Source organism: Arthrobacter sp. MDT2-16, assembly GCF_054510925.1.
Genome location: NZ_JBTNDP010000013.1, coordinates 1 through 57,671, shown reverse-complemented (window position 1 = coordinate 57,671; position 57,671 = coordinate 1). Strand labels below are relative to the sequence as shown.

Annotated in this window: 53 protein-coding genes and 1 pseudogene (1 of these 54 running past the window's edge); 28 read left to right on the top strand and 26 right to left on the bottom strand. The window is 59.9% G+C overall.

Annotated elements, in window-relative coordinates; translation table 11 throughout:
* The 5 genes in view from ACX80N_RS16985 to ACX80N_RS16965 are tightly spaced (at most 32 nt apart) and all read left to right on the top strand, a layout consistent with a single transcriptional unit that may run on beyond the window.
* A protein-coding gene (locus ACX80N_RS16985; RefSeq protein WP_459340329.1) for a hypothetical protein crosses the window boundary here: on the top strand, positions 1-986 show its 3' end. It extends 1,282 nt beyond the left edge of the window; the window shows 986 of its 2,268 coding nt (coding positions 1,283-2,268); its start codon lies beyond the left edge, outside the window; its stop codon occupies positions 984-986.
* 32 nt (positions 987-1,018) lie between these two features.
* Positions 1,019-3,265 (top strand): hypothetical protein, encoded by a 2,247-nt coding sequence (locus tag ACX80N_RS16980; RefSeq protein ID WP_459340328.1) that lies wholly within the window; start codon positions 1,019-1,021, stop codon positions 3,263-3,265.
* Positions 3,266-3,280: 15 nt separating this feature from the next.
* Positions 3,281-4,201 (top strand): caspase family protein, encoded by a 921-nt coding sequence (locus ACX80N_RS16975; RefSeq protein ID WP_459340327.1) that lies wholly within the window; start codon positions 3,281-3,283, stop codon positions 4,199-4,201.
* A 3-nt stretch (positions 4,202-4,204) separates the two neighbouring features.
* Positions 4,205-5,149: a caspase family protein gene (locus tag ACX80N_RS16970; RefSeq protein WP_459340326.1), complete on the top strand. Its 945-nt coding sequence runs from the start codon at positions 4,205-4,207 to the stop codon at positions 5,147-5,149.
* Positions 5,146-6,150 (top strand): hypothetical protein, encoded by a 1,005-nt coding sequence (locus ACX80N_RS16965; RefSeq protein WP_459340325.1) that lies wholly within the window; start codon positions 5,146-5,148, stop codon positions 6,148-6,150. The genes ACX80N_RS16970 and ACX80N_RS16965 overlap by 4 nt, the downstream gene beginning before the upstream one ends.
* A gap of 564 nt (positions 6,151-6,714) precedes the next feature.
* On the opposite strand, the gene ACX80N_RS16960 is transcribed toward ACX80N_RS16965, so the two are convergent.
* From ACX80N_RS16960 to ACX80N_RS16950, 3 genes are read right to left on the bottom strand one after another with little or no spacing between them, the layout of a single operon-like run.
* Positions 6,715-7,158 carry a DUF4913 domain-containing protein gene (locus ACX80N_RS16960; protein WP_459340324.1) on the bottom strand — a complete coding sequence of 148 codons (444 nt, stop codon included), beginning with the start codon at positions 7,156-7,158 and terminating at the stop codon, positions 6,715-6,717.
* Positions 7,159-7,162: 4 nt separating this feature from the next.
* The gene (locus ACX80N_RS16955) at positions 7,163-8,968 is read right to left on the bottom strand and encodes a type IV secretory system conjugative DNA transfer family protein (RefSeq protein ID WP_459340323.1); all 1,806 of its coding nucleotides are present in this window, start codon (positions 8,966-8,968) and stop codon (positions 7,163-7,165) included.
* Positions 8,965-9,969: a hypothetical protein gene (locus ACX80N_RS16950; RefSeq protein WP_459340322.1), complete on the bottom strand. Its 1,005-nt coding sequence runs from the start codon at positions 9,967-9,969 to the stop codon at positions 8,965-8,967. The genes ACX80N_RS16955 and ACX80N_RS16950 overlap by 4 nt, the downstream gene beginning before the upstream one ends.
* Positions 9,970-10,135: 166 nt before the next feature.
* Here ACX80N_RS16950 and ACX80N_RS16945 point away from each other — a divergent pair, with 166 nt between their 5' ends.
* Positions 10,136-10,408 carry a ribbon-helix-helix domain-containing protein gene (locus tag ACX80N_RS16945; RefSeq protein ID WP_459340321.1) on the top strand — a complete coding sequence of 91 codons (273 nt, stop codon included), beginning with the start codon at positions 10,136-10,138 and terminating at the stop codon, positions 10,406-10,408.
* On the top strand, positions 10,405-10,653 hold the full coding sequence (locus ACX80N_RS16940; RefSeq protein ID WP_459340320.1) for a toxin: 249 nt from the start codon (positions 10,405-10,407) through the stop codon (positions 10,651-10,653). Before ACX80N_RS16945 ends, ACX80N_RS16940 begins: the two co-directional genes overlap by 4 nt.
* Positions 10,654-11,147: 494 nt before the next feature.
* Here the strand turns inward: ACX80N_RS16940 and ACX80N_RS16935 are convergent, their stop codons facing one another.
* From ACX80N_RS16935 to ACX80N_RS16925, 3 genes are all read right to left on the bottom strand, one after another.
* Positions 11,148-11,867 carry a hypothetical protein gene (locus tag ACX80N_RS16935; RefSeq protein ID WP_459340319.1) on the bottom strand — a complete coding sequence of 240 codons (720 nt, stop codon included), beginning with the start codon at positions 11,865-11,867 and terminating at the stop codon, positions 11,148-11,150.
* A 747-nt stretch (positions 11,868-12,614) separates the two neighbouring features.
* Positions 12,615-13,097 carry a hypothetical protein gene (locus ACX80N_RS16930; RefSeq protein ID WP_459340318.1) on the bottom strand — a complete coding sequence of 161 codons (483 nt, stop codon included), beginning with the start codon at positions 13,095-13,097 and terminating at the stop codon, positions 12,615-12,617.
* 405 nt (positions 13,098-13,502) lie between these two features.
* Entirely contained in the window at positions 13,503-13,766 is a 264-nt protein-coding gene (locus tag ACX80N_RS16925; protein WP_459340317.1) for a hypothetical protein, read from the bottom strand.
* 101 nt (positions 13,767-13,867) lie between these two features.
* Between ACX80N_RS16925 and ACX80N_RS16920 the strand changes: the two genes are divergently transcribed.
* From ACX80N_RS16920 to ACX80N_RS16895, 6 genes are all read left to right on the top strand, one after another.
* Positions 13,868-14,095 (top strand): hypothetical protein, encoded by a 228-nt coding sequence (locus tag ACX80N_RS16920; protein WP_459340316.1) that lies wholly within the window; start codon positions 13,868-13,870, stop codon positions 14,093-14,095.
* 339 nt (positions 14,096-14,434) lie between these two features.
* Positions 14,435-16,117: a hypothetical protein gene (locus ACX80N_RS16915; protein WP_459340315.1), complete on the top strand. Its 1,683-nt coding sequence runs from the start codon at positions 14,435-14,437 to the stop codon at positions 16,115-16,117.
* 940 nt (positions 16,118-17,057) lie between these two features.
* Positions 17,058-17,696, top strand: a complete 639-nt coding sequence (locus ACX80N_RS16910) for an AAA family ATPase (RefSeq protein ID WP_459340314.1) — start codon at positions 17,058-17,060, stop codon at positions 17,694-17,696.
* Positions 17,687-17,989, top strand: a complete 303-nt coding sequence (locus ACX80N_RS16905) for a hypothetical protein (RefSeq protein ID WP_459340313.1) — start codon at positions 17,687-17,689, stop codon at positions 17,987-17,989. Before ACX80N_RS16910 ends, ACX80N_RS16905 begins: the two co-directional genes overlap by 10 nt.
* Before the next feature lie 465 nt (positions 17,990-18,454).
* Positions 18,455-18,760: a hypothetical protein gene (locus tag ACX80N_RS16900; RefSeq protein WP_459340312.1), complete on the top strand. Its 306-nt coding sequence runs from the start codon at positions 18,455-18,457 to the stop codon at positions 18,758-18,760.
* Between the two features lie 341 nt (positions 18,761-19,101).
* Entirely contained in the window at positions 19,102-19,437 is a 336-nt protein-coding gene (locus ACX80N_RS16895) for a helix-turn-helix domain-containing protein (protein WP_459340338.1), read from the top strand.
* 197 nt (positions 19,438-19,634) lie between these two features.
* Here the strand turns inward: ACX80N_RS16895 and ACX80N_RS16890 are convergent, their stop codons facing one another.
* From ACX80N_RS16890 to ACX80N_RS16875, 4 genes are all read right to left on the bottom strand, one after another.
* The gene (locus ACX80N_RS16890) at positions 19,635-20,267 is read right to left on the bottom strand and encodes a hypothetical protein (RefSeq protein ID WP_459340311.1); all 633 of its coding nucleotides are present in this window, start codon (positions 20,265-20,267) and stop codon (positions 19,635-19,637) included.
* Positions 20,268-20,303: 36 nt separating this feature from the next.
* The gene (locus ACX80N_RS16885) at positions 20,304-20,657 is read right to left on the bottom strand and encodes a histone-like nucleoid-structuring protein Lsr2 (RefSeq protein WP_459340310.1); all 354 of its coding nucleotides are present in this window, start codon (positions 20,655-20,657) and stop codon (positions 20,304-20,306) included.
* 69 nt (positions 20,658-20,726) lie between these two features.
* Positions 20,727-21,077, bottom strand: coding sequence for a hypothetical protein (locus ACX80N_RS16880; RefSeq protein ID WP_459340309.1), 351 nt, complete (start codon positions 21,075-21,077; stop codon positions 20,727-20,729).
* Positions 21,078-21,170: 93 nt separating this feature from the next.
* Positions 21,171-21,743 (bottom strand): hypothetical protein, encoded by a 573-nt coding sequence (locus ACX80N_RS16875; RefSeq protein ID WP_459340308.1) that lies wholly within the window; start codon positions 21,741-21,743, stop codon positions 21,171-21,173.
* A gap of 397 nt (positions 21,744-22,140) precedes the next feature.
* Here ACX80N_RS16875 and ACX80N_RS16870 point away from each other — a divergent pair, with 397 nt between their 5' ends.
* The gene (locus ACX80N_RS16870) at positions 22,141-22,821 is read left to right on the top strand and encodes a helicase associated domain-containing protein (protein ID WP_459340307.1); all 681 of its coding nucleotides are present in this window, start codon (positions 22,141-22,143) and stop codon (positions 22,819-22,821) included.
* Between the two features lie 704 nt (positions 22,822-23,525).
* Here the strand turns inward: ACX80N_RS16870 and ACX80N_RS16865 are convergent.
* The 4 genes from ACX80N_RS16865 to ACX80N_RS16850 all read right to left on the bottom strand — a co-directional run bounded on the left by ACX80N_RS16865 (position 23,526) and on the right by ACX80N_RS16850 (position 27,589).
* Positions 23,526-23,981: a class F sortase gene (locus tag ACX80N_RS16865; protein ID WP_459340306.1), complete on the bottom strand. Its 456-nt coding sequence runs from the start codon at positions 23,979-23,981 to the stop codon at positions 23,526-23,528.
* A 292-nt stretch (positions 23,982-24,273) separates the two neighbouring features.
* A complete protein-coding gene (locus ACX80N_RS16860; RefSeq protein WP_459340305.1) occupies positions 24,274-24,753 on the bottom strand; it encodes an excalibur calcium-binding domain-containing protein in 480 nt (159 codons plus the stop codon).
* Positions 24,754-25,081: 328 nt separating this feature from the next.
* On the bottom strand, positions 25,082-26,212 hold the full coding sequence (locus tag ACX80N_RS16855; protein WP_459340304.1) for an excalibur calcium-binding domain-containing protein: 1,131 nt from the start codon (positions 26,210-26,212) through the stop codon (positions 25,082-25,084).
* A 669-nt stretch (positions 26,213-26,881) separates the two neighbouring features.
* Complete coding sequence (locus ACX80N_RS16850; RefSeq protein ID WP_459340303.1) at positions 26,882-27,589, bottom strand: 8-oxoguanine DNA glycosylase OGG fold protein; 708 nt, start codon at positions 27,587-27,589, stop codon at positions 26,882-26,884.
* Positions 27,590-27,719: 130 nt separating this feature from the next.
* On the opposite strand from ACX80N_RS16850, the gene ACX80N_RS16845 reads away from it, so the two are divergent.
* Entirely contained in the window at positions 27,720-28,055 is a 336-nt protein-coding gene (locus ACX80N_RS16845) for a hypothetical protein (RefSeq protein WP_459340302.1), read from the top strand.
* A gap of 63 nt (positions 28,056-28,118) precedes the next feature.
* Here ACX80N_RS16845 and ACX80N_RS16840 read toward each other — a convergent pair whose 3' ends face one another.
* Positions 28,119-28,400: a hypothetical protein gene (locus ACX80N_RS16840; protein ID WP_459340301.1), complete on the bottom strand. Its 282-nt coding sequence runs from the start codon at positions 28,398-28,400 to the stop codon at positions 28,119-28,121.
* A 69-nt stretch (positions 28,401-28,469) separates the two neighbouring features.
* Between ACX80N_RS16840 and ACX80N_RS16835 the strand changes: the two genes are divergently transcribed.
* On the top strand, positions 28,470-28,907 hold the full coding sequence (locus tag ACX80N_RS16835) for a DUF5956 family protein (protein ID WP_459340337.1): 438 nt from the start codon (positions 28,470-28,472) through the stop codon (positions 28,905-28,907).
* Between the two features lie 924 nt (positions 28,908-29,831).
* A complete protein-coding gene (locus ACX80N_RS16830) occupies positions 29,832-30,311 on the top strand; it encodes an SOS response-associated peptidase family protein (RefSeq protein WP_459340300.1) in 480 nt (159 codons plus the stop codon).
* Here the strand turns inward: ACX80N_RS16830 and ACX80N_RS16825 are convergent.
* From ACX80N_RS16825 to ACX80N_RS16800, 6 genes are all read right to left on the bottom strand, one after another.
* Positions 30,239-31,489: an RES family NAD+ phosphorylase gene (locus tag ACX80N_RS16825; protein WP_459340299.1), complete on the bottom strand. Its 1,251-nt coding sequence runs from the start codon at positions 31,487-31,489 to the stop codon at positions 30,239-30,241. The genes ACX80N_RS16830 and ACX80N_RS16825 overlap by 73 nt on opposite strands.
* 232 nt (positions 31,490-31,721) lie before the next feature.
* Positions 31,722-34,067, bottom strand: a complete 2,346-nt coding sequence (locus ACX80N_RS16820; protein ID WP_459340298.1) for an AAA family ATPase — start codon at positions 34,065-34,067, stop codon at positions 31,722-31,724.
* A gap of 348 nt (positions 34,068-34,415) precedes the next feature.
* Positions 34,416-35,036: a hypothetical protein gene (locus tag ACX80N_RS16815; protein WP_459340297.1), complete on the bottom strand. Its 621-nt coding sequence runs from the start codon at positions 35,034-35,036 to the stop codon at positions 34,416-34,418.
* Positions 35,037-35,243: 207 nt separating this feature from the next.
* Complete coding sequence (locus tag ACX80N_RS16810) at positions 35,244-35,666, bottom strand: hypothetical protein (RefSeq protein WP_459340296.1); 423 nt, start codon at positions 35,664-35,666, stop codon at positions 35,244-35,246.
* Between the two features lie 410 nt (positions 35,667-36,076).
* Positions 36,077-36,700 carry a hypothetical protein gene (locus tag ACX80N_RS16805; protein WP_459340295.1) on the bottom strand — a complete coding sequence of 208 codons (624 nt, stop codon included), beginning with the start codon at positions 36,698-36,700 and terminating at the stop codon, positions 36,077-36,079.
* 575 nt (positions 36,701-37,275) lie between these two features.
* A complete protein-coding gene (locus ACX80N_RS16800; RefSeq protein WP_459340294.1) occupies positions 37,276-37,716 on the bottom strand; it encodes a hypothetical protein in 441 nt (146 codons plus the stop codon).
* A gap of 311 nt (positions 37,717-38,027) precedes the next feature.
* Here ACX80N_RS16800 and ACX80N_RS16795 point away from each other — a divergent pair, with 311 nt between their 5' ends.
* Entirely contained in the window at positions 38,028-39,098 is a 1,071-nt protein-coding gene (locus tag ACX80N_RS16795; protein ID WP_459340293.1) for a hypothetical protein, read from the top strand.
* Positions 39,099-39,167: 69 nt separating this feature from the next.
* On the opposite strand, the gene ACX80N_RS16790 is transcribed toward ACX80N_RS16795, so the two are convergent.
* Positions 39,168-39,788 (bottom strand): recombinase family protein, encoded by a 621-nt coding sequence (locus ACX80N_RS16790; protein ID WP_459340292.1) that lies wholly within the window; start codon positions 39,786-39,788, stop codon positions 39,168-39,170.
* Positions 39,789-40,134: 346 nt separating this feature from the next.
* Between ACX80N_RS16790 and ACX80N_RS16785 the strand changes: the two genes are divergently transcribed.
* From ACX80N_RS16785 to ACX80N_RS16775, 3 genes are all read left to right on the top strand, one after another.
* A complete protein-coding gene (locus tag ACX80N_RS16785) occupies positions 40,135-40,698 on the top strand; it encodes a trypco2 family protein (protein ID WP_459340291.1) in 564 nt (187 codons plus the stop codon).
* Positions 40,699-40,700: 2 nt separating this feature from the next.
* Complete coding sequence (locus tag ACX80N_RS16780; protein ID WP_459340336.1) at positions 40,701-43,814, top strand: hypothetical protein; 3,114 nt, start codon at positions 40,701-40,703, stop codon at positions 43,812-43,814.
* Between the two features lie 419 nt (positions 43,815-44,233).
* Complete coding sequence (locus ACX80N_RS16775) at positions 44,234-44,491, top strand: integrase core domain-containing protein (RefSeq protein ID WP_459340290.1); 258 nt, start codon at positions 44,234-44,236, stop codon at positions 44,489-44,491.
* Here ACX80N_RS16775 and ACX80N_RS16770 read toward each other — a convergent pair.
* Positions 44,486-45,161: pseudogene (locus ACX80N_RS16770) on the bottom strand (ISL3 family transposase); the annotation flags it as partial. The gene ACX80N_RS16775 and the pseudogene ACX80N_RS16770 sit on opposite strands and share 6 nt — an antisense overlap.
* Positions 45,162-45,226: 65 nt before the next feature.
* Here ACX80N_RS16770 and ACX80N_RS16765 point away from each other — a divergent pair.
* The 4 genes from ACX80N_RS16765 (at position 45,227) to ACX80N_RS16750 (ending at position 50,001) form a co-directional block, all read left to right on the top strand.
* A complete protein-coding gene (locus ACX80N_RS16765; protein ID WP_459340289.1) occupies positions 45,227-45,625 on the top strand; it encodes a hypothetical protein in 399 nt (132 codons plus the stop codon).
* Positions 45,625-46,797 (top strand): hypothetical protein, encoded by a 1,173-nt coding sequence (locus ACX80N_RS16760; RefSeq protein WP_459340288.1) that lies wholly within the window; start codon positions 45,625-45,627, stop codon positions 46,795-46,797. Before ACX80N_RS16765 ends, ACX80N_RS16760 begins: the two co-directional genes overlap by 1 nt.
* Positions 46,798-47,198: 401 nt before the next feature.
* Positions 47,199-48,248, top strand: coding sequence for a PDDEXK nuclease domain-containing protein (locus ACX80N_RS16755; RefSeq protein WP_459340287.1), 1,050 nt, complete (start codon positions 47,199-47,201; stop codon positions 48,246-48,248).
* A gap of 391 nt (positions 48,249-48,639) precedes the next feature.
* The gene (locus tag ACX80N_RS16750; RefSeq protein WP_459340286.1) at positions 48,640-50,001 is read left to right on the top strand and encodes a GTPase; all 1,362 of its coding nucleotides are present in this window, start codon (positions 48,640-48,642) and stop codon (positions 49,999-50,001) included.
* A gap of 23 nt (positions 50,002-50,024) precedes the next feature.
* On the opposite strand, the gene ACX80N_RS16745 is transcribed toward ACX80N_RS16750, so the two are convergent.
* On the bottom strand, positions 50,025-50,555 hold the full coding sequence (locus tag ACX80N_RS16745) for an RNA polymerase sigma factor (protein WP_459340285.1): 531 nt from the start codon (positions 50,553-50,555) through the stop codon (positions 50,025-50,027).
* A 107-nt stretch (positions 50,556-50,662) separates the two neighbouring features.
* On the opposite strand from ACX80N_RS16745, the gene ACX80N_RS16740 reads away from it, so the two are divergent.
* The 3 genes from ACX80N_RS16740 (at position 50,663) to ACX80N_RS16730 (ending at position 55,031) form a co-directional block, all read left to right on the top strand.
* Complete coding sequence (locus ACX80N_RS16740; RefSeq protein WP_459340284.1) at positions 50,663-50,962, top strand: hypothetical protein; 300 nt, start codon at positions 50,663-50,665, stop codon at positions 50,960-50,962.
* Positions 50,955-52,787: a Rab family GTPase gene (locus ACX80N_RS16735; protein ID WP_459340283.1), complete on the top strand. Its 1,833-nt coding sequence runs from the start codon at positions 50,955-50,957 to the stop codon at positions 52,785-52,787. Before ACX80N_RS16740 ends, ACX80N_RS16735 begins: the two co-directional genes overlap by 8 nt.
* A 384-nt stretch (positions 52,788-53,171) precedes the next feature.
* A complete protein-coding gene (locus tag ACX80N_RS16730; RefSeq protein ID WP_459340282.1) occupies positions 53,172-55,031 on the top strand; it encodes an Hsp70 family protein in 1,860 nt (619 codons plus the stop codon).
* Positions 55,032-55,190: 159 nt separating this feature from the next.
* Here ACX80N_RS16730 and ACX80N_RS16725 read toward each other — a convergent pair whose 3' ends face one another.
* The gene (locus tag ACX80N_RS16725; RefSeq protein WP_459340281.1) at positions 55,191-56,429 is read right to left on the bottom strand and encodes a S1C family serine protease; all 1,239 of its coding nucleotides are present in this window, start codon (positions 56,427-56,429) and stop codon (positions 55,191-55,193) included.
* Between the two features lie 263 nt (positions 56,430-56,692).
* On the bottom strand, positions 56,693-57,133 hold the full coding sequence (locus ACX80N_RS16720) for a hypothetical protein (RefSeq protein WP_459340280.1): 441 nt from the start codon (positions 57,131-57,133) through the stop codon (positions 56,693-56,695).
* Positions 57,134-57,671: the final 538 nt, after the last annotated feature.

Sequence of the window (57,671 nt, the reverse complement as noted above, 5' to 3'; positions counted from 1 at the left end):
AACGCGACGTCGACGTCGACTACACGGTCAGCTTTAAACCAATGGCCGGCAGCGGCCGGCCCCCGCAGCTGAGCTCGCCGACCACGTCACGTGACACCAATAACGTCGAGATTGTGCCGCGCGAGCTGTACACAGTGACACCCATCCCTATCCGCGTCCTGCCCCCGGACCTGTTCGTCGAATTCCCCCATATCGAAGTCGTGCTCTCAGCCTCCCCAGCCTCGGCAGACATCAGCGACGTCATCCGGCTCGACGTCGAGCACCCCACTGCCAGCTGGAAGTTGTTTGCCGCGGCCTCAGCGGCCCGGACCTTCGAGTACAAGATCACTTACCACGCTGCGAACCTCTCGGACGTACAGCTTGGCTGGCAGAGCGGCGACCGGGAGGAAGTCGTCGTCCTACATCCCTTCCCCAACCAGGTGCCGATAACCATCATCCCTCCGGGCGATATGGCCGACATCCAGTACCTGTTCGTCGACGTCGACTACACCAACCCCGTCACCGCAGAGACGTCAACGCAGAGCGCCCAGTTCGACGCAAACCGCCGCGCCGCCCACGACCTCAGATTCGACGTCGCGCCAGGCCGCCCCTTCCTGCTGACCTACCGTGTCACCTACCTGACATCGGCTGGCCAGCTCGTCGAGCTGCCCCCGTCCATGACACGTCAGCGCCGCATCTTCGCCCTGCTGCAGCAGGCGGCCCACCGGGTTGTCGAGGTCGGGCTGGGCGAGGGCTCTTTCACCCAAGCCCGGCTTCGCGAGATCCGCGTCAGTCTGAGCTACCAGGGCGATGGCAGCTCGTTCAACAGACTGTTCATCTTCACGTCGGCCGACGCACCCTCGGAGTACTTCGAGTACGACGTAGCCCCCGGCGCCGACGCTGGCTACGAGGTCAAGGTCGAGTACCGGCTGATCAACGGCATGACACGCCGGCTCGGACCGACGGAACAGGACAAGGACACAGTCCTCGTCCCGATCCCCACCTAGAGCATCGCCGCCATAACCAAGGAGGAACTGCAATGCTGCTTCTCGGAAGCGCGAACACGCTGACGATAGCCGGAATTACCGTCTATCCCGATGACGCCGACCCCCACCAGTACTGGTACCTTCCCGGACCGGTCCAACTCGCCCGTGACTCAACGCAGAGACCCCACCTCACCCTCATCCAGTACGTCGGACAGGCCGACATCGACCTCGACGACGGCGGCTTCCTGCTCTTCGAGGTCAACCTTCGGATCGACCCCAACACTGAACGGCAGATACGCTCCCGGCTCCGAAGCATCGCCGATAAAGCCGTCAACCTCAGCCCCGTTCAGTTCGACGAAGGAACCGTGAAGTGTGTCGCCTTGGACCTCGAAGGCTCCGGCGGCACCGTGTCGCCAACCGCCGACGGCACATTTAAGGCTGTGGAGAAGATCAACGGTGCCACGACACCGTCACTCGCCGGGGACAACAACGCCATCTTTAGCCTCAAGCTCAGCAATGCTGGAGCGACCATCATGCGCGAGACCCTCGAACAGGGGGGACAGCCGGTCGGCGTGATCTACGACCTCCTCTACACCGGCCTCCGCCCGGCCCTCGAGGTCAAGATCACCGCAGACATGGACCGGGTGTACCAGCAGTTCAGCGCCAGTCTGGAGGCACAGATCTACTACGTCCGAGCCGGCATCGACGCCGGCTTCGAGAAGCTTGTCCAAGACCAGGTAATCAAGATCGATGTCAAGAATTTCTCCACCGCCCAGGACCGGGCCGAAAAGGAAAAATGGGCGTTGGACTTCTTCAAGGAGAACCTCCTCGCGCAGTGGTTCCAGCCCACCCTGACGCCCGGAAAGCTCGCCGGGACACCCGCGGCCGCCAGCCCTCTCAGCGATGTCGTCGCCCTCGGCCAGCGACTACGCCCACCGCAACCCACCGCGCCCAGCCGACCCGACACCACGCCACAAACACCCCCCAGGCCGCCGCAAACTACCCCCAGGGAAGGCGATCCCGACCACGCGACGGGTTCGCAGACCCAGGAGCGACTCCAACCGCAGCCTGCGACACCACTTGCACCCGACCAGTCCCCCTCGGCGGGGACCGGCATCGCCGGCGCGAACCCCACAGTGCCACCCGCCGACCAAGCCCCGCTCAGCTTCGACCCCTCCCCCATCGCCAACCTCGGCCGTGACGGCGTCAACATCAGTCCCGTGAGCTTCAAGCTCAAGTTCATCCGCCAAGAGGAACGACGAACACTTACCTTCGAGTACAACCGCGCCGAAGCCGTCCAAGTGCCGTACAACCCGCAAGGCTTCTTCAGCGTGCTCACCCGCGACCTCGACCGGGCCGGAATGATCGTTTCCGTCGACCTCGACTCCGCGTTCTTCCGCAACTTCGACGTCGAAGTGGCAAAACGTATCGACTTCACCCAGATCGGTCTGAACTCCTCCCAGATCATCCTCGACTACGGCGACACCGACACCGACACCCCCGAGCATCACAAGCATCAAGACTTCCTCTTCACCCGCGACGACCCCACCCCAACCACCCGGCGATGGGTAGTGCCGATGGCGAACATCCAAGCGAACAGCTACCAGCGGCACGTCGAGTACAACTTCGACCCACAAAGCAGCTGGGAGGGTGCCAGCTTCGAGGTCGACATGCCCGACGAGCTGACCGCGGACCGACGCTATGAGATCAACCCGTACGAGCACCTCTCGTTCCTTCACATCGAGGTTCGACCTGACCCCCTACTCGACTGGGGAGTGATCCAAGACATCGAAGCGACACTTACATTGGAGAACGATCCTAATCGGAAGAAGTCGTTCACATTCCGCGAGCACGACACCCCACGCACCTGGCTTGTTCGATCCGCAGCACGACACGACACCACTGGTGAGCGAGTGAGCCAGCGCTACTCCTACCAGCTGCTCTACCGCCTCACCGACGGCCAGACGCGCACCATCACCAGCCCGGCACCGATCTCCAGCGATGTCCTCAACGTCGCCAACCCCTTCCTGGGAACACTCGCGTTGGAGGTGCGGTCGCTGCTCAGCCCAAACGTGCGCTCAGCGATCTTGGACATCGACTACGTCGACGGTAGCTACCGACGCCGGCTCAGCCTCGACCTGGACCCCAGCACCACGAGCCAGGCAAAGCTCTTCCATCTCGCCATCCCCGACCCGACCAAGCGCTCGTTCAGCTATGCAATCACGATTATCGGAACCGACAGCACCGTCACCCAGCGGCCGGCCGTCGAAACCGACGACCCCCGAATATTCGTCAGCTGAGCCTGGAGGCGAGCCATGACCAAACGCGCATTAGTTGTCGGGATCAACGACTACAGTGCACAGCACCGACGAAGCGAGGAGCTCGGGCTGACCTGGCCGAACCTCCAAGGCTGCGTCAACGACGCCAACGCCATCTTCGCTCTGCTTGGCCGCGGGTTCGGCTTCGACCAGATCAACCTCCTCACCAACCGACAGGCCACCAGGAGCCGCATCCTCGGCACGCTGCGAGCCATGATGGTAGCCTCGCGGCCCGGTGACGTGGTGTGCTTCTACTACTCAGGCCACGGCGGGATCCTGCCCGCCAGCCGCGCACCCGACAACACCCGCTTCTACGAGGCCATCATCCCCGCCGAAGGCGACTGGATCTTCGACGTCCGGATTACCCAGATGGCGGAGCAGCTACGATCTAGCGAGGTGAATTTCACCCTCATCATGGACAGCTGCCACTCCGGTGGTATGCACGCCGCCGACGCCAGCCTCCAAAGCGTCCCGCGGTCCGTGCCGATGGAGCCTGCAACCGCCAACCTCATCGCCCACATCCAGACTCTGATCCCCTGCGGCGCCTGCCTACCACCTGGATCCACCGACATGGATAACAACGTCAGCAATCCCACCACCACTGACCACGGCTTCACCAGCCTGGACCAAGACCCTAACAAGGTCCTCGTCGCCAGCTCGAAGGCGACCCTTCTCTCCGCCTGCCAGTACTGGGAGACGGCGCTGGAGGTCAACGGCCGCGGTCTGCTCACTAATGCCATTTTGGACACTGTCAACCGCAGCAATTTCGACGACAGCTACGACGAGGTGCTCAACCAGGTTCGTAGCCACGTGCGCAACGCCGCGACAGCACAGAACCACGTACAAGTCCCCCAGCTCTACGGCCAACTGGGACGAACTGACGAACCTTTCCTGCAGCCCTGGACGAACTCGGAGTAGATGATGACCAAACGTGCCGTTGTAGTCGGTATCGCCGACTACTCCATCCAATTCCCGGCCAACAACCGCAACCTCTTCACTCCGGTGAACGACGCCCGCAGCATCTACCACCTACTGCAGGACTCCTTCGGATTCCAGGCCGCAGACATTTTCTTCTACGCGGACCACGACGCCACCCGGGACAACATCTTGAGCGCGGTCTCTTATATCACCAGCATCGCCCAGCCTGGGGATGTGGCGCTGTTCTACTTCTCCGGACACGGCGCCCGGATCCGCGCCGACGCCGGAAACCGCGACGCCGACAGCTACTACGAGGCACTCGTGCCAGCAGTTGGTGACTTCATCACCGACTGGGAGTTCGCCAAGATCGCCGAGAAACTACAGCCAGAGGTCTGCAACTTCACCCTCGTCATCGACTGCTGCCACTCCGGCGGCCTGCATGAGTCCGACGAACTCACCAAGGCAGGGTCGCTCCCCTACTCCCAGGAGCTGATCGACCTAATTTGTGCAAACATGCGCACTCTTATCCCGGTCGGCATCTGCCTCCCGCCGTCGGCACACGGGGAGCTCACAGGAAACGTCAGCAACGTCCACCCTGGCCCAAATGGCCTCATCGACTGCGACGAGGATCCCGACCGCACCCTCGTCCCGTCCTCGAAGTCGACGCTGCTCAGCGCGGCCCAGTTCAACGAGCTCGCCTGGCAGCCGCGCTCCGCGACCGCTCACGCCTTCCTCACTCAGGCGCTACTCGACATCTTCAATCAGTCAACTCCGACGCAGCCGAGCTACCGGCAGGTCCAGGACAGAGTCCGGCCCCGGGTGGAGGAAAAGGTCACCACACTGGTTCGACCAAAGCATCCCGGAGTCACCCAAGTGCCGCAGCTCCGCGGCCAACGGAACAGGATGGACGAAGAGTTCCTCAAAGGTTGGACGTTTACCCCGGCATGACGACCCTCACAGCGACCGACCTGTCTGCCGACGACTTCGAGCGAAGCCTCGAGCATGGGCTGCAAACGCTGAGCCCGGTGATGCCGGCAGCGGTCACCCGGGCTCGGCACGGCATGTCGGGGGTCCTTGCCGGACTACGGAGCAGCGAATTCCCCGAGATCACCTGCCGCTTCAGCCGACTGACCGCTGACCGGTTCCCTCTCGAGCTGAGCTTCTCCACCGCCCAGCCTGACAGTTTGCGCTACACCAGCGAAATAGCGGGGCCAGAAGTGGGCGACGCCGACAGGCTACCTATTGCGCTCCGGCTGCTCGAAGACCTCGGACAGCCGATCCTGCAGCCGGAGCAGCTGGCGCTTCGTGAGCTACAGCGCGAACCTCCTCGTCGGTTTGGGGCCTGGGTCGGCGGGCGGCATGACGCTCACGCTGACAGCTACAAGATTTATACCGAAGTGATAGCGAACCGAGACCCGGACGAGCGCACTTCGATCGTTGACCAATTGTTCGGCCACGATGTGCTGCACGAGCCGCTCACCTCCTCGCTGCGGATTGTCGGCTTTCAGCCACACCCCGGAAACGCCACAGAGGCGTACTGCCGAATCGGCCACGCGACCTTCGCCATCGATATAGCGCTTGAGCCCTACACGAGTCCGGATGAGCGCCGACAGCTTCATGAGGCGGTGGCTTCGGTCCGCGGGGAGCGCCTCATCACGCGCAAAGACATTACCTTCGGGGTCAGCGTCGCCGTGCACCGTAGCACTGCACAGCGCGTGGTCACGCTTTACGCCCCGGCGAGAGACCTCATCGGTCCGGACGACAACGTGGTGAATGCTGTCAACCGTTGGCTTGCGCACGAGGGGCACGAGCTCCCGGGATATCGTGCGCTAACACGGTCGGGGAACCCTTGGCCGTTGGGGCCACCCGCCCACGGTCTGATCGGTTTCAGCCTCGTGCGAAGCGCAGTCCACCTACATATCGGGCTCCGAACTCCCCGCACGGGTTAGCGCTGCCTGTTCACGGACCCAACCTCCTCGTCGAATTGGAGAAGCAACTAGTGAGTTAATTAGTTTGCACCCAAGTGCGAAAGCGCTCGGTCACGGGTTGCATGGATGCGTCGACGATCCCACTACCCTCGTTCTTTAGCCCCCTGGCGCATGGCCTCTTAGAGGGTCTTTTACCAGGACAAGTGCATCGAGGTAATGATGCATGGAGTGTGTCATTACCTCCACTCGACGACGGCGCGCGAACTCAACATGATGCTCACTTCGCGAATTGAGGAGTGGAACGAGAGGCCGCAAGCCTTAGGGCTTCCGAAAGTGTGAGGACGGATGACAACGCAGCCTGCGCGAGCGAATAACAAACCCCACCGGGATCACCCGGTTGGGTTTCGGCATATCAGCAAAGCTGCGATGCCGCCGCCTATCAGCAGCTGACCGCGTCCTGAGCGACTGACTAGCGTTCTGAGGAGAGCCATTAGTAGCGGCCCTCACTGGAACCATTTTTGCGCAGGATTGACGTGCAACGCACTCATAACTCAAGGTCCCATAGTCAGCTGATTGTCCGCAGAACTAGGAATACAACCCGCCCGGTGCAGGCACCACGGGCAGGGACGAGTTGGCTGGCTTGTGTTCTTCGGCCGTGCATCCTTGGAAAGGGCCTTTCGGTGCCAGGAGGATGCGCATGGTTGGATCCGCGTAGTTGTTCCACCAATCAGCCATTCCCAGTGTCTCGTCCAAGCGCAAGGCTTCCCATGCTCGCCAGAGAGCGTTGAGCCGGCTGGATGTTTCTACGTGGGCCCACCAGGTGCTGCACCAGGTGAATTCTTTGTCGTACGCGCTGGCCTGCACAGGACGCGCGAAGTGGTGGACGAGGTACTCCGAGACGAAAGCGTCCAGGGTGGGGAAGATCAGCTGTGGCTGGGCTTTCGTTTCCTGCCCAGCGGACCCCTCTGGAGCATCCGGGGCAAAGGGGTCGGTGTCATCGTCAGCTTCGTAGTGCGATTGCGAATCCATTCCCCTACTCCTTCACCATGGTCGTCCACCGGTCACCGCCGTCTGCAGGAGCCACTACAACAGAAACGTTCTTTACCGCGGGCTGTGGCAGAGACTGCGGACGGCTGTGGGCGGCTTCCGACGCCGCGACCTTGTCGGCGTAGGAACGGTCGCTGACAGGGACTGTGCGCAGCAGGACGGCGCGTGAGCCGGAGCCGAGCATGATGGCCCGGCCTTTGGGCATCGCGGCGAGGTCCGCGACGGAGAGAATGTCGTCGGTGGAGTCTTGGCGGCTCGTGGAGCGGCTGTCCTTCTGCCTCGAGGTGGAGACCGAGGTGTACCGGTACTGACCTACCAACTCGGAGAGCATTTTCAGGAAGCCCTCTTCCTTCACGTTGCCGCCGTAGGTGAAGACGTTGGTCCCGGAGAACAGCTCTCTCATCCCGGACTCGCCCCACACGTCAATGCCCTGTGACCAGGATTGTAGGAATGCGGAAACCACGATTCCTCGGGAACCGTAGTGGCTGTAGAGGTCGGGCAGGTTGCCCCACCGGCACACGTTCGCGGCCTCATCGAGGACGCAGACCATTGGAACAGCGAGGCGGCCGCCCGACTGGGTAGCTGCGTACTCTTCGGCGGCGGTGGCCGTGGCCACGGTCAGCGACGTCACCAGCGGACCTGCGGTGCCGGCGCCTTCCTTGGAGAGCGCGTAGAGGGTGTTCTTGCCCTTGATGAAGTCCTCGGGGATGAACTGCGGCCGCGGATCATTCGGGCCACTGGGGTTCACCCATGCGGCGATCTTCTCGTTCTTTAGGCAGGTGGCCATCTGCCGTGCGGTCCCGTAGACGCCTTCGCGCTGCTTGTCGGGCAGGGCCATGGTGCTGCCTATCGAATCGGCTTCCTTCCGCCATCCGGCGTCGAACAGAAGACCGGCGGCTTCCTGGTTCTCGGAGTGGGAGAGCCAGCTGTGGACCTGACTGATCGGGCGGCCACTGACTGCTGCAGCGAGCAGGTACCCGGCGAGTAGGTCCTTGCCGGCGTTGTCGAAGTACGCATCTCCCTTAGTCCCGACGGGCCGGGAGCCCAGGGCGAAGTTGTTCGCCATCTCTGCGGCTCTTTCGGCGTCGATCACGTAGCTGAGCGGGTTCCACCACCAGGTGGGTTTTTCGTTCGCGACGCCCTGCGGGTCGAAGATCCACACGTCGCCGTTCTCGGCGCGGATGTCGCGGGTCAGGTCGGACAGGTCTCGCTTGTTCGACGTGGCGATCACCGGGCCGGGTGCCTCGATGATCGAGGGTGCGGCCTGCGTCGTCGTTTTACCGGTGCGGGTGCCCCAGATATGCAGGAGAGTGTCCTCCCACGACGCGTACAGGGTGTTCCCGCCGCGCACCATGCGCCCGATCATCACGCCGGGTGACTGCTCCGCGGTCAGGCCGAAACGGGCAGCTTTGGCTTTGACCTGCTTCTCCGTGAAGGGCGCGACGTCTTTCAAGGACGCCATCTTTATCGCGGCCCGGTCGTGCTTGACGATCTTCTTGCCCTTGCGGATGCTCATCACGATGTACAGCACGAACAATGCCAGCAGCACGACGCCGGCGATGATTGCCAGCGTGATTTCCGTTGAACGCCACGGCATGATGCCGGTGAAGTTACCCAGCGACCGCGGCCAGAACCCGGCCGGGATTCCGTCGGGCCGGGGCGCGAGCTGGTGTCCGAGGGTGTTCAGCCCGTATAGGGCTCCCGGGACGCCCACGAGAATGATGATGAGCACAACCAGCAGGGCGGCCTCGCCTCCCAGGCCGGCTTTGTGCTTGCGGTCCAGTGAGCTCACAGCTCGCCTCTCTCCTCTGCAGCGGCTTTGGCTTTGGCGGTGTGCCATTTCTTCTCGGTGTCGTGGACACGCGATCGGCGCTCGGTGGGGGTGAATCCCATCGAGAACGGGATGCCGGCCCGGGAGCCGACCTTGATGAAGAACTTGCCCTGGCCTGGTGGGGGCTGGGTGGAGCGGTCGTCGTTGTACCAGGCGGCGTTGTCGTCGTCCTCGAGCCACGCAGGCAGCTCGTCGTCCGTGAAGGACTGATCGGTGCGCCGGAACACGTCGTCGTTGGTGTAGCGCATTGCGTCGTCGCCGGCCCGGTTCCAGGCGGGCGGGTCCTGCCATGCGGCGAGCTGTTCCTGCTCCCGGTTGCTCAACGGCACGGACTGGGTGAGCAGCGGCATTTCGGAGCGGGCGAGGCCGCCGAGGATCTTGATGCCGCAGCGGTCCATGATGCCCTGGGCCTTGTGGCGGTCCGCTTCGTCCTTGACAGCTTTGAGGTCAGAGGGAGTGTGGGAGGCCATGATCTGTCCGACGCCCCACTCACGGTTCAGGCGGGTGAGTGCGTTGACCTGATCCACGATGCCGGGACCGGCAGCGAGGGTGTTCCACAGCTCATCGAGGATCACCAGGAACCGTTGGCGCTCGATCACGCCGTCGTCGGCGAGCATGTTCGAGGTGGTGACGGTTCCGAACCCGGCAGACCAGCACGCCATGAGGGTTGCTGCCCGCAGGTCGTTCTCGGCTTGGGAGATCCGGGAGAGGTCGAACGCCATTGGTGTCGTCGCGTCGATCTTGTGGGTGGACTGCTTGGAGAACATGTCCCCGAACGCGCCGGCACCGCAGAGCGAGTTCAGCGAGGACTCCAGGCCCTCGGTGATGGTGTCGTACCGCTCGTCGCTGCCACGGTCCAAAGCGACTTCCCGCACCTGAGTCGGACGGCTCTTGAGAACGGCCCGCAGGTCCTCCATGAGGGGGACGGTGCCGGCGGGGTTGTGTTCGGCTTCGAGGACCATCAGGCACCGGTCGAGGATCGACTCCTCACGCTCATCGAGGGGCTTCTTGCGCAGGATGGCAATGAGCGCGGCGATAAGTCCGCGACGTCGTGCGTGCAGCTCGGTGAGAACTCACTTGTCTCTGCAGGATCTTCATGTTGCAGGGTGAGGCGGCTATTCTTTTTGTATGACGAAAAAGGTGGAGACCATTGATGGGGTGCCTGTCACGGAGGAGATGATCCGGGCGTGGGCGGACGAGGCGGAAGCCGGTTACGCGCCTGATCAGTTGCAGGCTCCCCGGCGAGGCCGTCCCCTGATGGGGACTGCTCCTGCAGCGCAGATCTCGGTGCGCCTGGAGAAGGACCTCATGGATCTGGTGTCCCGGAACGCGGCGGAGCGGCATGTGAGCAAGTCCGATGTAGTACGTGAAGCGGTCCGCCAGTACCTGCAAGCTTCGTGACCAGGAACGTTCACCCGTCGGCCCGCAAGCACGGTGTCGCTCCTGACGACGCGTTGCATGCTGCAGCTCACCAGGTGCATGAGAGTTACCTGGACGACGGTAATCCGGCACGCCGTTTCATCCTCGGCTTCGACCCCCAAGGAGCTTTGCTAGAGCTCGTCGTGTTGGTCTTCGACAGCGGTAACGAGCTGATCATCCATGCCATGCCCGCCCGTAAGCAGTACCTGAAGCTCCTCAGGAGATGATGCGCCCGGCAGATCACGCTCGGCGTCATCCGACCGTGCATCGCGGCACACTCTTCCTGCGCGGTCAGTGGATTGGCCTCGCTGTCGTTCTGATAGTTCTCGGTGTCGTCGTCCTTGTGCGAGGCCTGACGGCGCTGCCGATCCTTACTGCCGTGGCCTGTTTCCTCGGGGCCGGCTTGTCGCTCTGGGTAGGCCGGCGGATGGTCAGGGATCTCCGCCGCGAGTACCGGTACGAGGAGGAAAAAGCTCTCCCTCCACGGCTGTCCTGAAACTGCCCCCCGAGCATCAACCACGGGGCGCTTGCCCTAGGCCGGCGTTGGATCACGATCGATGAATGAGCAGCACTCAGGGCCTCCACTGAGGGGTTTGCTTTGAGCTTGCACACGCAGGTCAGCACCTAGGGTCCAAGCCTCCCGAGGTGAAGCCAAGCAGTTGCCTTAGGTCATCGAGCAACACCCCTGCACGAGGGTGGGAGCAGTCACATGAACTGTCTGTCAGGAGCCAGGACGGTGGAAGCTGCTCCCGGAACCCAGGAATTGTTGGCGGCGGGACTGGGCTTCGACGGCTTCGAGTCGGTGACGTATCCGGCGGGCGTGGGTCTCATGCTCACGGGCACGGGCGTACATCCGAGCAACTTCTTCGGCATACCGATCGAGCTTCGTCTGGTACTGCTGCTGTTTCCGCTCCAGCGCCTCCTCGCGGTTGGTGAGCATCCTCTCCCGGTGATCGAGGGCGCGTTCAGCGGCGGTGATCTTGTCTCCTGCTGCGGCGAGTTGGCCCCACTGTTCGGCAGTGAGAGCGCGGGCGGTAGCCGTGGCAGGGCGCGGGTTGAAAGCGAACCGGGCAGCGAACAGTTCCGTAATGAAGCGTGCCATGTAGGTACCCAGGCTCACGCGTGCCCGTTCACTCAACCGCTCGTTAGTCGCCAACTGAACCATCCGACGCAACACCGGAGCAGCAAGATTAGGATGTTCCTCCAGGGCCTCGGCAAGGGCGTTCGGGTCAGGCTTCGACCACGCCTGCCGAGTGCGCTGCACAGTCCGCGGCGTTGACTTTTCCACCACTACACGCACTGGCTCTCCGTGGCGTTTGGCTGCCCGTCGCTGCTCGTAGGCGTAGCGCCGGCACCGGTCCGAGCAGTACACCGAGGGCCGCCCCCGACCGGGTTTCCGCTCGAAGGAGCCCTCACACCAGGGACAGATTGTTGTGCTCATGGGTCGACTCTAAATTCGTCGTGACGAATTATTCAAACCTCGCTTATTAAAGATGCATGAGGTGTGACAGATCGTGGTGGTTGGAAGGGTGCGAAATCGCGTGGTGACGACGGAGGAGGAGTCCGGGAGTGAGCGCCGTGGAAACCAATGCGTTCGGTCCATCGATTCTCGATGCGGTTGTGCACATGAGAATGAGCGGTGGATAACTCGCTTCACCGTTATCCACGGGTCGTTCGATTGGGTGGAACCGCGAACGGACGTTATCCACCAGGTGGGCAGCGTAAGAGACGCAATGGTTATCTCGGAGCTGTCCACGTGTGGTCAACGTCCGTTCCATCCAGCCCGAGCGTCAGCGAGGCCCATGCTAGGCGTCTGAGTATCCAGCCAGTGACTGGCTGGTGACAGTGGATCGGAGCATTCAGAGCCGAGCAGGACGGTGAAGCCGCCGTGAACGAAGCCGCAGCCAAGGTGCACCAGATGCTCGACACCCCGAGAGCGAAGCGTCAATCGTCGCCCGCCTGGGGCTGAGCACGGCGGGGTTAAGGCGCCGCCTCGACGTTTCCTCGCACATCGCCGCCACCGTGGTCTCGGGACTGAGGTACTTACTGGTCCGGGGACGCAGGCAGAGAGTCCCGGTGATAACGCGAACCTCTCCAGTCCCAAGAGCGTGAAGCCAGCGGCGTAACCGTTGATGTCCGGTGAAGGTGTGACCGGAAAAGGAAACCGGGTGGTGGTTCGCCTGTCGGATTAGAAGAGGGTGGGGTGGGTGGGGTCGATGCCATGAATGAGTTCCCGGATCACGGCCGGATCCCACCCTTTGTGTTTGAGTTGATCCCGCAGCGTCCTGGACCGGGCCGCTTTCTGGGCCCGGGTGAGCCACCGCCATCGCAGCGTGGTGATCGTCGGATGGCGGCCCTTCATCGCCCGGTCGGCCATATTGTCTGACCGGGTACCCAATGTCAGGTGGGATCCGGACCCCGGCAGGGCTTTCACACACAACGGCACATCACAGTGATGCAGGGCTGTCTTCCCCTCGATCGCACTGAGGCCGCCGAAGACCAGGGACAGGGCGAAGCGGTGCGCACTGACCGTCCTATGTCCTTCAAATGTTTTAATCGAGAAACGTCCGTACCCGTCGTCGCTGACCGCGCCCAACCAGATCCAGCACGACCCAGGATTCGGGCCCTTCAGAATGTAGGAATCAAACCGTTCAGCATCAGAGAGGTGCACGCTGGCCCTCCGTCCGCAGGACTTCTGCCGAATCCATTCCAACGTTCAGGGGCACGCGGCGCCGGTAACCACCGCGGCTGCAGCCCTTCCTCCCTACGTCGGAAAGAAATCGTCCAACTAACCCCGCCGGAAACCAGTCCACAGCCGTTTCCCGATCATGCTGCTCAACCCAGGTACCGACATGATCCGACCCTACGATCTACCCCAGACGTTCCGTCCGATGCCTGACTCGACCAGGGGCTCGGAGCGGGATGCGACAGCCGCCACATGGCCCTTGACGCGCAACCCGCGCTGTAAGACCCCGAAACGAAACTCATCCTCTCCCCCGCCTATGCTCCCCCTTCGACCTCCTGACAGTCCCTCCTGACGGTGAGTAGCGACAAGGCATCCAAGGAGGACCCGCAATCAGGATGTCGGGCCCCGGGATTGCCCTTGGTCGTCGGCGAGGTGTTCGCCGTTCGGTCCTAGGCCCAGGATCCTGCGGCGGTACTCGAGGGTGTAGGCATCCGTACCCTTCTTCATCTGCTCGTCGTCCTCCCTCATCCAACGAGGCTGGAGGAAGCGCGGCACCCAAAAAACCGAGGAGTCCAAGGGCCAGGCACCACCGGACGGCAGATTATTACTCTCTACCTCGAGCAGCACGACGGCCAGTGGGACGTCGTAGGCCACCAGTTCCAGGACATGAGGTAGGCGGTATGCAGGAAGAAATATATGGCGACACGCCCAGAAGGACTGGGCTTAATCCATTTCAGAAATCTAGAGTTCGTCGTATGGCTATTCAGAGGAACAGGTCGGTTGGCCGCCCGTCCAAGGGCGACCGCCACGTCGTTACCGCACGGATTCCCACTGCTGAGGCAGAAAAGCTGTTCGCTATCGCCGAAGCACTGGGCACGTCGGCTAGTTCGTTCATCGCTGAAGTGATGTCCGAGAAGCTGGCGTCCATCGACCTCGACCAGCTAGCAAACCAGGAGGCACTGCCTCTCTCCAGGGCTTCATAAAAAAGAGGCCCGCCGAAGCGGGCCTCTTCATATTCAAGTTTCCAAGCTCCACACCGTCGTTCCGCCAAGATCACCGGTGAAGAGCTCAACCGAGTGCGTCCTTTTCAGGTCGTACCCTATGCCGAAAGTGTACACCGAGTGCTCCAAGCACCTCCAGCTCTTTATGCTGCGCCACGCCGTGACGATTCCCACGATGCTGCAGTATGGGTTCTTGCTCCGCTGATCGCGGGTCAGCCCTCCTATCGTCTCGGGCGGTGGAAGGATGGCCGGTTCCAGTACCCCCAGCCGCGCACTCCGCTACGCATCACCGGAACTCCTCCCAAAGCACCGGCTGCTGTGATGATTCACGGCGTCGACGGCACTGCCCGCACACTATGCCTGGACCTCGACACGTCTAGGGCCCGGAAGGCTGTCGTCGACGACGACGCCCAACACCTCGCCGATGTCCTTACCGCGGCCGGTCTTGCCTATGTCGAGGATCAGTCCCCCAGCGGCGGCAGGCACCTGTACGTGCCGCTGCAGGGACCCCTTACGGCGGCCGAGGCACGCCAGCTGGTCGAAGCCCTCGGACGCCGCGCGGCGAGCCTTGACCCGAGTCCGCACCAGAACGTCGTCCACGGCTGTATCCGCGTACCAGGATCCGCGCACAAGGCTGGTGGCCACCAACGGCTCATCACGCCGCTGACAAACGCCTATGGCATTCTCACCCGCCGCAACCCGCCCAGCGCGGTAGCGGCCCTGCGTAAGGCCCTTGCCCCGGAGTTGTACCGGCTCGAGCAGGACCGCCGAGCCAGAGAGCGTGCAGCAATTGCGACGGCTGCCGTACAGACAGTCGCCATGGGCGGCGCAGCGCCTCCGTCTGGCAGTGAGCGCCCGCTGCGTGCCGTGGCCCGCACAGGGCTGTACGACACCAACCGATATGCCAGTGACTCCGAGGCCCGTATGGCGGTCCTGAACCACTTCTCCGCCTGCCGCTGGACCCTCGATCAGGTCCGCGCCGGCTTGGCCGGCCAGTTCTCCGGCCTCGCCGCCCTGTACGGCGCCAAGACCGACCGGCTCCTGCCCGTGGAGTGGGCCAAAGCCCAAGCCTTCACCGCCACCACGGCGCCCGCAAGAAACCCCTCCCCGCGCACAGGGAAGAAGACTGCGCATAACTACAACACAAGCCCTACTAACCTCACGGGGGGCAGGCCTTCCCCCACCACTCCCCAGGGCTTTTCGTCCAGTTCACTGTCGATTCATCAGCTCGTGAATGATCTCGAGAATGTCCTGTATGCCGTCCTCGATCACAGACTGAAAGATGAAGGTCGAGTAGGGATTAGTCTCCGGTTCTTGCTTAGGGCTGTGCTGTCGTGCATGCGGACTATGGAAACGAACATCCTCGACGTCGGGTGCCGCACCTTCGCGCTGGCGCTGGGCAAGGACCACGTGACGATCGCACGGCTCCTCCCTCATCTCGAGCGTGTATCAGGGGGAATTCTCACTCGCATCGACCGCGGACGCGGCCGCAACGCCGACACCTACGCCATACAGCTCCCCCAGCACTTCGAGCAGCTCGCCCGAGACCTCACTTGGCGCAAAGGCAAGATCCACGCCATCCGGCCCGTGTTCCGGGTCCTCGGAGACGTCTCAGCCCTCGCCTATGAGGCCATCGAACGCGGCCGCCACTCCCCCACCACCGCGGACCTCGTCCGTACTACGGGGATCTCACGTAGGGCCCTCACTGACCACCTGACGCGTATGAAAGCCCTGCAGATGATCCGCCGGCACCACGGCCGCTGGGAAATCGTGGCCACCACCAACCTCACCCAGCTCGCGGACCGGCTCGGCGCCACCGAGGACCGCGAAGTCCAGCTCACCCGCTACCGCAAGGAACGCGCCGCCTGGCACGCCTGGCTCGACCGCCACCTGATCCCTCAACTCGACGAACACGAGCTGTACGACGTCGAAGTGGACGAGTACTGGCTACCGCCGCTCGAGGACGAACACGACCATCAACGCTCCCTCTGGAACGCGGCGTAAACAATTACGGGATCCTGACCCTCGCCATGCGTCGATCGTTATGGTGAACTTGGGGTGTGCTGTGCCGACCTGTAGGGAATGCCTCCTCGCGGGCCGGTGCAGTGCCGTCATCGACGTGAGGGTTTAGCCGTATGCAGTGCGGTCGTTGTGGGGATCACGCTCGCTTCATGTGCTGGGGTGATTTTGGTGCCTCTTACCAAGACCCGTGAGTACAACAAGAGCAACAGCCACTGATCTGTTGCGGTTTCTTGCCGGGCCTCCTGCCCACAGGAGCACGGCACAAGCTCCCCCACGCTCCGCTGCTTGTCCCGCACCCAGGATGGACAGCAGGAACCACTCCCCCACCTGCACACAACCACCGCACCTACACGGGAAAGCTCACCTTCCGGCAAGTGGTGGTCGTGCACAGCCTTCTAGTGCTCAGGTACCGAAACGACTCTTCACCAGGATCTCCCGCCGCCGGCACTGATCCGGCCGCACCCATGCCTCACGAGCCCGGGAGAACTCAACCCACTGTGCGTACACGGCATCCGGGATCCACGCCATTGCGAAGCCCTTCACTGTCTGCTTCCGACCGTCCGGGTATTCCAGCTCAACCCACAGTGCAGGAGCCTTCTCCGGCTCAGTCGCGGGCCTACCGGATGGGTCGAGCTGCAGCGGAGGCACATAGCGGTCCTCGCTCAGCTGTGTGCCATGCCAACCAGGGCGAGGAGCTGAAGTCATCGGCAGAACGTAGCCGCCTCCCCCAACATCAGACTTATAAGTACGGAGTCAGTTACTGAGAAGACGCCCACATGGGCGATAACCCTCGCAACAACCATGAGGCCAGCCTTCTGGTGTGGGTGAGTCAGGCATCATCGGACGGGCCAGTACCGTACTAGTACCACACCAGTACCGGTAAAGTACCAAGGTAGTACTTGTGTGGTACTAGACTAGCCCCATGATTCTTTTAGTCGCCCATACCAAGGGCGGTGTTGGAAAGTCCACGTTGACCATTAACCTCGCCGTCGAACTGCAACGCCAAGGCTCTGACGTGATCCTCGTGGAAGCCGATCCCACCGTGCACACCGTGAGCAACTGGGCACGTGATCGCGAGGAAAACGGGCACCTGCCCATTCAGGCCGTGCAGAAGACCGGCAACCTCCGCTCCTCTCTTCTCGACCTCGCAACCCGGTACGACTACGTCATCGTCGATGTGCCCGGTAAGGACAGCAAGGAAATGCGCACAGCCATGACCGCAGCTGACGTTCTCCTGATGCCAGTGGTGCCCTACCAGGCAGAACTTGATACGACAGAGAGTGTCGTCGCCACCCTTACAGAAGCCAAAGACTTTAACCCAGAGGTCAAGGCACTTGCCGTCCTGAACATGGCACCAACGAATACTGGCGCCAACGACGTCCGAGACGCGCGCGAGTACTTGTCTGACTACCCCGAGGTGACGGTAGCCCGCACCGTCATCCACCAACGCAAAGCCTTCCGAAACGCTCTTTCACAGGGATTGGGTGTCGTTGAAATGCGCGATTCGAAGGCCAAGGCGGAGATTCAATTACTCATCCAGGAGGTCACAACGTGGCACTGAACCGACGACCAAGGCAATCACCGATAGCCGACGAACGAGAAATCGAAGCGTTCGCCGAGCGGGCGGAACTCCCCAAGCCGGACCGCCAGACACCCACGCCAGCTGCTGCCGCGATCGACTGGCGGAGCCGCAACAAGGAACCAAAGACGACAGGGCTCAACTTCCGGCTTAGTAAGAGCCAATCAGCACTGTTGCAGCAAGCTGCAGCCGACCAGGACATCAGTCAGCAGAAAGTTCTCGAGCGCATCGTCTGGCCCCTTCTTGAGGAAAAGTACGGCTCGGGAGGCCAATAGCTGAGTTCCGCCGCAGACCTGTACTGCTTTAGTACCAGTACTGTACTGGTACTAAAACAGTCCCACTATAGTACTAACTGGTACCACACTGGTGTAGTACCGGATTGGGATCTGGATTGGAAACAAGCGGAGGATCTCCGGGAACCGGCGCACTGCCACTGCTTGCTTGAGGCGAGTTGACCAATATCGGTGAGGTGGTGTGTACACAGCTACCAGGTAGTTCCTGCTGTTCGGGCGTGGGTGAGACAAGCAGCGGAGCCTGTCGAGCTTGTGTTGGTCGGCCGATAGCTGGATTTCGCGGCATAGCTGCATTTTTTTAGTACCAGTACTGTACTGGTGTAGTACAGATGTGGTACTACGCCGGTACAGTACTCACTTCGTACTACACCGGTGTAGTACCAGTTTTGAGAATGGGCGCACTTTGCGGCCACGACCCTGGCGAGCTACGACAAAAGCGCTGCCCGTGTGATCGCGCAGAAGCACGAACTCGCCGCCAGCCTCGCAGGCGTCACAGACTCCGCTTACCGGGCGTACCGGGCACTGGTCGAGAAGCCGACGACCAACCCTGACAAGGCAGTCCTGGCGATGATGCTCGCCGCTCACGAGGCAGACCTGAGCCGGGAATCGTGGCGTCGCCCCGGACCCCAGGCCGCCTACTACCTCTTCCAGCTCGAGGAATGGAGCTACACCCTCAGCGAGGTCGAGTCCCTCATCACCGCCCACGCCATGAAGGACACCAAGGGCAGCAAGGACGCGGAGCGGTCCGAGTAGGGGAGTGAGGGGCGGCAGGTAGGGCCTGCCGCCCCTCACTCCCGCTGGTGTGTGATCATGTGGGCATAGTCGATCTTCAACTGCAGAAACTGGAGGCTGAAGCCAGGCGTGTGCCCGACCCAGGCGGCCCCCTGAGCAACTATTCGGACGCTCTAGTAGCGTGGGCCGCTACGCACCCCGAGCTGCCCTACAGGAGGCTGTCGCCCATCATTGACCGCTTGCTGTGGGAGCACCGGTAGATCCGTTCAGGCATCGAAGCTGCGGGTAGTTTGAGAAAAGGCCCAGCCCTATTGGGGCCTCAATAGGTTTCCTTGTCACAAGGGAAAACCGGAGACGGAGCCATGTGGTGTGGTTCCGTCTCCACCCTTTTAAGGCGCGTTCGGGCGTCGATCAGCGGTGCGGCGTTTGGTGGCTGGGATGCTGGGTACATGACAGACCAACCCCACGACGATGAGCAGCACGATGGGCAGGCCAGGCCGTTGCGGTTTTTCACCCTGCAGCAGGTGGCGGATGAGTTGAACACTAAGCACGGCACCGTCCGGGCTCTGATTGCCTCTGGGGAGTTGCCGGCGATTCAGATTGGCGGCCGAGGCCAGTGGCGTATAGAACCGTGCCAAGATCGAGGACTATGTCACCGCGGCTTATGCCAGGGCCCGCTCCGATATTGCCCGAGGTGACGTGGACACCTTGTCTGAGGTGGCAGAGTGACGCGAGGACGCTGGTGGGCGATTGCCGGTCTGGTGATTGCTTTGCTGGCCGGTGTGCTGGTCATGGTCCTTCAGATGAACGGGACGATCGAGGACCCGGCCCGGTTCGGGTGTGATCTCGCTGTGCGTCGCGCTGACTGTGAGTGACGGCGGGTCCTGCTGCCGCCTTACTTTGCGCGGGCGTGCGGTGTTGTGGCGGCGAGGAATCGTCCTGCCCGCCGGAACTCGCGAGTGAAGAGGATCGTAGCGAGCGTAAAGAGGCTAGCGATGATGGCCCAGAAGATGAACAGGTTCCCTGGAACGCCGCCCAGGCAGTAGGAGTACATGGGTACGACCAACAGATTGGTCGCGTTGGTCTTGCGGGTTTGAACGGCGACCGAGCGTGCCACGGCAAGACGGACCGGATCCTCTGGTGGGGGTGTCTTTCCGTTGATGACCTTCTTCACGTACTTTTGCTCATCACCATTGAGCGCGATGGTGATTGAGAGGTTCCGGCCGAGTTCGGCCCGCGGTTTGATGCGCTTGGAGTTGTAGATGAGACCTGCGATCGCTGCGAGCAGGGCGAAAAGGAATGAGCCTGCCTGTAGGACAAGACGCCAATCTGTGGGGCCGTCGCCGGACAGGAGCGAGCCGATCAGGGCGAGGGCACCGACGTAGAGGATGACGCCGGCGGGGAAGTAGCGGGTGTAATAAACCCGCAGTGCTTCGCCCATGCCGCTGTCGGCGAAACCTTGGGCGTACCGTGCGGCTTTAGCCCACCGCTGGTTGGCTTCCGCCGTCAGGTCATCGAGTCCTGCCACTGTTCCCCTCGCACCTGGTCGACCGCGAGTGGGGTTCTAGTGGGCTTCGTTGTAGGCGTCGATGATGGTCTGGGTGAGGCGTCCGCGGGGGCTGGGGTTGTGCCCGTTGTCCTTCGCCCACTGGCGGATCTTTTGGGTCTCTTCACGCTTGGACTTACTCGTCGACGCCGAGGACGTGTTCTGACCGCCCTGGCCGCCTTGACCGCGTCGGCCCGTCTTTGCCTTCCGGGCCTTGTCCACGTACTCGGACAGGGTCGAGCGGAGCTTCTCGGCGTTCTCTGTCGTGAGGTCGATTTCGTACTCGGTGCCATCGACACCGAACCGCACCGTTTCATCGGCTACTTCACCATTGAGATCGTCGACCAGTTCCACCTGAACGCGTTGCGCCATTGTTCTACTCCTAGAAAATTGTTGGTCTGATGACTGATTCCCCTCTTATCGACTCTATCCCACATGAAACTAAGCACGCTTCGCATCGTCACTGTCGCCGTTATCGTGAGGAGGTATGGGGGTGACGGCGCTGAGCCATACCCAGCCCTCACGCTGGATCTTGATGAGTGGTTCGAGGAATCTGATCTTCACCGCTGTGCGCGTGTACGCGATCGCGTGGGCCTGGACGCGGATGGCTTTGGAGGGGTAGCGGACCCACGCGTACACCCGGCGAGGCTCCGGGAAGTCAGCGGGCGGAGTGTTCTCGAGATCGAGTTCGGCCGCGGTGAGCGTGATCAGTTCCTCGCGCATGATGAATTCCTCGATCCGGTCGTCCATCAGCCTCGCGTAGTGCTTGGCGTAGCGTTTGTTCTGACCCACCGTCCTGCAACCCGCCCCACCCTTTGTTGCCCGTACCAGCCGCTCATACCGGTCGAGGACGTGTGATTGGCCCTCAGTGGTTCTGAGCGGTCCTCAGTAGTCGTTGCCGGTGGCGACGCGGCGCAGCCGCCAGTCCGGCCACCGCTGATCCGCGCTCATGTCGAACTCCAGCACCGGGGACGCCGGCCCGGTCTGGGCTTGGAACCGCCAGAACCGGGTCGTGACGACACTGCCCTGCCCACACAGACGGACATCCCCGCCAGCACTGCACACAACACCGACCACAGCACCGACCACAGTGTCGAGGGCAGTGTCGAGGGAATCGTCGAGGTGGTCGTCGAGAGAATCAGTGAGGGGTGTGGGGGGTGTGGTGTGGTGAGGGGTGGCTGGTTCCCACCAGCTGCTCGAGCTCGACCACTTCACAGGAGTGCCGATGACCTGCCAAATACCACCGCGCCAGCGCAGCGCCAACGGTGTCCCGAAGGGCAGAAAGCGAATAACTGCCGGCTCGTCCAGCACATGCCAGGAGGAACGCTGCGCAGCCTTTTCTGCAACTCCCCGGGTATCTTCCTGGGCAGTGTGCTGGGCAGTGTGATTTGGTGCGTGGTGTGGTGTGTTCTGGGCTGGTTCTGTCGGTGGTGTGGTGTCCGCTGGTTGCGCTGTCATCGGCTGCTTCTCCCTCGCCCTGGCGTCTGTTGTGCAGGGTTTAAAATAGAACACAAGTTCGATTATTTGGGAAGTTGGGTGCCCCGAGGTGAGTAGGTGTTGCGGGTCATCCACCTGTGGGCGGGTGGAGCCCGGAGGAATGAGCTCAAAGCCGTCCACCTGTGGATGAGCCGCCCGCGAGGCCATTGCGGGCCTTCGATACTCTTCACACCATGAATCGCATGCGCCCTTCACGACTGGCGGAGGAGAACGCCAGGGTTCGTCGTGATCCCTCGAGGCAGGCAGGCAGTCAGACAGGCGGGCAGGTGCAGTGCAGCAGGCGGGGTGCGGTGTGTCGGGGCGCAGGCTCAGCACGGCGGGGAGTGGCGGTGGGCGATAAGGACTGGCGTGGGACGTCATGCGTTTCGATGATCTGATCCTGGCCGAGGACGACTATCCGCAGGCTCCTGCCGAGAACAGACAGGAGTGGCTGCTGATGTACTCCCGCGGGGTTCCGCCGGCAGTGATCGCTGCATGGTGCAGGGTCGATGTCCGGCGCGTTCACCGGGCCGTCGATCGGCAGATTGTCAGGCATCCCGAATGGTTCAACCGGTGCTGGCTGATCCACGACCAGCCGGCACCCAGCAGCGCCAAGCGCCGTTTCCGGCGGAATCGGGAACAGGTGTGGTGGGAGCACTACGCCGACATGGCGTCGTATGTGTACCGGGTGGGTGGGTTGCCGGCGCAGAACGACAGCATGAAGGCGAAGGTGCTGTACCGGTGGGTGGAGAACCAACGCCGGACCCACGACGCCGGCAGGCTCACCCAAGACAAGATCGAAGCCCTCGACAGGCTGGGGGAGTGGAGAGGTACCCGTCGCGGTAACGCGAGCGAGTGGTGGACGAAGCGCCTGGGACAGGTGCACAGGTTCCGGGCCGACACGGGCAGGTTTCCGACCTATGACCCGGAACGCCGACCCGATGAGAAAGTCCTCGCCATCTGGTTGAGCCGGCAAAGAACCTGGGAGAGGAAAGGCCTGCTCCGCTTTGACCGCAGGCAACGACTCAATGCACTTCTACCGGGCTGGCTGACACAGTAATACGCCCTGCAAGGGTTCACAATTCAGGCCTGTCAGCACCTCACCCGTATACATAACGGTGAATGACGGCGTTAAAGACCGTCCGGTTGGCCGAGTACCTGCGGACAGTGTCGGCCTGTTTGCAAGCCCCCCAAGGGTCGGCCCCAAGGGGTGGATTCGTCCTGGTGGTAGGGGTCGTGCCTTAGTCCTTGAGGTCGAAGTCCAGGTCGTGCCACCGACGAGCGGGGTCTGGTGGAGGAGCGCATCCGGGTTCGTCGTGATCTCCCTTGAGGCGGACACGGTGCGGCACGGCCGGACATAGGTTCAGCGCGACGGAGGAGTTGCGGTTGCTGATAGGTGCGGGCCTGGGATCCGTTTCGGTGTCCTGATTCTGGCAGAGGACGAATACCCGCAGAATCCTGCCGAGAATAAGCAGGAATGGCTGCTTATATGGTCCCGCGGGTCATCGCCATGTGATGCAGTGTCGATGCTTGGCGCGTCTACCGGACGATCAAGCGGCAAGCGGCAAGGGGTTCGGAATGGTTCGACCGATGCTCGCTGATCCGCGTATATCCCACCCTGGGATCCATCTTGCCTAGGTTATTCGACCGCTACAGCCAGCACTATTACCGGATAGGTCAGTGGGTGGGCACACATCCACCAATGAGTGGGACCTCAGTGCAGAGCACTTCGAGCGAGGCTGGGGGCACGGCTTGTGGTGCTGTCTACGAACGGAGTTTTGCGTAGACGACGTAGTTGTCGTCGAACTCGCCGGTGTCTGGGTCGTACCCGTCGCAGGTGATGAGACGCAGTTCGGATCCTTCGGTGTTCCCGTACACGGTTTGAGTGGGGAAGGCGTCTTTGGAGTACTGCTCGCCGCGCGCGAAAATGAAAACGGCCGTGGTGCCGTCCTCGCGGGTGACCTCGACAGTGTCTCCCGCTTTAAGTTCGCGCAGGTCTGCGAAGACCCCTGGTCCGCCATCGGTTGCGTTGACGTGTCCGAGAAGGACCGCTGGCCCGCGTTCCCCGGGAGTGGGGGATTGGTTGTACCAACCCGCGGGTGCACCTGGGTTTCCTGGGGGTACCTCAAGGGTTCCGTTGTCCTGCAAGCCGAGACTGAGCAATTTTGACTGTGTCTCCGTGGACGGAATACGCACTGATACCGGCTGGGACTCCGCCATGACAGGGGGTGGAGCGGAGGCGGATCCGCCGGCCGCATCAGGTGGTGTTGACGGGACCGGTGCTGCAGCAGAAGAAGTAACACCCGGTGCAAGGGTGGGTGTACTCGAGGGCGCAACCGAGATCGCCGACGGCGGTTTGTCCGCCGGCTCTGCATGGTTAAGAGTGCTGCTCGCGCATCCGGCGAGAATTAAGACAGCGGCCGCCGCGGATGCTAGGTAGCTTCCGCGGCGGCCGCTCAATGACCTGATCACAAGTACAAATATGCCTGATCAGCTCCCGCTAAAGGTGGGACTATGCCTGTCCGGCAACGCGGCGACGAACCACGAAGGTTCCGCCAGCTGCTGCGGCCAGAACAAGGCCACCACCGAGGGCCAGGGCAGCGGTGTTGTTGCTGGTCTCCTGGGTTACACCGGTGTTGGCTGCACCATTAGGCATCGTCGTGACCTGAGGAGGCGTCGTTACGACCTGAGGAGGAGTGGTCGGAGCTACGGTCGGGGCCGGGGTGGACCGGTTGTTCTCGGCAACGATGGCGTCAACGATGCTTGCATTGTAGGGCGGGGTACCAGGCTCGTCGCAGCCGGTAGCATCACCGTCACGGTTGAGGTGAGGTCCGTAGCCGGGTGAGCCGACAGGGATGTTGTACACGCCCACTGCTGCTGCTGCACCGCAGTTCTCGAATGGGAGGGGGGTTGCTGCCATGGCCGGCAATGCTGACAGTGCGGTGAACCCTACGGCTGCAGCGAGCCCAATGGTCGCGGAGGTCTTCTTCATGCGTTGTCCCCTAAAACACTAAAAATGTTGATCCACGTGGGAGAGATGAGTCACGTGTGACCGCTGATACATAGAGTCTAGTCACAGAAGAATATTTTTCTCATTTTTTCGTATGTGGCGACGACCGGTTCGCGGTGCTGCTCCAGTAGCAGTCACGGGTTGGCTGAGGCGGGCACCCCTTCCGTCTTCGCCCGGTGTGGGTGCACGCTTGAGCGAGCTGTTCGGCTCCATCATTTCTTGGTTGCGCGTAAGGAGCTGACTTACGAGCTTGTAGCACATACTCGGCATGCTCAGCACGACCTGGTAATGGGATGAGCTTGGTGGAGGGTTAGCCCCTATCGCAGCCAATGCCGTCGCCGTCACGGTCAAGGTGTGTCCCGTAGCCAGGAGTACCAATGTGGATTGGAGCCATTCCGGCAGCTCTTACTGCCGCGCAGTTCGCGAAAGATGTTGGTGCTGCAGGTGCAGGTGCAGGTGCAGGTGCAGGTGCGGGCGCAGGAGCAGCCGGGGCGGGATCAGCTGGAGCTGGAGCTGCGGGCACCGGGGGTTGCGGCGCATCCGGAAGAAGCGCTCCGTAGTTTCCGTTCTCACAGGCAATTCCGTCACGATCAATGTCGAGAGCGGGGGAGTAGGCAGGCGACCCAATCGGGATGTTATAGAGCCCAGCTGCCGCGGCTTCGACGCAACCAGCTATTGCGCTATCTACTGATTCGTCAGGTGTAGGGGTCGGTTCCGGCGTTGGTTCTGGTGTTGGTTCTGGTTCCTGCTCGTCGGTGGGTGCGAGGATGTCGGCGCATGTTTCGAGGATTCCGGCCATGGCATCGTGTTCGGCTTGGGTTACCCATAGCTCGTAGGTGGCTTTGACCGAGATTTGACGTGCGACATATTCGCAGCGGTATGGCTTGTTTGGGGGGAGCCATGTCGCGGCGTCCCCGTCACCTTTTTGCTGGTTGGTTGGCCCGTCGGTGGCCTGCAGGTTCAGTGGGTCGTTGGCGAAGGCCATGCGCTGTTCGAGGGTCAGCTGCTGGGCGCCTTTTTGCCAGGCATCGGACAAGGCAACTACGTGGTCGATCTGTACTTTCGAGCTTGTTGTCTCCCCGCGCACGAATCTGATGGTGATCGCCGTGTAGGGGTCATCGAGGATGCCCGTGGCAACCTTGCACAGGGCAGGGGTGGCGTACCGGATTTCGCGCAGCTGGGCTTTGAGGATGTCATTTCGGGTGTCACAGTCATTGCCGTCCACATCAGCCCAGGCCGGACCGAACTCGTCCCGGTCGTAGCCAGTCTTGGGAGCACGTCCCTTGACGGGAAGGGTGTCCAACAGTGCGCGGGCTGTCGAACCGTAGGCTGGCTGACCGTTTGGGGCGCGAACACTGGCAGCGTCAACACCGGCTTCATCGACGGTGAGGACCTGTTCCGGGTCAAGTGGTGTGACATCCGCCGCCGATGTGGGTTCCAATGAGGGCTTCGCGGAGACAGTTGATGGGCGAGCTGAGGCAGTGGGAGTGTTTTTCGCGGTGGGCGAGGCATCCGGAGATGCTGTAGTGGTTTCCCTCGTGGACACTTGCCCCAAGTTCGTGGAGTCAGTGACGGGCGGAGGAACGAGCGTGCCAATCACTAGAGCGGCAAGGGCCGCAGTGACGGCGAGGCCACCACCTTTACGACCCGGCAAGCGCATCCAGGATGGGCGACCGGACAACAGGCTATACAGGCCTGTGAACAGAGTGATAAGTGCAACCATCGCCAGGCCCCCACCCATTCCGTTCGCTCGTAAACCAAGAATGATGGCCAGAACGGCGAGGGCGCCGAGGATCCAAGTGGACAGGCCGATACGGTGCTTCCCGGGGCGGGCGGATGCTGGTCCCTTCGGGACAGGACTGGGCCCGGACGATGTGCTCATGAAAGATCCCCGTAAAAAGAAGTGAGACGAAGGAGCGCTTTCTCAGCCAAAGCGGAAGCACCCCGATCGATCCTATGCTCAATCCCAGCTAATGTTTTCGCGTTAACCCTGCCAGGAATGCCCACATGTTCGCAGCTGAGCAAGGTTTGAATGCTGCACAAGCGACTAGGAGCTGCCGATGTAGCAACTGCCTACGCATGCGGGAGTACCAATGGATTGCCTGTCGGTTCAGGTAGTGGGGCTGCGTCGGAAGAGGGCTAGTTCGATCTCGTCCGCCCGGACCGTTCGCTGCATATTGGGGTTCTCGGAGGCTTGTGTAGCCCAGTGGGTGAGGAGGGTGCAGTAGCGCTGGTACGTTTTGGGCCACCACCCAGCTGTGGGGGCATCAGGCCATGCGTCCCGGCGAAGGTTCCGGGAGACCACCTGGTCAAGGATGAGGTGCCTGGGGGCGACCGTGCTTCCCTGGGCGAAGTAGAGGAACTTGGTGGAAAACGCCGGTCCAAACCACGGAATCCGCCCCACACCCCGATTGGTGGTCAGAAGACTGTAGGCCTCCGCGGTTGGGTCACCGTTCCTGACCGAGGTCCACGCGGAGACGAGGAGCTCACCGGCTGTGTCCTGATGTTTGGCGAGTCCGTCCAGTCGCTGATGCAACCGGGATGCTCGTGTTCCGAGCCCCCAGGCGAGGGAGTAGTAGAGCAACTGGAAGGCGTTCTCCCCGGTCGGGTCCTGGTCTCCTAGATCGAACACCTCCTGACGGGTCACCGTGGTCCGGCCCCCGTCAGCGAGCTTCCCGGCGATCACGGGAAGCCCCCGATCGACAAGTGCGCGGCGCCACCGCTCACCATCAACGGCAACAGCATGACCGAGCACCACCTCCATGCCGGGCAGTGTGGCCAGGACGTCATCAGGCAGCAGTGCTTCCTCATAGATCATGAGACGACTCTAAGGTGCGGGGCCGACGAACAAGCTCCATCAGCAGGTGCAACTTAGCTACTTGTTGACATGTTTCTTAGTTTTGCCGATACTTGTTACACATTTAACACGTCATCAAGTAGGAGTAGTCATGCTGCAGATCAAGATCGCCGCCCACCAGTCCGTCGACCCAGCGCAGGATCAGATGGGTCGCACCTGGGTTGGGTACACGCCTGGCATGTCTGAGGAGGATGCCTGGGAGGCTGGGCGTGGTTGTTGGGTGATGAAGGCCAGCCGCGCTATCGATGAGGACGAGGTGCAGATCGTCAACAGTGAAGGAACGATCCTGGCGGTGGCCACGATGAGGGGACTCATCAAGCACGGGAACCGCCTCGAGATCATGGGAGATCTTCTCAAGGGGGATCCTCGGGTCGGTACCGTCGCCAGTCACGTTTCAAAGTCGCAGAACCCCATCTCCTACGTCTAGGACCCCGTGGTCGGTCCCGCCTGAGCCCGATACCGGTAGGCGGGACCGGTCATCACGGTCATCTCAGGGCGCCGTGTCGACCGGGTCCTTTTGATCGCGCCATTCCTGCCAAGCCTTCAGCTCATGTAACCCGAGGTAGCCGTAGTCGTCCTTGTCCTGCAATGCCAGGAGCCTTTCGCGGGTGGTGGGGGTGGCTGCTTGCCAGAGGGCGTCTCGTTCGCGCAGGAGATGCTGCAATTCAATCCAGCGGATCTTGACGAAGCGGGTCCGGGGGCGCTGCCGAGCGGCCTGTCGCATCCTAAGCAGCCAGTACGGTTCGGCCTTGTCATACCCGGAAAACACCATGCACCCACCGTAGGGGTTGGCGAGCCGCTCCTCGGGGACCGGCAGTGCCTGGTTCAGACTGGATGAGTGATGGAACAGGCGTGGAACCAGGTGCGTGATGGTGCACGGCTCGAGGGGTGGACCGAGGCGACCGCGAACGGGTGGGGAGCGCTGATCGCCTGGGTGGCAGGGCCAGCCAACACCTGTCGTGTGCCGGCGGCCGCGCGTGACCGGCACACCGAGGTGCTCGTCCTGACTGACGGCACCGTCGTGCGACAGCCCAGCATGCTTAGCGACGAGGATCTGGCATCCATCGACGACGACATCGACATGTACCTGGCGGCCGCCGGTGTTCCGCCGCTACCACGCGGTTACGCCTGGTTTATCCGTCGACCGGCGCAGTGTGACACGGATGCGGCGTTCTGGTCGGCCATCAACCATGGCGTGCAGGAGGCGGCACCGGATGCCGTCGAGCCCCTCGAGCTACGACTCGTCGTCGACGGCGTACTCCGAGCCCTCTATTCCTGAGGCGTACTGGTTTGGACCGGCCGCATGGAAGTCATAGGCGGCTCAATTCCTCGCACTTGGCGGCGTGACTCTTGTTCTGGCCCACCCTGCGGACAGTACGAGCCAGCACCGACAATCAGACACCGGTCGTTTCTCCTGCTCTAGTCGCAGCCCGCACCCGTGGAGGCTGTGCACGGCCACCGCTCGCTCGAGGCGAGCTACGCGTGTCGGTGACGTGGTGGGTGTGTGCAGGTGGGCCCATTGGTTCCTGCTGTGCGTCATGTGTGCGGGAAAAGCAGCGGAGCGTAGGGAGCTTTTGCCGTGCCCATGTGCGCAGGAGGCTCGTTCACTCTGATAACCCGTACAGCTGTCCGTGGAATTGCCTGATTGGGATCCGACCCGGTTCGCTATGCTCCGCATGACCGCGCTGATAGTGCGCCCGGTACGGGGGCGCATACAAGTACGAGGACTACGAGGTCCTCGGGGTGAGGAGCCCTCGAGCAAGTCGATGTTCAAGACGGCTGCTGGCGCAGCGATACGGCCAACATGGGTCGACGCACCCGAGGGGCGGCCTGGCCGGGAAGGTCATTGGACCATCGCCCGAGAACATCTCACGGACATCGCTGAGGCCGTCGCCATACGCGATGGAAGCGTCGACATCGAGATGCACTACAGCGAGACAGACAAGTGTGATCTACGGTGCAGGAAGGCTGAGGGAGACGACTGCCCATGCTCGTGCGAAGGGAAGCACCACGGCAAAGCTCAGCACGCATCGTGGATTGAGGTAGGAGAGAGCACTCTTGTCCGAGGCGCTGGTACGAAAGTAGTCACGCGTCAGCTCACGGGAGACCAAGCTCGAAAGGACCGAGACCAACGCCTCGTTGTGATGATGCGTGCGCGAGGGTGGTCACCTAGCTGAGACAGTCCCCATCGTGGGGAAGCCCCATGGAAGGGATGGCCAGCATGTGCGGACGCTTCGTAATCGCCGGGAACAAGGCCGCTATCTGGGACGCGTTCAGCGTCGACGGGTCCTTTCAGGACGAGGTGAAGCCTTCGTGGAACGTGGCCCCGATGCAAGGGATCCCATTCGTGTGCGAGCAGCTGCGCGAGGGTGAGCTGGTCCGCCGCCTCGAGATAGCCCGCTGGGGACTCGTCCCCGTCTGGTCCAAGGACCCCAACGCAGGGGCGAGGATTCTCTGCACTAGTGCCTGCAAATCATTGAGCACCACATCGAAGGGATTGTTAAGAAGTCGGTGTCCCTACCGATGCCGCCCGGATGTATACATCAAGGTGGATGTCTCTACCTTCTACATGTCAAAAGTAGGAGTGAAGCAGCTTGGCCGCCAGCAGCATCATGGTTCAACTTGTGGCCTTTTCCGCTTGTCGGGTAGTTGCTGCGCTGTTATAGACCGTTTAATTTCGTAGGTGTGCACGTCGGACGGTTGGAGTGTAAAAGCTGGCTCGAAACCAAAGCGCCATCCGTCGTTGGATAGGTCATCAGTGTCCACCCCGTCAGTGAAATCACTGGCAGAGAAAAAAAGGACATAGGTAGCTTTGGAGTCTTGAGCGCTTTTTAGCTTGATTCCATCGATCTTGTTTTCTGGAACCCATCGGAAGAACTCGGTTACAACCTGGGTGGGTACGTACTCAAGCTCCTCAACGGATCCGGGTTCTAGCGGTGCTGTAATCGCCTCAGCGAACCTTGTAAAAAAGGCCATGATGCCATGATGATTTCGTTTTTCTGCATCAAAGGGACTTGGAAGTTTTGGGAGGCGAGTAAGGTCGAGAACTTTTAATTGTCGCTGGCTGACAAATTTCCCGATTCGAGCGTAGCGCTCTGAGCCATGAGCAGCTAGCTCCCTGCAGGCAGTTATGGGTGACCCTGAGGCGTAGAACATGGGGATACCCGTGGGGCTCATTCGGTTGGATGTTGCCACTGAAGCGGGCGCAGGACCGAGATCTTTAGCCAGATGCATTGGATCATTCGGCCGGCTGACCAAGCGCCCCCTGTAGAAAGCAAAGGCAGCGAGCAACACAGTGAGCAGCCGCAGGGACTCGTTTTCGATATAGGGAAGTAGTGAGTTGAGAAACCCAGCTGAACGTTGCCCCGGACTTCCGTACGAAGTTGACAGCCGATTGTCTGCGAGGAAGACGAACCGCGATGCTGACTTCACATCGTCTACGAATTGGTCCCAACCCAGTACGGTCTCTTCGAGTGATCCTGGATTGTCGGCCCAGCTCTCCTCGTGGATGCAGTCCGCAAATAGCTGCATTAGGTCGTCAGAAGTTGAGTCGAATACTCCATCGCACACGAATTCAACCACGCCCCATTGGTCTGTCGTGTGCTGATCGAACTCATACGGGTCGTTATAGGTAGGGGTGAATAAGCCATTAACCGCCTCCATCACGACCAAGAGAACTGAGTCAAGTGATGTTCTTCGAGTGATTGTTTCGCCACAAAGGCGACAAGCATCAAGATCATCCTCCTCTTCAAGTTCGATGCTCAGCCGTCGATCCTTGATGTGGTCCAGACAGAGAGACCCGTCGAGGTAATCAAATCCACGATCTTCAATGAACTGTGCATATGCTTTCACTCCACCCATCGAAGTATCCTAACTCTTGGAGGTGGCTCGCTAGCCAGGAGACAGGCTGCGCATACACGCGATGTAATCGGCTTCTGGGCGAATGATAGTCCTCGTCTGGCCGCGGCACGTACCAGGGTGGCCAGCCCCTGTCACTCGTATTCCCTTCCTATGCCCGGAATCCAGTGATCTCAATGGAATCTGGCGCCATCCGGCTCTCCGAGTTGAACGCCACTCAAGACAGAGATTTTGACTAGTTCGGAATTGCGAACAGGGCGCCCTCATCGATTTCCAACGCTTGGCACATCGCCGAGAGGTGTTCTGAATCGTTGGCTCGAATGAGGAGAAAGAGTGACCGAAGCACCATGGACGCTTCACTTGGATCGAGCATGGCAGAGACGTTCCCTTCTTCGTTATGTGAGTAAGTGTGGAGATATCGTTCGACGTGTGTCCGTACCGCAGGGTCGTCGAGTGCCTCCATCGCAGCCTTCATCCCGGCGTGAAAATTACCGATGTGCTGCGGATATCTAAAGCTTAGAAACGCCTCAACCATTTTACGAGCGGCGTTTGGAACGAGCGCAAGAAGATCCATGCGTTCAGCAAGGCCGAGCTCCGGTGACGCGTCAGTAACCGACTTAGCTACTCGCGCAAACAGAAAGTGGTAGAGCGAACGTAATCGGCGACTCTGCTTCTTGTCGTCGGTCCAAGGATCGAGTTGCGGAAGCCGGCGTGGCGTACCCGACCGGTGAGGGCGATATCTCATACGAATTTCGTGGATTGTGAAACCGCCTGAAACATGGCGGCCAGCATTCTCTAGCTGCATTACCCACTGTCGGAAAAGTTCGAAGTTGTGAGTTAACAAGATCACCTGACTTGCATACTCGTTTTCAACCAGAGACGACCAAAGGAAGGAAGAAACACCGAACAGAATCCCGTCATCCATGCTTGACACCGGGTCATCGACCACGACTATGGGTTCGTCGCCGGATACTACGCCTCGTCGGACACTTGCAAGAAAATGTAATAGCGCGATTGCAGTCCTTTCGCCCTCACTCAGGTGAGTTGCTGGTGCTCCCGCCCGCTCGATGCGGTAGTGCTTGCCATCGGCGCTTGGTTCAAACTTGAGATCTGCGCGGCCAAGGAGTCTCGCAACATCACTCGTGAGTTCGGACGCCTGAGGTACAGGATCCGCCTCGTGGTTACTTAGGGTGATGATGAGTTCGCTGAGCTGGCGTAACTCAGTAGCGAGCTCCTCCGCCTTCGCATTTTGGTCAAGGACCGCAGCTTTGCGCTGGTCGTAGTCGTCGGCGAGTGACTGAACGCGTGCCAGTTCGACGCGGCGAGCTGCCGCAACTGCTTCATCCGTGTGCGTAGAACGCTTGTGCTCATGCTTGCCCACCACCTCTGTCACGCTTTGGGGCGAGGGAACTAGAAGAGGCGGTAGGTCGATCGATGCGACGGAGAACGGATTTTCCCTTTTGAGTAGGAGCGAATCAGAAATCTTGCGGATGTCATCTTGGAATTGGTCGTTTTGATCACGGAATTCGGATCGAGCCATACGCAATTCCCCTGCAAGATCAGGGTATAAATCTGCGTCTCTGGGGACGCTGTCCACCATCAGGTTGGCGGTTGCTGAGACTTGCTTGACTAACTCAATGTGCGCATCTATACGCGACTGGAGATCGGTGAGGGACTCGTCGAAATGCGCGGCCAAATCACGCCGTCTCTCAGCTGAGATAGCGTTGTCGCAGAAGAGACATGTGTGAATCTCGGCATGAAGTTCGACCCCCTTTTGCACCCATGCGGCACGATCGGAACTGCCCGCAAGCGCCGCAAGCGGGCGTGAGGTCACGTCCGTTTTAAGTAGCTCGATGGCGGTGTCACGAAGATCCGCCGCGTGGGGCAATTGTGATCGATTAAGCCTCGTGTAAGCGTCCTTCGCCTCTGACGTGGCCATCGCTCGATCAGCGGCAATATCGCGCGATGCTCCATCGAACAGCGCACGATCGCCGGCGAGTAGGGCGCGCACGTTCGCCCGTGTGTAGGAGTTGGTTGCTCGGTACGTCGCCACAGGTGATGCTCGCAGGTCATCCACGATTTGCCCCGCCACTTCGGTAAGCCGCTGTTGAAGAGCCCTATCCAGCGCATCTCCCGTTGACCGAGCTTCTCGCGATAGAGGTTCCAGCTCAGCCTTGCGAGCTTCGGCTGTTCGAAGCTGCTCCTCAGCATCGACATTCGATTTTCCAAGGGTAAGGAGGCTGTCGGAGCGCGGGCCGGCGTCGTCATCAAAGCGTAAGTTCTCGCGGACATAGTCTGCATTGAAAACCCGAACGCGTTCCCAGAATGCAGAACTTGCTTGCGTAACCACTCCTGGGCTGCCATCGACGTTCACGTCGAACTCTAGGCCGGCCCGTTGCACCTCCGGTGCGGAACTGGAGCATGCGCGAAAGAGGTTTGCCAGCGTGCTTTTGCCGCTGCCGTTGGTGCCATAGATCAAATTGACTCGACCTAGCTCTGTGGCACGCCCCTCATCAGTCCAGCCCTGGAAGGCGCGGTAGTTACCAACCTTCCGCAGCCGTTTCACTTGTGCGCGCGACATCTAGCCCCCTTGTAGTCGTAACCTCTGCTGAACTGCGAGGTTGTCCTTACGTTCTTGATGAGACCGTACCGGTAGGGGCAGCTAATCATCTCAACCCTCGTAATCGGGGAGACGGCGCAGTAGTGAGGCCCGAGGGCGTTGTGCTCGCTGACTGGACATCTAGGCAAGGGCCGCCTGAGAGGGATGGCAAAAAGGACCGTTTGAGCATCAACGCTTTGCGCTGCGTCCCAGTGTGTGACTTTTCGCCAAGATGGCGGGGTTCTGTACGGGTCGTTGGCGGGGTCAAAAGTCATTTGCCCCGACAAGGCTGAGTCTCGCTGACGGATCCTTCACCGGGACTGGGTGAGGTCAGCTTCGTCGGCGCGCCAACCAGGTGATGCCGAGACCGCTGATGGCGGAGATTCCGGCGACGGACCCCTCAGGTGAGAGCCAATATTGCGGCACGGTGATGAGGAGTATGAGAAGTCCGGATCCTAGTGCGCAGTCCGTCGCTGCGCGCCAGGGTCTGCCGGCGTAGTGGTCAAGGAGTAACAGACCCCAAGGAATGAAGGCAAGCAGATAGGCGACCGGGTTCGGCCAAAATAGGGCCAGCCCAATCAATGGTGCCGCCAGGATGATGCCGAGGACCAGCCTTAGTAGTCGGGGGACGAGACGGTGCGGCCGTGAGCTCGTGGTCAGTTCACTGGATAAGAAGGCCCAGGCAGTGAGCCCAAGGGCCCAGGCGCCGGCCCAGTACCCTCCTCCGAGTGCGGCGATGAGGGCGAGGAGGCTGCCGGGAAGAAGGAACATCCCGACGGCTGGGAGGTACGGCCGGAAGCCTAGGACGGCAACGCCGACCGCGAGATGAAGAGCGCCGTAGACCAGGCCGAGCCAAACGTCGGTGGCGGGGCCGCCGACTTCACCGATATGCATCAGCAACAGTAGGCCAATGCTCTGGACAATTGTTGCGCCGACGACGCGAACCTTCACATCCTCTGCAGCCGTACTGGTACGCAACCGCCCTTGCGGTGTTCCATTCGATGCGTGCAGTGAAGCTGGCCCCATAGGCCCATCATTCCACCGTGTCGAGGACCTAGCTCAAGGATCGCGCCCCAAAGGCAAGTGGCTAAACTAGATGACCCGCGCGTTCTCGTGCCGACTGGCCGCCGCAATGCGTTCGAACAGTAGTCGTGGCAATCAGCACCAAGTGTGTTGGTATGTTGTATCGATTGTGCGAATTTGACTGTCCGGTGTAAAACGTAGCACGCCGTGATCATTTTCTTTTTCAAAAGTGAATTCTTGATTTCGTAGCGGACTGTAGGCATTGTCAGCTTTCCAGGAGCTTGTTCTTGCGAATACACCTGGTAGCAGTTGCGAGTACGCTCTGCCTTCTGCGCGGGCGAGAAGCGAAATCTCTTGAATGACGACTGAACAACTTTCGTCGTTAGACGCGGTAATTTGGCTATACCTTGAGGAAGAAATCAGGTCGCCTGCAAGGGTGTAAGTCACTCCTGCAACAATAACCACAAGCGAAATCATGGACGCGACAAATTTTCTGCTTGAGGAATGTTTTGCATTTATCGAGGCGACATTTTCTCTTTCAAGAAATTTAGTGGCCATGTATAAGAGCATGCTCGTAGCAGAGACGTGCCAAGCAGGAAATATCCAGTCTGCAATAGAAAAGGCGACGCCAAACCACGTGAGTATCAGAAATGTGCCTGCCAATACGTGAAAAATAAGGAGGAGAGGGGTGGTCACTTTCTGTGAAAGCAAGCCCCTAAGCCGGATTGACATAATATTCTCGTCCAATAAATCTAAGGTTCAAATTTAGTCCTAAAGCCTGTCTTGTGTTTTCTGCAGTCCATGGACGGACAGTTGGCAGACTCGTGCCATGGGGTTTAAATTGAAGCCGCTAGCTGTGCCCGATAACCAATGCTTTACCGGGCGGTGATCCTCACGATGCTTTCGGCGCAGGTCAGTACGAGGCGCTCACAGATGCTGATCCCGCGATGGGCCTCCCTTACAGGTGACTACGACGCAGGTGAGTCCAGTAGTTGCGCGGCCAAGTCGACCAGACGCTCCTGCAAAACTTGGTCCGGTTTGACATTGCCTACCGATTGGACGGACGTAAGCAGATTTTCGTCACGGGCGTTGATCGAGAGCGTGTATTGGACATTGTCGGACCCAAGCTGCTGTGTCACCAAGACCGCATAGGACTCATCTCCGATCGGACTCTGAGGAAGTTCGTCGATCGTGGTGGTGGCGGCTGCTGTAATGAAGGATGCGCACTGCTGGAGTAGTTCACGGGTGCTGGTGAAGTCTTCACCAGCAGTGGCGGGGGAGGAAGTTTCGAGCAGTCCAGCTGAGAGAACTGTGCCCAGGTCGTCGGCCATTCCCGTGCCCGCGGAGCCTTCGCCTGCAAGCTGATTCACCGAGCCCATGTTCCTCGCAGCAATGTCCTTGCACTGCGCGGGGTCGACGTTAGTCCCTATTGCCGCTTGCGCGGATTGGTAGCCCGCGAGAGTGTCACCGGGCCGGGTGAGATAGAGGTTGTTTCCCTTGACGTCTGTGAGAGCGGAGATGCGACGTTCTATGTCTGATTCACCATCGTTGCCCGAAGAATCGACGCGGTCTGAGCCCTCGTCCACGGACACGCTGGAAGTGTCACTGTTGGGTTCGGCGGATTCCACAGGGCTGTTAGTGCACCCCGTGAGTAACGTGGCGGCCAGAACGACGTAGGACAGCGCAAGTGATGTTTTGATACTAGATCCCCCTTCAGCCGCAAAGTTCTTCACGGGTGAAACAAGGTTACTGGTTCACTCGACAACCTTGGCCCATCAATTCAACACCACCTCTCGCAATGGGGTGGGCTGCGTCCTTCCCGCATGAGCGGTTCGAAGGTGCCAAATGATGTTCGTAAGCCGGTCGCTTACCGCGACGCCAATGACCGGGTCGGTGCTGGGCGGCTTAACCTACTGGCGCTTGATCGGTGCAATTCCCGTATGCCCCGCCCGAGAAAATGCCCGGTGATGGTGCCCTAACTGCAACACGATCTTGCAGCGGTCCGGCCGGATCACTACCTGCGGACAAGTGGTGGCACAGACGACCGTTCAGGAGCCAGCTTTTCTGCACCACTCGGATGTGACTTTTCCCTATCGTGGCGGTTTTTTGAAGACTGACTGGCGGGGTAGGTACGTCAATGCCGCCTCATGGACGGTTCGAGGGATCCCTACTCGGAATCGGCGGCAATAGTTGGCTCCTGCGCGCGTCGGTACCTGCGCACCTGCACGACGAGCCAGATAGTGCCGATCACCGGCAGCAGCGGGAAAAGGTACTCTCCAGTGCCCACGGTGGCCCAGATCGTCAGCATCCAGAAGAGCGCTGTGAACACAGCCCAGCTGATCACGGCCCACCGGCTCGGCGGTGGGGCTGGAGGTGCGTCGCCCCGCTTTCGGGCTTCACTGAGTTCGTTGGCAGCGGCGAGGGACAGCGGGATGAAGATCGCGAGAAAGAGTGATGTGCTGATCGTGCTTCGCCAGATGGGTGTCAGCTCGAGCGCGTCCATCGCGAAGCTGAGACCCGTGCGGATGAGGACCACCCAGACCACCGCCGCGACGATGAGACGTGTACGCGCTGGGTAGGCGGGTTTAGTGTTCACGGGCTCGGTCACTCGCCTAGCCAATCACAGCTTGCAGTTCCTGATCACCGAAGGTCGTCCCAACAAAGGATCCGTTAACGTGACGGGCCGACGGCTGCGATCTCGGGTGGGGGGCCCCACGCTTGCGGCGGTTCTTGCTCACGCTTTGTGTCTTATCAATGTGTCGCACCTCGATAATTCTCAACAACGAAGGAGCGGGCCTTTGCTGAACGTGAGGAGAGCATGGGGTGCTCATCGTGCTGTGGCGCGATAGGGGTAGAGCGTCTTGCTTGTGGACTCTCTGTATTTCTCTGATCGGGCGTTTCCGGTGAGGACACCGTTGTATGGACGAGATGTTGGTTCTGCTGCGTGTGATACTCAGGCGCATGGGTACATGGGGAACCGGCATTTTCGCCAGCGACGACGCGGCTGATGTCCGGCAAGAGTTCAGGGATTTGATCGGTGGGGGAGCGACCGCGGAGGAAGCCTCGACGCGGATCATCAACCAGTACTGCATCGGCGGTGGGGCGGGAGCCGAGGTGGAGGACAACGTCGACAACGTCGATGTCTTCCTGGCCCTGGCGGCAGTGCAGCACCAGACCGGTCATGTGGTGCCGCGAATCATCGACCTGGCGCTGCAGAAGATTGAGGCCCCAGAGCAGGACCTCGAACGGTTCGAGGAGCCATCTGACCGGAAAGCCCGTGTGAAGGTTTTGCAGCGATTTGGTGAGAAGCTGCGTGAGCCTGCGCCGGCGCCGAAGGTGATCCGCCCAAAACGGTTGTCCACCACTGATTTGCTGCTGGGTCAGCATTTAGTCGTGACCGACCCCGAGACTGGGGCGCGACTCTTGCTACGGGTTTCAGAGTTTCACGAGGATGCGGGCGGAAGGACCCCGGTGGTCCTGATCCTTGATTGGAACGGGGACGATAGCGTGTTGCCGTATGCGGATTTAATGCGGCCGATCAAGACCCGTTGGGGGCAGCAGGTATTGGGCTCGATCGTGTTCGGGCGGAAGCCTAAGGAGCAACACCTGCAACTGCTCGATGTTCGGATCCATCCCATGCCGTACCCGCGGATAATCGTCATCCCTGAATTTCACTGGCAAGAGACCAGTGCTAGGTGGCAGCGCAGCACCCACTTTTGCCACCACTGGAACCGATTGTTTGAGCATGTCGACTGGGCCCTGGATGAGGTGCCTGCTTCGATGGCCGCATATCGGGCATCAAGGACCGCTTTGAACGGCTCCGCCGCTGACTCCCTAGCGGTGGGTGCCGCATTAGCTGACCCCGTCAGAGCTGAGCCTGACACCCAGGCGGAGGTCTCCGACCAGGTGAAGACCGCAGCTTCTGAGAGCACCGGAATCGCCAGCCGCTTCAATCGCATCAGTGCACTGTTTCGACGGGAAAGGTCTTAGGCCTCCCACACCTGCTGCCGAATTTCTGCCGGACAACCAACAAGTCGACAGGACGTATCTGCCGAGGTTCTAGTGCGCTGCGGCGTCCGAGTGGGTGGTGATCCATTGTCGGGCGTCGAGGTGCGCGATACGCCGGTACAGGGTTGCCCGAGACATGCCCAGATCACGGGCGACATGGGATGCGGGCTGGCCCTGTTCGATGAGCCGGCGGGCATTGGCAATCTGGCTGTCGGAGAAGACGGGGCGGCGGCCGCCGAGATCCAGGCCGGCGTTCCGGCGTTTGGTATTGGAGTCGTTAACACGTTCGCGCTTGATCTCCAACTCCATCTGAGCCAAGGCTGCCATCACGGTGAAGACCATGGACCCCATCGGCGTGCCGGTGTCGACATTCCCGCCACCGAGGTTCAGCACCCGGAGGTTCACCTTCTGCGCTCGGAGCTCGTCGGCCAAGGCCAGCATGTTCGACGTCGATCGCCCGAGCCGGTCGAGGGTCGTGACGATCAGGGTGTCACCCTCCTGCAAAGCGCCGAGCGCCTTGGTGAACTGCGGCCGTCGCGCATGAGCGCCACTGACCCCATGGTCGACATATAGGTCGTCGCGGCGGACGCCCGCGGAGAGCAGGTCCGCGACTTGTCGGTCCGTGTCCTGCGCACGCGTCGACACCCTGGCATACCCGATCAGCTTGCCCATGCCACTCCTTCACGCCGGTATGGCCACAAAAGTGTCTTGCAACCAATGCTTCTGTCACAATTTCGCGCCATAGCTTATGAGGCATGGTATCAAGACAGAGGAGGAGCAGTAGTTGCGGGGGAGTGGTGGTGTCTCGCCCGGATGTCTTGTAACCGATCGTTTGCAAGACAGCAGGACGAGACATTGCACCCGGCACCGAACCTCACTCGTGCCACTTCGTGGCATGGGGGCCTGCGCCGCGAACAGGGTCCGTCTCGCGGATTGAAGCACTGACGGAGGACCGCTGTTCGTGTGCTTCTATGGACCGCCGTCTGGAATCGGTCATGACAACCAGCAGAGCCAACGCATGGCATCGTTCATGGACCTCCTTCATCGCATCTACTTGCCGGTGGAGCACGCTCCCCGCAGCGCACAACCTTTTGATATCCCTGCGTACCAGGCAAGCGGGTCGACCCTGTCCACTGGGGTCTGCTTGGAGGAACATAGTGCCATTCGTTACGGCCGCCGGGTACGTGGCGGGTTCGATCTGAATCTAAGTGAGTGGGGTGGCGAAATGGACAAGGTAGTGGTCGGGCTCGCTGATGCGATTGAAGCGCTGCGCGGAGAACTGTTGACAGCGGCAGTGGCGGGTGAGGATCAGGCGATGCGGTTCTCTGTCGAACCGGTGGAGCTGACGGTGCAGGTTGCCGTGACCAAGGATGCGAACGGGAAAGTGGGATGGACCATCTTTGGGGCTGGCGGTGGGTATGAACACGTCACCACGCAGACGCTGACATTGCGTCTGGCACCGCTGTGGCAGTGCGATGACGGGACATTGACGTCCGACTTCGCCATCTCTTCTCGGGTGTCTCCCGGCGAGGTCATCGGCCCGCGCCGCGGCAGGTCCGGTCCGAAGCCTGAGGGAGGGTGACCATGGCCGGTGCTGGTCAGATGGGCGTGGAGCGGGACCGTGTTGTTGCGGTGACGGCTACCTGGGCCGATGGGTCGCCGGAAATCGGTGCCGGCTATCTGGTGACGGGTCGGCTGGTTCTGACTGCCGGGCATTGCATCCGGGACAAGAAGTCTGGGAACCCGGCGGTTCGGATCGAGGTGACGCGGGCCAGCGATGGAGTGAGTGCACTTGGCGGCGCGGTGACGGTCTGCCCGGAACTGGACGTGGCAGTGATCACACTGGGAGATGATGCACCGTGGGAGGCGGAACTGTCGAGTGTGGTTTTCGCCCGTGTTCACCGTAACCGGTCCGGGATGTTGGAGGACTGCCAAGCGATCGGCTTCCCGTTGTTCCAGCGCGACGCCGAAGGCCGGGCAACGTCCGAAGTTCACGGAACGCTCTACCAGACCGACGGTGCGGAGTCGGGTCAGCTGCTGATACGGGATCCGAGAATCATCCCCGGTCTCGTGTCTGCTCCAAGCACCCTCAAAATACTGAGTTCCCAGGTGGGTCGTTCCTCGCCGTGGGGCGGATTCTCAGGCGCGACGCTTTTCCACCACGGCCTGGCCATCGGGGTCGTTATTGAACACAACCCCGCCCAAGGGGGCTCGGCCCTGCGCGCGATTGCCTTCGACACCATCATCCACACCGCGGCTAATGACCCGGAGGCCAACAGAATCGTGGGCGCGCTCGGGCTCCCCAAGCAGAACGATCTTGTCTGGGCGACCGCAGAATCGGTGGAACCACTGACAGGGTTGGTGGAACGGCTCACCAACGGCGACCTGCCCTTGATTCAGGACCTGAACCCTTACCTGGCCGGTGCCACCGAATCCACATATGGAACCAGGGAAAACGCCGGAACCGCCGACCCCTATGTGCCGCGCACCTACCAGGACGTGGACGCGCGGCTCAGGGCGGCACTGGTACCGGGGCGGATGGTGCTGCTGGTCGGCCCCTCCAAGGCCGGCAAGACCCGCACCGCCTTCGAAGCCATCAGAACCTCCTGGCCCCAGACCAGGCTGCTGATACCAGCCCCCAAGTCCCTGGCCACCGTCGCGAAACACCCCCGGATACGCTCGAGCACCGATGCGATCGTGCTCTGGCTTAATGACTTGCAAAGGTACCTGACAGGAATCAGTGAGCCGTTGACCCCTGCCCTGCTCACCGCCCTGCTGTCGCGGCCCGGGAACACTGTCGTGGTGGCCACCCTGCGGAGCGAAGAACGGGCCCGCTTGCTCAACCGCGACGACGAGCTCACGCGCGAGGCCCGCCGGGTACTGGAGGAAGCCACTCAGGTGGAGCTCCGCCCGACCAGCGATAACCCGGACGAGCAGGAAGCCGCCCGCACAGCCTATCCCAGGCAGGACCTAGGCATGTACGGGCTGGCCGAGCAACTCGCGGGTGCCCCGTACCTGCTTATGCAATACCGGGACGCCCTCCGCGCAGACCCGCTGCTGCATGTGGTCATACAGACAGCGATCGATTGGATCCGCGTCGGCATGCCAGACCCTATTTCCGAGGCAGACTTGGCTGAGCTGGCCCTAAGTTCTTTGTTCGCATACCGGCCCGATTTGGATCCCTCACGTAAGGAGATTCGTAAGAGCATCATGGCAGCCAGGACTCCCCCAGAGGATGCAGGCCGAGTCGCCGCACTCGCCACCGTCGGATTGCCCGACCGGACCAGAGGCTACCTTGCTTTTTCCTACCTCGTCTCCAGCGACGACGGCCAGACCGATGAAGCTCGGCCAATTCCTGACAACTTCTGGCCAGCGGTATTGGACCGTGCCGACCCTGCCGCAGCCTACGCCATAGGCGAAGCGGCCTACATCCGTGGCAATCGCCCTACCGCCCTCCAGGCTCTGGAGCAAGCCGCAAAGGGGGGCTTAGCAGAGGGCATGAATGGCATCGGAGTACTTCTGGCAGAGCAGGAAGACCCTGATCTCAGTGCGGCTCTAACCTGGTACGAGAAAGCTATTAGATCAGGAAGCACAACTGCCTTGTATAACCTAGGGAACCTGCTAGCGGACCAGCTGAACCCGCCGAACGTCGAACTTGCACGCAAATCATGGGAACTGGCAAGTCTTTCGGGTAACACTAGCGCGCAATACAACCTCGGGAACCTGCTGGTCACCAGGCTCAACCCTCCAGATGTCGAAGGCGCACGACGCTGGTGGGAACAGGCCGCCGACGCAGGCCACACCCTTGCCGCGTACAACCTAGGAAACCTCCACGCGACCAGGCTGAACCCTCCGGACCTCGAAGGCGCCCGCGGGTGGTACGAACAGGCCGCCCAAGCAGGAAACACTGATTCCATGATCAACCTGGGGAGCCTGGTCCTGCCACGCCTCGACCCTCCGGACCTCGAAGGCGCCTACAGTTGGCTCAAGCAGGCTGCCAAGGCCGGACGCACCGAAGCCATGATCAATCTTGGAATCCTGCTACTGAAAAACATGAACTCCCCGGCCCCGGATGAAGCCCGCAATTGGTTCGAGCAGGCTGCCCAAGCCGGAAACAGCGATGCCATGGTCAGCCTCGGGGCTTTGCTGGAGGAGCGCGTCGAACCGCCGGACATAGAGTCTGCCCGCCGTTGGTATGAGAAAGCAGCGCAAGCGGGCAACTCAGCTGGTGCCTTCAACCTGGGCCTTCTAATCGCAACACAGGATTACCCCCCCGACTTAGAAAAAGTACATCAATGGTGGGAACAAGCGGCACGGGCTGGAGATGCACGAGCGGCATTCAATCTCGGTCACCTGCTGGCTGAGCAAAAGGACCCCCCAGACGTTCACATGGCTCTCAAATGGTATAAACTTGCTGCCGAAGCAGGAGTTACCGAAGCGATGTACAATCTCGGGCTAATCCTTGAAGACGCACTTGAAAAACCAGACGTGGAAGGCGCTCGATACTGGTACGAAAAAGCCGCCACAGCTGGAAACAGCGAGGCGATGATGAACCTCGGTATCCTATTGGTAAATCGGATAAACCCGCCGGATGTAGGAACTGCGCGCTTCTGGTTGGAAAAGAGCAGCATGGCTGGCAACAAGAAAGCTATGAACAACCTCACTATTCTTTTGAAGCGCTGGCCAGACTCTAATTGATTGCTGTGACGTCGACCCCGGCATGATATCGATCTCCAACGTTACGGTTACGACAAATAGCAAACGACTAACGAAGATCGCCTACAACGTTTTCCGCCGCCCGGGCAAGCGTACACTCGGTACAAACGATCAGGCGGCCCGAGGAGGTGGCACACTGCCAGCCGACTACATCGCTGTAGGTCTCGCTGTGGTGGCACAGCACCGCGACTACGGCGCAGCAGGACCGAGATTGAACCGCGACGATGGGATGGAACGCTAGATAGCGCTCAGCGAAGGGGCGGTCCCTACCGATGGTAGAAACCGCCCCTCATGCGTTTCTGTTCACACGTTGATCTTGGGGGTCGCGAGCTGACGTCCGGCCCGATCCAATCGTTCAACCTTCCGTCGAAGCTGCATGGCGAGCCCGCCATCCCCGGATCTTGCCTTCCAACCGTGTCTGGCGGCGCATCAGACCTGCCACGCCCCGCCTCAACGGCAAGGTCGAGCGTTCACACCGGATCGACTCCGAGGAGTTCTACCGCCTCCTCGAGGGACAGGTCATCAACGACGTGAACCTCTTCCAGGACCGCCCGCAGCAACGGGAAGACCACTACAACTACGATCGACCACACGGAGCCCTCGCCGGAAGCACACCCTACGAACGACTCAGGCAGAAAACCCTAGATCCGCTGTCATAAGCCTCCGTCAAGTGCACATAGGTAGGGTCCCAAGCCGCCTGATTCGAGCAAAGATCGGCTGATGTAGTGGGTGAGGTTTCGGAAGCCGAGGGCTGATCCGCGTAGGTGCTCGAGCCGCCCGTTGATGGCTTCGGTGGGCCCGTTGCTGGTGCCAGGCCGGTCGAAGAACGCGAGGCCTGCGGATCTCGACCAGGGCCGCGGGGACGTTGGTAGTCACGGAGTTGATCACGGCCTGCATCATCTCCTTCCCCTTCTTTTTGTCGGGTTCTCGGTACGCGGCGACGATCCGCTGATAGATCCCCCACGTCGCTTTGACCTCAAGGCGTTGTTCCTCGGCGAAGACGGCACCCAGCCGGGTCTGCTGCTTCTCGGTGAGCAGACCGGCACCGGTATGCAAAGTCGGCCGAGCCCGATAGAGGGGGTCACCGGAGCGGCCACGGTGACCGGTCGTGGTCTGCTGAACACGCTGCCGGCACCGGTCCAACCCGTTCCCGGCGAGGCGGACAACATGGAAAGGATCCATCACCGGAACAGCGTCGGGGAGCTCCTCCGTGATGGCGGTCTTGAACCCGGCGAACCCATCCATCGCCACGACTTCTACCCCGTCCCGCCACGCCTGTGGTCGGTCGGCGAGCCAGTCCTTGAAGATTTGTTTGGAGCGTCCTTCGACCTTGACATCTGCTGGCCGCCGGAGCACGCTTACAGCGAATTCTTACCGGCAGAACAGGGTGAGTCATGATGGACGAAGATGTCATACCGTTTCGTTGGCTAACGGCGGAATCCTTGGTCCCTTACACGTCCAGGGCACTAATCGAGGCCGGAGCGGAGCTGCAATCTGACTCACCGGAGCCTATGCCGGATGAGATTGATTCGAACGAGGATGATGCTGGATTCGAGCCTATGATCCTGATCGCAGGCGCTGCTGCCGTCGCCTTGCTTGCCAGAACAGTGGCGAGGATAATTCAGGATCACCGCCACGGCGGGGTGGTGATTGACCTCAGAGATGGCGATCTCACCGTTCGTGAGAGAGTCCGCGGCGTCGATGCCGGCACTGTGGTTGTCGTCGATGCAAGTGGTGCCCAGATGATAAGTTCCCCCGACGAGGGAGCAGTTCTTAAGCTGCTTAAGATTTGATGCATGCCACTCTGAACCGGGTCTCTCTCGTCACAGAGATTGATACTCCACATGTACCGCCAGATCTACGATACTTCCATAATCCGGCCAACTTTGACAGTGCTTTATCACGTGTCCTTTTCCATGAGGCGACACACTACTGGCAACAATTAAGTTCACTCTGGTTGCTTTTGATGGCTACAGAGGACTGGGTTCGTCTGCACTATTATCACGAAACCGGAAAGCTTGATGGCCCAACTACTATCCGCTCGGAATATAAACGTCACGACCCTTCATTGGGTTTCTCCATTCACGACCTTATTGAGTGCACAAGCCGCTACTGGGATGTCCAGTCCGTAGGGCCCCACAATCTGATCGAGGCTGAGCTCGCGCGAGGACGGATCCTAAGCCCAGACCTTCAATCGGAGTACGAGGCGACGATTGCAAACGGCATGTTCAGGGCGCCGAACGACGACTATTCTTCAGCTACGGTATCGCTTGCAATGCGCATAGTTGGGGGTTCCTACGCCCGCCCCTACACCCTGCTTGAAAAACGGTTAGGCGACTTCACCATTTTCCTGTTCCCGCTGCTCTCGCACTGGGCGTTACAGACGCGCCATCCCTTATTGATGTTTCAGCATTTCGAAAAGCAGGCAGCAGAGGAAATAAGGTTTATCTATCAACTAAGGAAGTTGCGTCGTCTTTGGCGGCGGGATGAAAGTATTCAAGTCTTGGATATGCAGGAACATCAAAAAAGCCTTTACTTGATGCTTCACCCTGCAATTGCTAAAAGGGCCAAGGCAGTGGGCAATCCTCTCCGTCCCGCCGTAGACACCTTTCCCCATTTGACTTACATTCACGAACACCCCATCTATGCCTGGTCATTTTCTTGGCTTAAAGAACTTGGGCGAGTGGCTGAAGCCGAAGGGAAGGAAAGCGATGTAAATCGGTACTACCATAAACGGAATGAGGCGCGTGCTTGGGCTATCTCCGATAGGATGCTAGCGCTTCCCGGCGGGAACCGGTCGCTGTTGTATCATTTTGTTCAACCCCCTGTATACCGCTTCAAGGACGATAAGACCTGGTTTACCGGGGTTGAGCCAGCAGACGAGGACAATCTCCGTGTTGCTTCAATGTGCATTGAGATCCACAACGATTGGGAAGCTTTTCGGCAAGCCAGCCGGGGATATTGAAAATTAGAAACGGCGCTGGGATCCGACTTCTAATCTTGCTTCTACACGACTGAGTCGAGTCCCCAAACAGAACGCCTTAAGCAGGTCGCTTTCCGGTCCACTCCTATGCGCCGATAATTTAGCTTCTGTAACCCCTTCGCTGGCTGCATCGTGAAGAGCCGCCCGCGACGCATCCTAGTTGTCTGAAGGACACCCACCCGCATCTAAGAACAAGCTCCCAGCGGTCGAGTACGGATACACAGAAGCACAGATCCACTGCACCGCTATCTCCTGATTGCGCCACAGGCTGCGTCGCTATGGAGCGATCATCCTGCTCATCGGTAGCCTCGTTTGGCAGCGTTGCCACCGCTGGCTTTGAGTGATGTGGAATAGACACTGGTAGGTCCAACTAGGGTGGTTTTATGCCCCAGCTCGAGCCGGATCTTCCGGGAGACTATGCCGCCACTCTCACGGCCCTGACCGTGCTGGTGAGGGAAGCCCAGCACCGCACGCAGCGCGTCGTGAATACCGCGATGATTGAGCTGTATTGGAACATTGGGCGGTCCATTCTGGACCGGCAGGCAGACGAACCCTGGGGGAGTAGGGTTCTTGACCGCCTAGCGAAGGACCTGAAGTCGGAGTTCCCCCACATGAAGGGCTTCTCCCGGACGAACCTGTACAACATGCGTGCCTTCGCCGCTGCATGGGACGGCGCCGAACCAATTGTCCAGACACCGTCTGGACAATTGAGCTGGAGCCATAATGTCACCCTCCTGAACAAGGTTGACGACCACGACCTCCGCACTTGGTACGCCTCCCGCGCCGCCCAGCACGGCTGGTCAGTGGCCGTCCTCGAGCACCAAATCCTCACCAACCTCCATGCCCGGGCCGGCGCGGCACCTAACAACCTCGAGGCACGATTACCCGGTGTCGGTACGAATCTGGCGCGGGAAGTCGCAAAGGATCCTCTGGTGCTCGACTTCCTCGGCCTAACGGAGGAAGCCCAAGAACACGCCATCGAAGAAGCCCTGACCCTCCGGATGGCCCAAACACTGGCAGAGTTCGGGCCTGGTTTTGCCTTCGTCGGCCGTCAGCACCACCTGAATATCGACGGAGACGACTTTTACATCGACCTCCTGCTCTACCACGTCCCCTCCGACCGCTACGTGGTCGTGGAACTCAAAGCAGGCAAGTTCAAACCGGAGAACCTGGGACAACTCAACTTCTACGTCGCAGCCGTCAACGACATCCTGCGACTCCCACGGCAAGCACCCACCGTAGGGATCCTCGTTTGCGGATCGAAAAGTGAACGAGTCGTGCGCTACGCCCTCGAAGGATCCGCCCAACCCTTGGCCGTGACGTCCTACACCTACGAGGCACTTCCAGCCGATGAACAAGCCACTTTGCCGTCACCAGCCGCCATCACCGCTGCACTCGAGCATGAGAGACACTCAAACGACGCTGACAGCTGAGACCTTCGACCCTGCGGACCAACCCCACCATGATGCAAAGAATGATGCATCGAGAGGTTGTCCTAGGACCTGCAAAAGCTCCTCTTCGAGGTGCCACAAAATCGTCGATAATTAAGCTTTTGTCAGGTGCAGAATCCGTGCTATGGAGTCGCGTCGAGTCAGCCGTTTTCGTCGGGACGATAGAGAAACGCAGCTATCGCGTCTCTGCTCACTGACTGCAGGGGTTGAGCTCGCGGTCGCTTTGTCATGGGAACTTTCAGGCTTGGTTCTGCATCTAATGATGCATCAGCGTTGTGGTGCTTGAGCCGGGATGCTGTCATAGGACAGGCGGGAAGTGGCGACTATGTCCCTTAGAAGCGACAGCAGCCTTCGGTGTGCTGCGGAGCACTTGTTGGATCAGGTTGAGGATGTCACGCGGGCAGCAGGGCAGGAGGTCGTTGATGATTTTCGGCGCTTGCTGAACCGGCCACCGACCGTTGCCCTGGCTGGCAGGGTAAATGCTGGTAAGTCGACATTGGTGAACAGCCTGATAGGTAAAAGGATGGCACCCACTTCGGCTCAGGAAGCGACCGAGTTGCTTTCGTTCTATACGTATGGTGAGCCTGCCCGCGCCGAAGCCCTGCTGGCCGACGGGGGTGTCGTGGAGGTACCGCTCTCGAATTCTGGGCCCGCTTTGAATAACACTCCAGTCGCAGATGTTGGCTACCTTCGTATATTCCTACAGTCTGCGGCACTTCGGGAGTTCACGATTTTAGACACCCCTGGTTTAGGTTCTACGGTCACCGTTAACTCCAAGCGTACAGAATCGGGATTGCTCGCTGGCGACGGGACAGCATCCTCACCAGATGTGCTCCTCTATCTCGTGAAGGACAAGTTCCGGCCAGATGATGAGGCATTCATTCACAGCTTCCGCGCAAGCGACCCAGGGCTGAAACCATCTCGTCCCGTGATAGGCCTTCTGTCTCATTCAGATAATTTTGGAGCGGGTCCTTGGGACCCGGCAGATCCAATCGAACGAGCAAGGGAAGCCGCTGTAGTTGTTGCCACGGCCCATCCCCAGCTTGCTGATGTCATTCCTGTCTCTGGGTTACTCGCTGAAACAGTTCGGACAGGTGAACTGACGGAGGAGGACGTTCGGAATTTGCGCGTTTTGAGGAATTTGGACGACACCATCGTTCAATTTGCTCAGCATCTGGGCCCTCCTGGCGGCTTGAGCCAAGAGCAGTACCACCGCCTGGTTCAGCTTGTGGGCGGCTATGGGATCAGATACGGACGGGACCATTGTCATTCATCCCCAGAACTTGCGAGGTGGCTGCTGGAAAGATCGGGGTTGACCCAACTGGAGCGGGCCCTAGTGGAGTTCGTCTCAGGTCCCGCCGAACAAGCCAAGGTCCTTGCCGTGCTTACGGGTCTAGGACAAGCTGCCCTTAGTCGGTCGTGGGGGCAAGAAGCACGAACATTAGTTGAAGCAGCAGTTCATGCCCCGGAGTTTCATCGGCTGAAGGAGTGGGTGGCACTGGACCTCCTGCGGGAGGCAGCACCACACCATGAGCTGGTGACCGTACTTGAGCAGCTTACTGTTTCCGGCAGTTGGCCTACTGCATTGACTCCTGAAGTTCCTGACGCCGAAGGCTATCTGAAGCTGGCGGCTCGCTACCAGGCGATGGTGGCATCAGCATCGACCGGAGCCGAGGCACAAGCAGCACGGGTGATCTGCCGGTCATTGTTCATTCGTTCGACAGCATTAGCGTGAGGTGGGCTGTGACTTTCTCTCGATCACAAGGCGCCTCTCGATGCTGCCGCCTCAAGCGCCCGTCGGGCACGGCTGATGCGGGTCTTGACGGTAGGCACGCCAATACCCTGATGCTCCGCGATTTGAGCGTAGGTAAAATCACAAAGTTCACGAAGAACGAGGGCAACTCTGAACTCTTCCGGGATGGCTTTGAGGGCTTGCTGAATGACGTCAGCAGCGGCGAGCTGCTCAGCAAAGTCTCGTTCGACGGCCAGGTTCTCAGGTACTTCGATGTCGGTTGCTCGTCTCGAACGCACGATGGCCAGAGCCGCGTTGGATGCTATTCGGTAAACCCATGTCCCGAATCCTGCGTCCCCCCGGAACTTTTCCAGGTTGCGCCAAGCAGCGAGGAGGGTGTCCTGAAGAGCATCTTCCGCGTCATAGGTGTTTCCTGTGACACGCAGGCACACAGACCAAAGCATTGCCCGGTGCTGTTCGACCAGAGCCTCGAAGGCTTTGCCATCACCGCTCTTTGCAGCTGCCAGCAGGGCAGATTGGGGTGGGATCACAGTCATCAAGCGCCCCCGCTAGTAGTTCGGGCAGCAAAACCTGGAGTAAGCGTAAGACCTTGGCGTAAGATCAACCACCCCTAATGGAGGCAAAGATGAACCACGCTCAATCCTTGAAGGAACTGCTGCTTCTTCCTGAGGGCCCGCCGGAGGGAGTGTGGCAGGCAGCTTTGGATTTCGCGCTCACGAATGCCGACGATTCACGGGACGACTCCGTGATGGGTGGGATCAGTGTCGACAGTGCACGCGAGTCCGAGGCGGATTTGGACGGCGGTACTGAGGACGATGACTTCACGCCATTGGATCAGGTAGGTGAGGACGATCTTGGACCGTCTGCTCATGGGACCAGCGAGGGAGTTGGCGCGGGCTTCAACCCCGACGATGTGAGTGGGGCAGGGGAGGACTATGGCTAACAACGTCCACCTAGATGCCGCCACTGATGCCGCAAGAGCTGTCCTGTCCACCTCCACCCGTTCGCTTCGAACCGCAGGTTATGCGGCTCTAGCGGATCGCATAATTCACCAAGCGACCCACTGTGAGCCGACACCGGTTGTCGTGTTCGTTGGTGAGAGTGGCAGGGGCAAAAGCAGCCTTGTTGAAGTTTTGGCGCCAGCCCTTGACGGCAGACCAGTTGATTCCGCTGGGCAGCAGGGACTTTACCGGCTGGCGGTGCCGCCTCGTGAAGGGGAGCCTGACTTAGTCTGGATTTACGCGGACGGTACCCGATCCGAGATCGAACTTCAGGATATGGACCCCGTAGGGTTCCAGTTCAAAGCTGCTTCCCAACTGGGGGAGGTGATTTTGCTCGATGCTCCGAGCACCGGTGGTCTCACCGGATCGCAGTCCCAGCTTAATATCAAGCTGCTGGAGGGTGCGTCCGTTGTAGTTTTTGTAACGGATGCCGGCGCCGTTCTTTCTACCGCGGAATTGGCTTATCTACAACAGTGTGCAGACCAGGTCGAACGGGTGGGGATGGTCGTGACCAAAACTGACTTGTATCCGGGCTCATGGCAGAACGTAGTGGCCGGCAATGCGGCTTTGCTACGCGCCTGGATCCCCAGATTGTCCGACTCGTTTGTTGTTGGCGTTTCAACGATGACTATGAGGGCTGCCAGACTCACACCAGATCCCGAAATGAAAAGCACCCTTCTCGAAGCGTCCGCAATGCCTCAACTTACTCAAAAAGTCAAACAGGAACTGGCGAAGGCAGACTCGTCGGGCCTCGCGAATGCACTTCGACTAGCTCAGAGCGGCTTAGAGGCCCACCAGAAAACGCTACTTGCTCGCCTTGCCGCCTTAAAGGGACCTGCAGTGACGCAACAAAGCATAATGGCAGAGCAGAAGAGACTTTCCGAGTTGAAAGATCAACAGCAACGTTGGACTCTTGATTTGGACCGGGACCTATCGGGCCTACGCGCATCCCTCCTGGCTGAGACGCGAAGGAAACTGGAACGTTGGGAAGCCGAGTGGCGGGAAAAAGTCAAGACGACGAAGTCCCTGCGAGATGCGAAAATCACGGAGAAAATAACCCGCGAAATTTTCGCTCAGTTACAAATGCTCCGGTCCGACATCGTGGAGGGCGCAGAAGAACAGTTTCAGGGTCTGATTGAGCGCCTTTTTCATGACGTATCGGTTCCTACTGCCCTTGAGGAAATACTGGAGGGAAGGGCTGAACCTCAGTACGACCATAAGCTGGATAATGAGTCACCAACTCCCTCTTTCGATCCCACAATGGTCATGACACTTGTCATGGGTTCGAGCATGGGCAGTACGTTGTCTGGCCTTCTCGGAGGCGCCGGCCTTTTTGGAACCGCTGTCACGGTCAGCGCCCTAGCTCCTCCTCTTGCAATCCTCGGCGCGGGCGGGTGGTTTGTGGCGAACAAGCTTTACCGCCACAACCTGCAGGAAAGGAACCGGTTCCTCAGCGAGATCCCACGACTCGCTCAAGCCGAACGTGCTGTCATATCAGAGCATTTGGACGACAGACTCCGTGCGCTGAAACCTGAAATTGTGGTCGCGTACCGAACCGAACTTCAAGCGTCCCTGACTCATCTTCAGCAGTTGCTTCACCAAACTATGGAGCATGAAAACCTCTCAGCCCAGTCAACTCACAAGCATATCGAAGACCTGCGCAGGGAGCTAGCGATAGTTCAAAAGCAAATCCTGGCTATCGAAGATGCTCTTGCCCGGCTGAAAGATGTTGACAGCGCTCAACAGTTGCCTCCGACGGGCCGTTAGCGCGGTGGAAGGAGAACGGTCGTGCCCATGGGTACTCTCGATGCACCAACCCGAAAGTTGTTGCACGAAGCGGAGGACCTCGGTGGTGGGCAGTGGTTCCAGCAGTGGCGCCGATGTTGCAACGACCTCTCGGGCAGGGAGGGTGTTCGCTCCCGCGTACCAAGCGTCCAAAGGCCCGGCATGGCAGAAAGGCGTCTTCGATTTCGGGACTTATCCGACCGAGCGGTGCATAGTGGTCGGATGACAGTTCGTGCCCCGGCGATGGTTTGCCGGATCGCTAAGATTCTCCGGCCGGGATCGGTCTTCAGGGAGGCGAAGCCTGCCCGGTGGATGGTCGGTGTGTTCAAGGAAGAATAGTGAACCACAGCCTGGAAGGGAGTTGGCGTGACCGATTCAGGTTGGCGGTTGGCCATAGATTTTGGCACTTCGAACACTGCAGCTTCAGTAGCAGATGCAGATGGGAGAACACTGGCACTCAGGCTGGGTGCCCGCTCTGACGCGATCACTTCTGCCGTGGGCGTCTACAATGGAGAAATTCTGGCAGGAGACGCTGCGACGCAGGTCGCCGCAATAGTTCCCGCCGCATTCGAGCCTACGCCAAAGCGAAGGCTCGGTGAGGATGCAATTGTGTTGGGAGATGACGTCGTCAGCCCTGTCGATCTGGTGGCAGCCGTTCTGCGACACGTCCTCAACCAAGCTGTCCGCTATTTCGGTGGTAGTTCTCCTGCACAGGTCGTGCTCACCCACCCAGAGACTTGGGGCCCGTACATGACGCAACGATTGATGGCCTCCGCGGTTAGCGCCGGTATACCAGAGCAGCGCATCGTTCTGCTGTCAGAACCTGTAGCGGCGGCGTGGCACTACACAACAACATCGGCCATTCAGACAGAGGCGCACCTTGCGGTCTTAGATTTCGGCGGCGGCACCTGTGACGCGGCGGTATTGAAGCTTTCCGCGACAGAAACAGGACCATCATTCGAAGTCGTCGCATCAGGAGGAATAGATCCCCTGGGCGGAGACGATTTTGATGCACAGTTGGAGCAGTGGGTCTACGCACAGCTGGCAGCAGAGGGTAAAACAAGCATCTTGCAAGGCGTGGCCACTGATCGAGCAGCAGCGAACCGCACAGCACTTCGACATCAAGTACAGGAAGCGAAACATGCTCTCAGCTTCCATGGATCCGCCCCAATCGGAGTGAGGTCTGATGACGACGAATGGGTTTGCACCATCACCCGCCGGGAATTTGAACAGCTAGTCGAAGGTAACGTCGATCGTGCTGTGAAACTAGTGCAGAACGTTATCAGCCAGGCACTCCCATCGATGGACGATCTACACCGTGTATACCTCACCGGTGGGTCAAGCTACCTACCCGCCCTGCAATTCAAGCTGAGTGAGCTCCTTCCCCTAAAACTGGGTTTAATGGAGGACCCCAAACAAGTCACCAGCCTGGGCGCCCTTCAGGCTCCAGCGCCGAAAGACCTGCCCGATGGTTCAGGTGAGGGTCAGGCGCCCAAGGGCGGTGAGCTATCCAACGCAGGGAGTCATGCCGGAGCACCGAGCAGGTTGGTCGCCGATCCGAGCGGGTCGAGCCCCATGCAGAGCGCACAGTCCCCCGCTTCCGACGCTCAACGCTCTGAAAAGTCCAGGAAGAAGATAATTATTGGTGGAACTGCCGCCCTAGCAGTCGTTGTGGCTTCCATCGCAGCGATAAACGCCCAGACGGGCGGCGACTCCGGAACGGAACCTTCAGCAGCGGCGCAAGCATGTGACACCGACTCTCAAGCTAGCTTGTCCGCTGAGGAATGCAGTTTGCTGTACGAGTACGAACCACTGCCGTTCTTGCTGGCGCCGGAAAGCTGCAGACACAACCCGGACGCTCAAGGGGCGCAAACATCCATTGTTTGCGACCCGGCAACCAGCAGTGGATTCAGTCTTGCACTTCAACCCAGAATTTACGTGTACGGCTTTGGTTCTGCGGAAGCCCTTGAATCTTCCTTTCAAGCCGACATCGAGAACTCGGGGGCCGCGAAGGGTCCCGTGAATCAACCCCCAGCCTGGGAGAACTGGACCCTCGAGGGTGAAGACACAACTGCCCAAGGGCAATTATTGAGCTCGGCATCCCCAGACTTCAGTACTCTCCAATGGTCCGATGACAAGGCTCTAGTGAAAGTACGAGCTCAATCAGCCGCAACGATCGACATGCTGTACAGCTGGTGGCAACAAAAATGGAGACTTGGCCAATAGCAGGACCGTTGCGCGGGCCGGGCTCGTCCTAGTGAAAATCTAGTCACGCCCCTGAAAAGTGGGCCCGAACGTGACTCCCTTCTAGCACGCTGTCAGCCAGTACGTCCGAGGCAAAATGTGTCAGCTCGAAATGTATCGTTTGTTTCTAGAATCAGTCATTTAGTGCTTGCCCGGGGAAATGAAATTCACGTGAAACGGAGTGTCTAGTTGCGTGGAATCCCCAGAAAGCAGGTGCAGACCGTCCACTTCAGCAACAGTGCCGGGAAGGATAGACTGGGCAATCTCACACATTTCTGCCACGGTAGACGTAGACGTGCCTTGAATCTTGGTTATTAGCATGCCCACCTTGATACCCGCCTGCTGGGCAGTTGAACCCGGAGTTACCGCCTTGACATACAGCCCGCGGTCAATTCCCTTATATTCAAGCTGTATATCAAGCGCCGGACCTCGGTCGGGATCGAGCTCGGAGAAATACCCGGGATAGTATTCATCCGCCGCCCATCCCAAATCGTTTTGCGATTCCCCTCGCATCAGCTTGTCAACAATTTCCGACTTCGCCGAGTCAATCGAGATGGAGTAGAACTGCCCCTGCGCAGGTGCATTTGATGAGCCGAAGTTGGTAAGCGTATTTATCCCAACAACACGGCCGTGGTGGTCGAGTAAAGGCCCCCCGGAGTTTCCAAAGTTTATTGTCGCTCCGTGCTGAATCGTGTCCTTATACTCGGGACTCCCAGCGGGCCGAGCAGGGACCTTGGTTGCATTCACGAGTCCTGCGGTGATCACGAGCTTCTGTTCAGAGGGGTTATTCGTCAGGGTTCCAGGGAATCCTAGGACCGTGACAGAATCACCCGGTTTGACGTCTTCTGACCGAGCCAGGATGAGAGACTCCGCAGGTTCCGGCATAGCACTGAAGTGAACCACAGCAAGGTCTGTGCAAGGATCCGCCGCCACCACGTGCAAGGACGCCTTCTCGCCATTGTTGAAGCGACCCGAAATAGCAGTAAGTCCTTGAACCACATGTGCGTTGGTAACTGCATTCCCGCTTTTATCATCGATAACAAAGCCGGTACCCGTTCCAATAAAATCGTCGGCCCGGCGCCCCTCGATCGCGAAGACAGACTTCTCACCGATCGAGTACACCTGTTGCGGAGTTAGAGTAGCGGGATGATCCTCCCCGTGCGGCAACGGGTCGCCAACCTTGAGGTCACCCTCAACGTGATGCGGAACATCGGTAGCCGCTCCTGAAGGTTCAGCCGGATGACTAGCCGCATCGCTAGCTTCAGGTGTGTCCTCCTGGTTGGGCGCTTGAGTCCCTGAGCAGCCCGTTAGAAAAAACGCGGCCGCCGCCAACGATGCTGCCCAAGTGCCTAATATCGAGGTCTTCCTGGAAGGCTGCATTGCCATCTCCTGGTCATAGAGCGAACTAATTCCGGGGACATGGGCATCTCCGGTCGCGCCTGATGGCGCTGCGAGACCAGTTGTTTAATATCTAGAGCAGGCCGTGCGGCTGCACCTTGGCCATGATCATACGCTTGGTACACCGTGAACGACAGAGAAGATGTAGGCATGCAGAGAAGGCGACGTCATCTCCAACCCAACTGATTCCACGGATCTTGCAGCAGGTAAAGCCTCAGAGACAAGTAGCAGGTCAATCAAAAGATCTAAATGAGCAAGAAGGTGCGCGCTTGTGTTGCGGCGATCTGCTGTAGCGTGTTCGCATTAATGCCGTTGATTACAGTGTCCATCGCCACTGAATGTATGGTAGGTGCCGAGAAATTGGATGATATGCCGGGCCCACTATCTGTCTGTGAATCAGATGTGAACACGCCGTCTTCCTCGGGGTCACTTCCGAAAGCGTCATATACGTGGTTCTCATCAGAATCCACAGAGTACCCGTCGACAAATCCGTTTTGGCTGGTGTCGAAATAAAGTGTTTCGAAATAGCCGCTCTCATTAGCATCCAAGCCGTAACCGTCGATGATGCCGTCTCCACTGAGGTCGTAGAAGACGGTGTCGACGATGCCATTCCCGTTCGTATCCGACAACCCTACGTTTCCCAGTCCGTCACCATCCGTGTCAGTCCAAGCAGCCCAGTCAGTCATGATGATGCTTCCTTTCTTGATGATGCTAGCTTCTTACTTCTTGATACGTTAGATGCTCGGCAAGGTGGATAAGTTCCCACCGGCACCGAGAGGACTTCAACCGATAGGTTTAGTGGGCTGCGGGCCGTGGTTCCGCGCCGCGCCGACCTCCTTGCAGCCTCGCGTGGCGCTTGAGAGGGCCTCGGCAGTAGGTCGATGAGCTGCTGAGTGCGACCCTTCGACGTTGTCGCGGGATTTCGCCAGACCGCCCCTCGGTCCTAGGGACGATCAGCGGCATCAGCAGGCATCGCGCTTTCCCCGCTCAAACACCTTCACCGATGACATCGGTTTCCGACGGGACTATGAGTACCAGGATGACGATGGCGTCCATAGGAGTTCGTCCACCATGATCACGGACGCCCGCGAAGTCCTGAACTATCTGAAGAGCCGCGTCTAGCCTGTTGCATGGGCGAGTTCAGCCCAACCATGACTGGAGGGGTCAGCACGATGGCGGTTACGTATTCCCGTTGGTTGATCGCCGATAATTTATCTTATGTCA

What these genes read in the sequence shown, in the direction of transcription:
- ACX80N_RS16765 (WP_459340289.1), top strand. Translation starts at nt 45,227, where the DNA reads ATGATGGACGAAGATGTCATACCGTTTCGTTGGCTAACGGCGGAATCC.
- ACX80N_RS16965 (WP_459340325.1), top strand. Translation starts at nt 5,146, where the DNA reads ATGACGACCCTCACAGCGACCGACCTGTCTGCCGACGACTTCGAGCGA.
- ACX80N_RS16790 (WP_459340292.1), bottom strand. Translation starts at nt 39,788, where the DNA reads ATGGGCAAGCTGATCGGGTATGCCAGGGTGTCGACGCGTGCGCAGGAC.
- ACX80N_RS16835 (WP_459340337.1), top strand. Translation starts at nt 28,470, where the DNA reads ATGGAACAGGCGTGGAACCAGGTGCGTGATGGTGCACGGCTCGAGGGG.
- ACX80N_RS16785 (WP_459340291.1), top strand. Translation starts at nt 40,135, where the DNA reads ATGGCATCGTTCATGGACCTCCTTCATCGCATCTACTTGCCGGTGGAG.
- ACX80N_RS16895 (WP_459340338.1), top strand. Translation starts at nt 19,102, where the DNA reads ATGTGGTGTGGTTCCGTCTCCACCCTTTTAAGGCGCGTTCGGGCGTCG.
- ACX80N_RS16720 (WP_459340280.1), bottom strand. Translation starts at nt 57,133, where the DNA reads ATGACTGACTGGGCTGCTTGGACTGACACGGATGGTGACGGACTGGGA.
- ACX80N_RS16970 (WP_459340326.1), top strand. Translation starts at nt 4,205, where the DNA reads ATGACCAAACGTGCCGTTGTAGTCGGTATCGCCGACTACTCCATCCAA.
- ACX80N_RS16865 (WP_459340306.1), bottom strand. Translation starts at nt 23,981, where the DNA reads ATGGCGGAGTCCCAGCCGGTATCAGTGCGTATTCCGTCCACGGAGACA.
- ACX80N_RS16840 (WP_459340301.1), bottom strand. Translation starts at nt 28,400, where the DNA reads ATGGTGTTTTCCGGGTATGACAAGGCCGAACCGTACTGGCTGCTTAGG.
- ACX80N_RS16980 (WP_459340328.1), top strand. Translation starts at nt 1,019, where the DNA reads ATGCTGCTTCTCGGAAGCGCGAACACGCTGACGATAGCCGGAATTACC.
- ACX80N_RS16875 (WP_459340308.1), bottom strand. Translation starts at nt 21,743, where the DNA reads ATGACAGCGCAACCAGCGGACACCACACCACCGACAGAACCAGCCCAG.
- ACX80N_RS16885 (WP_459340310.1), bottom strand. Translation starts at nt 20,657, where the DNA reads ATGGCGCAACGCGTTCAGGTGGAACTGGTCGACGATCTCAATGGTGAA.
- ACX80N_RS16950 (WP_459340322.1), bottom strand. Translation starts at nt 9,969, where the DNA reads ATGGTCCTCGAAGCCGAACACAACCCCGCCGGCACCGTCCCCCTCATG.
- ACX80N_RS16795 (WP_459340293.1), top strand. Translation starts at nt 38,028, where the DNA reads ATGGACGAGATGTTGGTTCTGCTGCGTGTGATACTCAGGCGCATGGGT.
- ACX80N_RS16920 (WP_459340316.1), top strand. Translation starts at nt 13,868, where the DNA reads ATGGCTATTCAGAGGAACAGGTCGGTTGGCCGCCCGTCCAAGGGCGAC.
- ACX80N_RS16975 (WP_459340327.1), top strand. Translation starts at nt 3,281, where the DNA reads ATGACCAAACGCGCATTAGTTGTCGGGATCAACGACTACAGTGCACAG.
- ACX80N_RS16725 (WP_459340281.1), bottom strand. Translation starts at nt 56,429, where the DNA reads ATGCAGCCTTCCAGGAAGACCTCGATATTAGGCACTTGGGCAGCATCG.
- ACX80N_RS16945 (WP_459340321.1), top strand. Translation starts at nt 10,136, where the DNA reads ATGACGAAAAAGGTGGAGACCATTGATGGGGTGCCTGTCACGGAGGAG.
- ACX80N_RS16735 (WP_459340283.1), top strand. Translation starts at nt 50,955, where the DNA reads ATGGCTAACAACGTCCACCTAGATGCCGCCACTGATGCCGCAAGAGCT.
- ACX80N_RS16935 (WP_459340319.1), bottom strand. Translation starts at nt 11,867, where the DNA reads ATGAGCACAACAATCTGTCCCTGGTGTGAGGGCTCCTTCGAGCGGAAA.
- ACX80N_RS16780 (WP_459340336.1), top strand. Translation starts at nt 40,701, where the DNA reads ATGGCCGGTGCTGGTCAGATGGGCGTGGAGCGGGACCGTGTTGTTGCG.
- ACX80N_RS16845 (WP_459340302.1), top strand. Translation starts at nt 27,720, where the DNA reads ATGCTGCAGATCAAGATCGCCGCCCACCAGTCCGTCGACCCAGCGCAG.
- ACX80N_RS16825 (WP_459340299.1), bottom strand. Translation starts at nt 31,489, where the DNA reads ATGGGTGGAGTGAAAGCATATGCACAGTTCATTGAAGATCGTGGATTT.
- ACX80N_RS16755 (WP_459340287.1), top strand. Translation starts at nt 47,199, where the DNA reads ATGCCCCAGCTCGAGCCGGATCTTCCGGGAGACTATGCCGCCACTCTC.
- ACX80N_RS16810 (WP_459340296.1), bottom strand. Translation starts at nt 35,666, where the DNA reads ATGGCCACTAAATTTCTTGAAAGAGAAAATGTCGCCTCGATAAATGCA.
- ACX80N_RS16910 (WP_459340314.1), top strand. Translation starts at nt 17,058, where the DNA reads ATGATTCTTTTAGTCGCCCATACCAAGGGCGGTGTTGGAAAGTCCACG.
- ACX80N_RS16820 (WP_459340298.1), bottom strand. Translation starts at nt 34,067, where the DNA reads ATGTCGCGCGCACAAGTGAAACGGCTGCGGAAGGTTGGTAACTACCGC.
- ACX80N_RS16760 (WP_459340288.1), top strand. Translation starts at nt 45,625, where the DNA reads ATGCATGCCACTCTGAACCGGGTCTCTCTCGTCACAGAGATTGATACT.
- ACX80N_RS16870 (WP_459340307.1), top strand. Translation starts at nt 22,141, where the DNA reads ATGCGTTTCGATGATCTGATCCTGGCCGAGGACGACTATCCGCAGGCT.
- ACX80N_RS16915 (WP_459340315.1), top strand. Translation starts at nt 14,435, where the DNA reads ATGATTCACGGCGTCGACGGCACTGCCCGCACACTATGCCTGGACCTC.
- ACX80N_RS16860 (WP_459340305.1), bottom strand. Translation starts at nt 24,753, where the DNA reads ATGAAGAAGACCTCCGCGACCATTGGGCTCGCTGCAGCCGTAGGGTTC.
- ACX80N_RS16745 (WP_459340285.1), bottom strand. Translation starts at nt 50,555, where the DNA reads ATGACTGTGATCCCACCCCAATCTGCCCTGCTGGCAGCTGCAAAGAGC.
- ACX80N_RS16960 (WP_459340324.1), bottom strand. Translation starts at nt 7,158, where the DNA reads ATGGATTCGCAATCGCACTACGAAGCTGACGATGACACCGACCCCTTT.
- ACX80N_RS16830 (WP_459340300.1), top strand. Translation starts at nt 29,832, where the DNA reads ATGGAAGGGATGGCCAGCATGTGCGGACGCTTCGTAATCGCCGGGAAC.
- ACX80N_RS16850 (WP_459340303.1), bottom strand. Translation starts at nt 27,589, where the DNA reads ATGATCTATGAGGAAGCACTGCTGCCTGATGACGTCCTGGCCACACTG.